The 42,499-nt window shown below is 70.8% G+C and carries 45 protein-coding genes and 2 tRNA genes; 25 read left to right on the top strand and 22 right to left on the bottom strand.

The window, feature by feature from the left end; genetic code table 11:
• The 6 genes from NON00_RS14265 to NON00_RS14240 all read left to right on the top strand — a co-directional run.
• A partial coding sequence (locus NON00_RS14265) for an EF-Tu/IF-2/RF-3 family GTPase (protein ID WP_256022278.1) occupies window positions 1-672 on the top strand: 672 nt, incomplete at its 5' end.
• A 240-nt stretch (window positions 673-912) separates the two neighbouring features.
• Entirely contained in the window at window positions 913-2,016 is a 1,104-nt protein-coding gene (locus tag NON00_RS14260; protein ID WP_256022276.1) for a hypothetical protein, read from the top strand.
• A 138-nt stretch (window positions 2,017-2,154) separates the two neighbouring features.
• A tRNA-Trp gene (locus tag NON00_RS14255) sits at window positions 2,155-2,231 on the top strand.
• A 143-nt stretch (window positions 2,232-2,374) separates the two neighbouring features.
• Window positions 2,375-2,572 carry a preprotein translocase subunit SecE gene (gene secE / locus NON00_RS14250; RefSeq protein ID WP_256022273.1) on the top strand — a complete coding sequence of 66 codons (198 nt, stop codon included), beginning with the start codon at window positions 2,375-2,377 and terminating at the stop codon, window positions 2,570-2,572.
• A gap of 16 nt (window positions 2,573-2,588) precedes the next feature.
• Window positions 2,589-3,125, top strand: a complete 537-nt coding sequence (gene nusG / locus NON00_RS14245) for a transcription termination/antitermination protein NusG (protein WP_256022270.1) — start codon at window positions 2,589-2,591, stop codon at window positions 3,123-3,125.
• A 16-nt stretch (window positions 3,126-3,141) separates the two neighbouring features.
• The gene (locus tag NON00_RS14240; RefSeq protein WP_256022267.1) at window positions 3,142-3,579 is read left to right on the top strand and encodes a DUF2062 domain-containing protein; all 438 of its coding nucleotides are present in this window, start codon (window positions 3,142-3,144) and stop codon (window positions 3,577-3,579) included.
• A 130-nt stretch (window positions 3,580-3,709) separates the two neighbouring features.
• Here the strand turns inward: NON00_RS14240 and NON00_RS14235 are convergent, their stop codons facing one another.
• Genes NON00_RS14235 through NON00_RS14220 form a run of 4 tightly spaced genes read right to left on the bottom strand, consistent with a single transcriptional unit; the run spans window position 3,710 to window position 7,369 of the window.
• Complete coding sequence (locus NON00_RS14235) at window positions 3,710-4,573, bottom strand: HlyD family secretion protein (protein WP_256022264.1); 864 nt, start codon at window positions 4,571-4,573, stop codon at window positions 3,710-3,712.
• On the bottom strand, window positions 4,570-4,779 hold the full coding sequence (locus NON00_RS14230; RefSeq protein WP_256022262.1) for a DUF1656 domain-containing protein: 210 nt from the start codon (window positions 4,777-4,779) through the stop codon (window positions 4,570-4,572). The genes NON00_RS14235 and NON00_RS14230 overlap by 4 nt, the downstream gene beginning before the upstream one ends.
• On the bottom strand, window positions 4,776-6,818 hold the full coding sequence (locus NON00_RS14225) for an FUSC family protein (protein WP_256022259.1): 2,043 nt from the start codon (window positions 6,816-6,818) through the stop codon (window positions 4,776-4,778). Before NON00_RS14225 ends, NON00_RS14230 begins: the two co-directional genes overlap by 4 nt.
• A 2-nt stretch (window positions 6,819-6,820) precedes the next feature.
• Window positions 6,821-7,369: a MarR family winged helix-turn-helix transcriptional regulator gene (locus NON00_RS14220; protein ID WP_256022256.1), complete on the bottom strand. Its 549-nt coding sequence runs from the start codon at window positions 7,367-7,369 to the stop codon at window positions 6,821-6,823.
• Between the two features lie 366 nt (window positions 7,370-7,735).
• Between NON00_RS14220 and rplK the strand changes: the two genes are divergently transcribed.
• From rplK to NON00_RS14175, 9 genes are all read left to right on the top strand, one after another.
• A complete protein-coding gene (gene rplK / locus NON00_RS14215) occupies window positions 7,736-8,170 on the top strand; it encodes a 50S ribosomal protein L11 (protein ID WP_256022254.1) in 435 nt (144 codons plus the stop codon).
• A gap of 3 nt (window positions 8,171-8,173) precedes the next feature.
• Entirely contained in the window at window positions 8,174-8,869 is a 696-nt protein-coding gene (gene rplA, locus NON00_RS14210) for a 50S ribosomal protein L1 (RefSeq protein WP_256022252.1), read from the top strand.
• Between the two features lie 314 nt (window positions 8,870-9,183).
• Window positions 9,184-9,708: a 50S ribosomal protein L10 gene (gene rplJ / locus NON00_RS14205; protein ID WP_256022250.1), complete on the top strand. Its 525-nt coding sequence runs from the start codon at window positions 9,184-9,186 to the stop codon at window positions 9,706-9,708.
• 102 nt (window positions 9,709-9,810) lie between these two features.
• Window positions 9,811-10,188 carry a 50S ribosomal protein L7/L12 gene (gene rplL / locus NON00_RS14200; RefSeq protein WP_256022248.1) on the top strand — a complete coding sequence of 126 codons (378 nt, stop codon included), beginning with the start codon at window positions 9,811-9,813 and terminating at the stop codon, window positions 10,186-10,188.
• A 200-nt stretch (window positions 10,189-10,388) separates the two neighbouring features.
• The gene (gene rpoB, locus NON00_RS14195) at window positions 10,389-14,573 is read left to right on the top strand and encodes a DNA-directed RNA polymerase subunit beta (protein WP_256022245.1); all 4,185 of its coding nucleotides are present in this window, start codon (window positions 10,389-10,391) and stop codon (window positions 14,571-14,573) included.
• Window positions 14,574-14,658: 85 nt separating this feature from the next.
• Window positions 14,659-18,924 (top strand): DNA-directed RNA polymerase subunit beta', encoded by a 4,266-nt coding sequence (rpoC, locus tag NON00_RS14190; RefSeq protein ID WP_256022242.1) that lies wholly within the window; start codon window positions 14,659-14,661, stop codon window positions 18,922-18,924.
• A gap of 193 nt (window positions 18,925-19,117) precedes the next feature.
• Complete coding sequence (locus NON00_RS14185) at window positions 19,118-19,426, top strand: RNA-binding S4 domain-containing protein (RefSeq protein WP_256022239.1); 309 nt, start codon at window positions 19,118-19,120, stop codon at window positions 19,424-19,426.
• Window positions 19,427-19,659: 233 nt separating this feature from the next.
• A complete protein-coding gene (fdxA, locus tag NON00_RS14180; RefSeq protein WP_256022236.1) occupies window positions 19,660-19,992 on the top strand; it encodes a ferredoxin FdxA in 333 nt (110 codons plus the stop codon).
• A 355-nt stretch (window positions 19,993-20,347) separates the two neighbouring features.
• Entirely contained in the window at window positions 20,348-20,926 is a 579-nt protein-coding gene (locus tag NON00_RS14175; RefSeq protein WP_256022232.1) for a CarD family transcriptional regulator, read from the top strand.
• A 188-nt stretch (window positions 20,927-21,114) separates the two neighbouring features.
• Here the strand turns inward: NON00_RS14175 and NON00_RS14170 are convergent, their stop codons facing one another.
• The 3 genes from NON00_RS14170 to NON00_RS14160 form a co-directional block, all read right to left on the bottom strand.
• Entirely contained in the window at window positions 21,115-21,900 is a 786-nt protein-coding gene (locus NON00_RS14170) for a Bax inhibitor-1/YccA family protein (RefSeq protein ID WP_256022229.1), read from the bottom strand.
• A 128-nt stretch (window positions 21,901-22,028) separates the two neighbouring features.
• Window positions 22,029-24,659: an ABC transporter permease gene (locus NON00_RS14165; protein ID WP_256022226.1), complete on the bottom strand. Its 2,631-nt coding sequence runs from the start codon at window positions 24,657-24,659 to the stop codon at window positions 22,029-22,031.
• Entirely contained in the window at window positions 24,656-25,378 is a 723-nt protein-coding gene (locus NON00_RS14160; protein WP_370688720.1) for an ABC transporter ATP-binding protein, read from the bottom strand. Before NON00_RS14160 ends, NON00_RS14165 begins: the two co-directional genes overlap by 4 nt.
• A 61-nt stretch (window positions 25,379-25,439) precedes the next feature.
• Between NON00_RS14160 and NON00_RS14155 the strand changes: the two genes are divergently transcribed.
• From NON00_RS14155 to NON00_RS14135, 5 genes are all read left to right on the top strand, one after another.
• Complete coding sequence (locus NON00_RS14155) at window positions 25,440-26,093, top strand: arylesterase (RefSeq protein ID WP_370688719.1); 654 nt, start codon at window positions 25,440-25,442, stop codon at window positions 26,091-26,093.
• A 6-nt stretch (window positions 26,094-26,099) separates the two neighbouring features.
• The gene (thpR, locus tag NON00_RS14150; protein WP_256022219.1) at window positions 26,100-26,687 is read left to right on the top strand and encodes an RNA 2',3'-cyclic phosphodiesterase; all 588 of its coding nucleotides are present in this window, start codon (window positions 26,100-26,102) and stop codon (window positions 26,685-26,687) included.
• Window positions 26,688-26,802: 115 nt separating this feature from the next.
• Window positions 26,803-27,180, top strand: a complete 378-nt coding sequence (locus NON00_RS14145; RefSeq protein WP_256022216.1) for a hypothetical protein — start codon at window positions 26,803-26,805, stop codon at window positions 27,178-27,180.
• 77 nt (window positions 27,181-27,257) lie between these two features.
• Window positions 27,258-27,746 carry a copper chaperone PCu(A)C gene (locus tag NON00_RS14140; protein WP_256022212.1) on the top strand — a complete coding sequence of 163 codons (489 nt, stop codon included), beginning with the start codon at window positions 27,258-27,260 and terminating at the stop codon, window positions 27,744-27,746.
• A 140-nt stretch (window positions 27,747-27,886) separates the two neighbouring features.
• Window positions 27,887-28,630 (top strand): NAD-dependent deacylase, encoded by a 744-nt coding sequence (locus NON00_RS14135; RefSeq protein WP_256022210.1) that lies wholly within the window; start codon window positions 27,887-27,889, stop codon window positions 28,628-28,630.
• A gap of 94 nt (window positions 28,631-28,724) precedes the next feature.
• Here the strand turns inward: NON00_RS14135 and NON00_RS14130 are convergent, their stop codons facing one another.
• From NON00_RS14130 to NON00_RS14085, 10 genes are all read right to left on the bottom strand, one after another.
• Window positions 28,725-29,117 (bottom strand): metallopeptidase family protein, encoded by a 393-nt coding sequence (locus NON00_RS14130; protein WP_256022207.1) that lies wholly within the window; start codon window positions 29,115-29,117, stop codon window positions 28,725-28,727.
• Between the two features lie 46 nt (window positions 29,118-29,163).
• The gene (gene mscL, locus NON00_RS14125) at window positions 29,164-29,631 is read right to left on the bottom strand and encodes a large conductance mechanosensitive channel protein MscL (RefSeq protein ID WP_256022204.1); all 468 of its coding nucleotides are present in this window, start codon (window positions 29,629-29,631) and stop codon (window positions 29,164-29,166) included.
• Window positions 29,632-29,743: 112 nt separating this feature from the next.
• Window positions 29,744-30,211, bottom strand: coding sequence for a hypothetical protein (locus NON00_RS14120; protein WP_256022201.1), 468 nt, complete (start codon window positions 30,209-30,211; stop codon window positions 29,744-29,746).
• A 149-nt stretch (window positions 30,212-30,360) separates the two neighbouring features.
• Entirely contained in the window at window positions 30,361-30,798 is a 438-nt protein-coding gene (locus NON00_RS14115) for a CBS domain-containing protein (protein ID WP_256022199.1), read from the bottom strand.
• Between the two features lie 134 nt (window positions 30,799-30,932).
• Window positions 30,933-31,595, bottom strand: a complete 663-nt coding sequence (locus NON00_RS14110; protein WP_256022196.1) for a serine protease — start codon at window positions 31,593-31,595, stop codon at window positions 30,933-30,935.
• 350 nt (window positions 31,596-31,945) lie between these two features.
• Window positions 31,946-32,179 (bottom strand): hypothetical protein, encoded by a 234-nt coding sequence (locus NON00_RS14105; protein ID WP_256022194.1) that lies wholly within the window; start codon window positions 32,177-32,179, stop codon window positions 31,946-31,948.
• A complete protein-coding gene (locus NON00_RS14100; RefSeq protein ID WP_256022191.1) occupies window positions 32,172-32,633 on the bottom strand; it encodes a hypothetical protein in 462 nt (153 codons plus the stop codon). The genes NON00_RS14105 and NON00_RS14100 overlap by 8 nt, the downstream gene beginning before the upstream one ends.
• A 7-nt stretch (window positions 32,634-32,640) precedes the next feature.
• On the bottom strand, window positions 32,641-33,528 hold the full coding sequence (locus NON00_RS14095) for a phosphatidylcholine/phosphatidylserine synthase (protein WP_256022188.1): 888 nt from the start codon (window positions 33,526-33,528) through the stop codon (window positions 32,641-32,643).
• Window positions 33,528-34,250 carry a phosphatidylserine decarboxylase gene (locus NON00_RS14090; protein WP_256022186.1) on the bottom strand — a complete coding sequence of 241 codons (723 nt, stop codon included), beginning with the start codon at window positions 34,248-34,250 and terminating at the stop codon, window positions 33,528-33,530. Before NON00_RS14090 ends, NON00_RS14095 begins: the two co-directional genes overlap by 1 nt.
• Before the next feature lie 222 nt (window positions 34,251-34,472).
• The gene (locus NON00_RS14085) at window positions 34,473-35,759 is read right to left on the bottom strand and encodes a LysM peptidoglycan-binding domain-containing protein (protein WP_256022183.1); all 1,287 of its coding nucleotides are present in this window, start codon (window positions 35,757-35,759) and stop codon (window positions 34,473-34,475) included.
• A gap of 138 nt (window positions 35,760-35,897) precedes the next feature.
• Here NON00_RS14085 and NON00_RS14080 point away from each other — a divergent pair, with 138 nt between their 5' ends.
• On the top strand, window positions 35,898-36,575 hold the full coding sequence (locus tag NON00_RS14080) for a cytochrome b/b6 domain-containing protein (protein ID WP_256022180.1): 678 nt from the start codon (window positions 35,898-35,900) through the stop codon (window positions 36,573-36,575).
• Between the two features lie 106 nt (window positions 36,576-36,681).
• Here the strand turns inward: NON00_RS14080 and NON00_RS14075 are convergent, their stop codons facing one another.
• Window positions 36,682-37,131, bottom strand: a complete 450-nt coding sequence (locus tag NON00_RS14075) for a cytochrome c (RefSeq protein WP_256022177.1) — start codon at window positions 37,129-37,131, stop codon at window positions 36,682-36,684.
• A 177-nt stretch (window positions 37,132-37,308) separates the two neighbouring features.
• Between NON00_RS14075 and NON00_RS14070 the strand changes: the two genes are divergently transcribed.
• Window positions 37,309-37,385, top strand: a tRNA-Pro gene (locus tag NON00_RS14070).
• Window positions 37,386-37,566: 181 nt separating this feature from the next.
• Window positions 37,567-38,316, top strand: coding sequence for a TorF family putative porin (locus tag NON00_RS14065; protein WP_256022174.1), 750 nt, complete (start codon window positions 37,567-37,569; stop codon window positions 38,314-38,316).
• 85 nt (window positions 38,317-38,401) lie between these two features.
• Here the strand turns inward: NON00_RS14065 and NON00_RS14060 are convergent, their stop codons facing one another.
• The gene (locus tag NON00_RS14060) at window positions 38,402-38,596 is read right to left on the bottom strand and encodes a DUF2842 domain-containing protein (RefSeq protein WP_256022171.1); all 195 of its coding nucleotides are present in this window, start codon (window positions 38,594-38,596) and stop codon (window positions 38,402-38,404) included.
• Between the two features lie 229 nt (window positions 38,597-38,825).
• Here NON00_RS14060 and NON00_RS14055 point away from each other — a divergent pair, with 229 nt between their 5' ends.
• Complete coding sequence (locus NON00_RS14055; protein WP_256022168.1) at window positions 38,826-39,377, top strand: adenine phosphoribosyltransferase; 552 nt, start codon at window positions 38,826-38,828, stop codon at window positions 39,375-39,377.
• Between the two features lie 63 nt (window positions 39,378-39,440).
• A complete protein-coding gene (locus tag NON00_RS14050) occupies window positions 39,441-40,472 on the top strand; it encodes a hypothetical protein (RefSeq protein ID WP_256022165.1) in 1,032 nt (343 codons plus the stop codon).
• 137 nt (window positions 40,473-40,609) lie between these two features.
• Here NON00_RS14050 and NON00_RS14045 read toward each other — a convergent pair whose 3' ends face one another.
• From NON00_RS14045 to NON00_RS14035, 3 genes are all read right to left on the bottom strand, one after another.
• Window positions 40,610-40,957, bottom strand: a complete 348-nt coding sequence (locus NON00_RS14045; RefSeq protein ID WP_256022162.1) for a flagellar biosynthesis regulator FlaF — start codon at window positions 40,955-40,957, stop codon at window positions 40,610-40,612.
• Entirely contained in the window at window positions 40,954-41,427 is a 474-nt protein-coding gene (locus NON00_RS14040; RefSeq protein WP_256022159.1) for a flagellar biosynthesis repressor FlbT, read from the bottom strand. Before NON00_RS14040 ends, NON00_RS14045 begins: the two co-directional genes overlap by 4 nt.
• 310 nt (window positions 41,428-41,737) lie before the next feature.
• Window positions 41,738-42,499 (bottom strand): class I SAM-dependent methyltransferase (locus NON00_RS14035; RefSeq protein ID WP_256022156.1); only part of this gene is annotated, 762 nt, incomplete at its 5' end.

The raw sequence follows: 42,499 nt of genomic DNA, 5'->3' as shown, positions 1-42,499 counted from the left end.
TCGGCGCTGTGCGCGCTGGAAGACAAGCAGCCGGAGCTGGGCGAGCAGGCGATCCTGCAGCTGATGGCCGAGGTGGATCGCTACATCCCGCAGCCGGAGCGTCCGAAGGATCTGCCGTTCCTGATGCCGATCGAGGACGTGTTCTCGATCTCGGGCCGTGGCACGGTGGTGACCGGCCGCGTCGAGCGTGGCATCGTGAAGGTCGGTGAGGAAGTCGAGATCGTCGGCCTGAAGGCGACGGTGAAGACGACGGTGACCGGCGTCGAGATGTTCCGCAAGCTGCTGGACAGCGGCGAGGCGGGCGACAACATCGGCGCGCTGCTGCGCGGCACGAAGCGCGAGGATGTGGAGCGCGGCCAGGTTCTGGCCAAGCCCGGCTCGATCACGCCGCACACGAAGTTCAAGGCTGAGGCGTATATCCTGACGAAGGAAGAGGGCGGCCGCCACACGCCGTTCTTCACCAACTATCGCCCGCAGTTCTACTTCCGCACGACCGACGTGACGGGCGTGGTGCAACTGCCGGAAGGCGTGGAGATGGTGATGCCGGGCGACAACGTCGCCATGGACGTCGAGCTGATCGCGCCGATCGCCATGGACCAGGGCCTGCGCTTCGCCATCCGCGAGGGTGGCCGCACGGTCGGCGCCGGCGTCGTCGCCCAGATCATCGCCTGATCCAGGCCGCGCGCGGCACTTCCCCCGGGGAGTGCCGCGACGCGGGAAGAAGCCCGCCTCGCCGCCCCATCCGGGGCTGGCGGGCGGGCTTTTTTCATGCCTTCCGCCTCTCCCTCTCCCTCTCCCTCTCCCTCTCCCTCTCCCTCTCCCTCTCCCCTGGGCTGCCGCTCCTTCGGGGCGCCCTTGCATCCCGGCGGCGGCTGCGCCTTCATCCGCCGGCACGGGCGATGAGCAGGAACGATGCCGCTTGAAGACCCCAAGGCGATGGACTTCCCCAGCCTCGCCGCCTTCACCGAGGCCTATTACAGCGGCGCCTTCCGCCGGCTGGTGAAGAAGCTGCTGGTCGATGGCTGGCTCTGCGAGGAGCCGCTGCCCTATCTGCGCTTCCTGCAACTGGTGCTGCGGCCGCGCTGGAGCCTCGCCTGGCGGCCGCACGCGCCGGAATTCGCGGCGATGCGCGATGGCCTGATGCGCGTGCTGGAGCAGGCCCAGGCGCCGCTGCTGCTGCACCCGCCGCAGGAGGAGCCGGGCGGCGGCGAGGACACCATCCACATCAGCTGGCACACGCTGGGCCGCAGGCCGCGCACCTGGCACTACAAGGCGGCCTATCTGCCGCACCGGCTGCATTTCGAGCGGGATGGTTTTTCCGGCTCCTCCGAACTCTGCCGCCTGCCGTTGAAGGACATCACCCGCGTGCCGGCGCCGCTGGCCGGGGCGCACCACGCCGCCCTGCTGCGCGACTACGCGGCGGCCGGCCTCTCCAAGCACGCGCAGAACCCGCAGGCGCCGCCGCCGCGCGCGGAGGATTTCGTCTTCGTGCCGCTGCAACTGCCCAATGACTCGGTCATCGGCTTCAAGCGCTTCGAGGCGGATTACGTCACCGGCATGCGCACCGCCATCGAGGCGCTGGCCGCCGCCGGCCTGCCGGTGGTGGTGAAGCGCCACCCGCATTGCCAGGACCGCGCGGTGGAGCGGCTGCTGGCGGGCTATGCCGGGCACCCGCGAATCGAGGTCAGCGAGGCCTCGGTCCATGTGCTGCTGCCGCGCTGCCGCTGCGTGGTGACGCTGAATTCCGGCGTGGGCTTCGAGGCGCTGGTCTATCTCCGGCCCGTGGTGACGCTGGGCCGCGCCGATTACGGCCGCGCCGGGGTGGAACTGGACGACCCCGCCGGCGCGGCGGAGGCGGTGTGCCAGGCCGTGGCCGGGCAGGATACGCTGCTCGTCCGGCAGATGGTCTTCACCGCCACGGAGCGCTTCCAGATCGACACGCGCTCCGGGCGGGCCTTCCAGCGGCAGGTGCTGCGCGCCCTTTGCCAGCACGCGATGGAGCGGCCGGAGCGCTGAGCGCGCCATCCCGCGCAGTTTCCTGGAAAGCCTGGGGAAAAAGGGCGGGAAAGGCGGGCAAAAGGCCGGGCCGGGCTCTCTGGACATCGCCGGCCAAGTCAACTATAGACGCCTCCTCGCGCAGCGATGGCGCAGCGCAGGGGCGTAGCTCAATTGGCTAGAGCGCCGGTCTCCAAAACCGGAGGTTGGGGGTTCGAGACCCTCCGCCCCTGCCAGCCGCCCAGGGATCTTGCCCTGGCCTTCGCCGTGCGCGGCCGGGTCTTGCGGGGTGGCTCCGGTCCGGATGCCGCCCGCGAAGCGTTTCCCCACGGACCATTCCGGTCAGCCACCAGTCCGGCAACCAGTTAGGGTAGCGATTTTGGCGAAGCTCGATCCCGCGCTGTTCATCCGCGATGTGCGGCAGGAGGTGGCCCGAGTCACCTGGCCGTCGCGCAAGGAAACGCTGATCACCACCGGCCTCGTCCTGGCGCTGTCCGCCGTGGCCGCGGTGTTTTTCCTGCTGTCCGACAAGCTCATCCAGTTCCTGGTGAGCCTGCTCTTTGGCTTCGGTGCCTGAAGGCGGAGCGAGATCCATGGCCGACATGAAGTGGTACGTCGTTCACGTCTATTCGGGCTTCGAGAAGAAGATCGCGCAGCAGCTCAAGGAGCAGGCGGCCCAGAAGGGCCTCGCCGACCAGTTCGGTGACATCCTCGTCCCCTCCGAGGAGGTGACGGAAGTCCGCCGTGGCCAGAAGATCAGCTCCGAGCGCAAGTTCTTCCCCGGCTATGTGCTGGTGAAGATGAAGATGTCGGACGAGGCGTGGCACCTGGTGAAGGACACGCCCAAGGTCACCGGCTTCCTCGGCGCCCGCAACAAGCCCAGCCCGATCTCCGAGGCCGAGGCCCTGCGCATCGTGCAGCAGGTGCAGGAAGGCGTGGACAAGCCCAAGCGCCCCGCCGTCGTCTTCGAGGTGGGCGAGCAGGTGCGCGTGGCCGATGGCCCCTTCACCAGCTTCAACGGCACGATCGAGGAAGTGGACGAGGAGCGCGGCCGCGTGAAGGTCTCCGTCTCCATCTTCGGCCGCGCCACGCCGGTCGAACTGGAATACGCCCAGGTCGAGAAGGTCTGAACCCGGAGCCCGCGCCATGCTGCAAAAGGCGCGGGACCATTGGCGGAGGCTGCTGGCTTCTCCGGGCGGCGCGGGTCATGTGGCCCGCGGCATCGGCGCTGGCGCTGCCGCCGCCATGCTGCCCGCCTTCGGGCTGCATCTGATCTTCGCCGGCGGCTTCGCCCTGCTGCTGCGCGGCAGCCTGCCCGTCGCCGCCGCCAGCTGCGTCGCCCTCGGCAATCCCCTGACCCATGCCGTGCTGCTGCCCGCCGAATTCGCCCTCGGCCGGGTGCTGCTGCCGCCCCGCTTCGAATTCCTGCCCGAGCATGGCCCCGCCTGGCTGCTCGCCGCGCTGCCGGCGGCGGAGGAAACCGTGGCGGGGGGAATCGTGCTGGCGATCCTCGTGGGGGTGGCGGCCTATTGGGCGGCCAGCCGGGCGCTGCGGGGTGGCGCCTCTACCCCGGATCCCCGGTAATGTTCTTTGGGGAGGCTCCGCCTCCCCAAACCCCTCCGCCGGGGTGGCACGGCCACCCCGGACCCCGCGATCTGATGGCGGGGTCCGGGGGGACCCTGTCCCCCCGGCGGGGTGCGGGGCGGAGCCCCGCTTAAGGTGCCACCACGCTCACCGTGGCCGTCAGCCCCGGAATCAGCCGCACCCCCTGCGGCAGCGGGTCCAGCGCCACGCGCACCGGCACGCGCTGCGCCAGCCGCACCCAGGAGAAGGTCGGGTTCACATTGGCGATCAGGCCCGAGGTGCGGTCGCGGTCCTCGATGCCCCCGGCGATGCTCTCCACATGCCCACTCAGCGGCGTGTCCTGCCCCATCACGGTGATCCGCACGCGGTCCCCGGGGTGGATGCGGGCCAGCTTGGTTTCCTCGAAATAGCCCTGGACATGCAGGCTGGCGGCATCGACCAGCGCCATCACCGCGCTGCCGGCCGCGACATAGGCGCCGGGGCGCAGCGTCAGGTTGGTGATGGTGCCTTCCGCCGGGGCGCGGATCTCGGTGCGCTCCAGGTTCAGCCGGGCGACATCGCGCGCTGCCTCCGCCTCGTGCAGGGCGGCCTGGGCCGTGGCGGCATCGGAATGCGCCTGGTCCTGCCGCTGCTGGGAGACGATGCCGGTGTCCAGCCGGTCATAGCGCCGCTCGTCGCGCCGGGCGCGATCCAGCGAGGCGGCGCGGCTTTCCACCACGGCTTCCGCCTGTTGCAGCGCCAGGGTGAAGCGCGTGCGGTCCAGCCGGAAGAGCGGCTGGCCGGCTTGCACCCGGGTGTTGTCCTTCACCAGCACCTCGGCGACGAAGCCTGAGACATCCGGCGCGACGCCGATGATATCGGCGCGGACACGGCCATCCCGCGTCCACGGCGCCTCCATGTAGTAGCGCCAGAGCTGCCAGCCCGTGAGCGCCGCGGCGGCGACCAGCAGCAGCGTGACCAGGATGCGGGTGAGGGTGGCGAAGAGGGGCTTCATCGGGGCAGGCTTTCACCAAGGGCGGCGACCCCGCCCAGGACCAGGAGGAACAGCGCGAAGTCGAAAAGCGGTGCGTGCCAGACCAGGCGGTAGGCGCCGGCGGCCTGGAGCAGCCGGCGCAGCAGCGCCACCACCGGCAGGGCCAGCACCGCCCAGACCAGCAGCGCCGGCAGGTAGATGCCGTAGAGGTCGATCTCGGCGATCATGCGGGCAGGCTTTCGGCGGGCGTGGGGGAAGGGGGCGGGAAGGGCGAGGGCGCCTCGGGCAGCAGCGCCAGCCGCAACCCGCTGAGCGACAGGGCGGCGAGGCGCGCGGCGCGCTCCGGCAGGGCGAGGCAGGCGGCCAGGGCGGCATCCAGCCGCGCGCGCAGCGCCTCGGGCGGGATCTGCCCGCGCGCCTCGGCGGCGACGGCGCGCAGCGCGGCCTCCAGCGTGGCGCGCGTGGCCTCGGGCAGGGCGGGCATCTCCCGCCGCAGCCGCAGCACGTTCAGCGCCGCGCGCAGGTCGGCGAGTTCGGACACCGGCACGGTGCGCGCATCCACCGCCTGCAACCGCGCCGCCAGGGCCTCGAAGCGGTCGAGCATGACATTGAGCAGGCGGCGCAGCTCGGCCGGGGCCTGGCCCTCGGCGAGGCGGGCGAGGTCCAGCCGGTCCGCCCGCGCCAGCCGCGCCACGCGCCAGCCGACGCCGAAGGCGCGCAGCAGCCGCGCCGTCAGCAGCGCCAGCAGCAGCCCGCCAATGGTGGCGAAGCCGCCATCGGCATAGCCGGCGAAATCGGCGCTGTAGGTCTCCTGCAGGTTGATCACGGCGGGGATGGTGACGGTGCAGGCCAGGGCCGGGGCCATCACCGCCGGCTGCGGGATGAGGGCGGCGGTGGGCAGGTAGAAGGCGGCGAGCACCAGCAGCAGCGGCAGGAAGCCATCGATCCGCGGCAGGATGGCGAACTGGTAGAGCCCGGCGACCAGCACGGCGATGATGGCGCCCTGGATGAACTTGCGCAGGGCCGGGGCGGGGTCGTCCAGCTGGGCGAAGATGCAGAGGGCGACGCCGCCCATCATCGCCAGGCTGGCGCCGTGCGACCAGCCGGTGCCGATCCAGAAGGCGCCACCGATCAGGATGGCCAGCGCCGCGCTGCCGCCGGAGAGGGCGACCAGCAGCGGGTCCACATGGCCGGGCGGGCGGTCATCGAGATCCGGGGCGGGGGTGCCGGCCTCGCCGGCCTGGAGGCGGGCGGTCAGCACCACGCTTTCGCGCCAGTGGTCGAGGAGTTCGCGCAGGCGCTCCACCAGCCCCTCCCGCAGCAGGGCGGCCCAAGGGTCCGGTACCTGGGGGGCGGTGCGGGCGGCCTCCTCCAGCCGGGCTTCCAGGCGGCGGGCGCCCATCAGCCGGGCGGCGTCGGGCGGGTTGCCGGCGCTCTCGGCCAGCCAGGCGGCGAGGTCGGCCAGCAGCGGCGCCAGGGCGGCGGCGGCGGCGGGGTCGCGCGTGGCGAGGGCGCGGCGGCGCTCGCCGATGGCGGTGAGCAGGGTGGGCAGGGCGCGGGCATGCTCGTGCAGCCGCCCGGCCCAGAGCAGGGCGGCGCCGCGGCCGCGCGCCTCGTAGCGCGCCTGCTGGAACAGGGTGGCGAGGGTGGCGCCATCGCGCGCCACGCGGCGGCGCTCGGCGGCGAAGCGGGCCGGGTCATGCGCGCCGCCCAGGCTGTCCGCGCCGAAGCGGGCGAGGTCGGCCAGCCAGACGCGGCTGGCGGCCAGCAGGCGCGGCGCGCCATGCTGCGGGAAGAGCACGGTGTGCATCAGCCAGGCGCAGAGGATGCCCAGCCCGATCTCGATCATGCGCGAGATGGCGGTATCGAACACCGTCCCCGGCTGATCGACGATGGGGAAGCAGATCAGCGCCGCCGTGTAGCCGGAGAGCATGAAGCCATAGGCGCGCGGCGTCGGGTCGTAGAGCGAGGCGGCGAGGCAGAGCCCGACCCAGAGGGCGATGGCCAGCACGAAGAGCGGCGGGGCCGAGCCCAGCGCCGGCAGGGCGAGGATGGAGAAGATGCCGCCGCAGAGGGTGCCGACGAGGCGCCACACCGCCCTGGCCCGCACCGCCCCGGCGGTGGGCTGGGCGACGATGTAGACGGTGGCCATGGCCCAGTAGGGCCGCGAGAGGTCGAGCGAGAAGGCCACCCAGAGGGCGAGCGCGGCGGCGGCGAAGCTGCGGGCGGAGAAGAGCCAGTCCGCCAGGGAGGGCCAGCGCGGCATGGTCAGGCGCGCTCCGGCGCGGGGCTGCGGGGGTGGGCGGCCGGCGTGCGCTCCTGCGGCCGGGCGAGTCGCGCGCTGATGCCGAGGAGGACGCGCAGCGCGGCGTGGACATCCTCCGGCGCGGCCGTGGCCAGCAATTCGGCGCGGAGCTGGTCGAGCAGCGCGGTGGCCTCGGCGGCGACCAGGGCGCCGCGTGGCGTCAGGTGCAGGTGGCGGGCGCGGCGGTCGGCCGGGTCGGGCCGGCGCTCGACGAGGCCGGCGGCGCCGAGCTGGTCCAGCAGGGGCACCAGGGAGGGCTGCTCGATGCTGAGGGCGGCGGCCAGGGTGGCCTGCCGGCAGCCTTCCCCGGCATGGCCTTGCAGCAGGAGCAGGGCGGTGGCCGTGGCGTGGCTGAGGCCGAGCGGCGCCAGCCGCAGATCCGCCTCCCGCCGCCAGGCGCGGGTGACGCTGATGAACAGCCCGCCGAAGCGGCGGAATGTTTCTGCCAGATCCGGGGTGGGCGGTTCCGGTGGCGGCGAATCCGGCGGAAGGGGAGGAGGTGCGGCGGGCATGGGGAAATAGATAGCCCCCTAATTATTAGCCTCCAGTGAAAACTCCTGCCACCCTGCCATGGCCTTGGCGCATGGGCGTCGGGTGCGCCCCTGACGGAAAAGGTTTTTTGGTTCTTTTTTGCAAAAAAGAACGCCTCTTCTGCCTGGCCTCCACCCGGTTTCCGCGCGGTGGGCAGCCATGCGCGTGCCGGGGATGAAGATCGTCTGGACTCTCGCGCGGCGGCCCTGTATAGGCGCGCCTCCGCCGCCATCCCGCCTGCCGCGCGCTGTTGCGTGCCCGGAAGGGTGCGGCGTTTTCGTCAGGGACGCGGGAGGCCCGGCCAGGGCCGACAGCACCGCGCGCCTCTGAGAGCAGAGGAAGTCATTATGGCTAAGAAGATCGTCGGCTACATCAAGCTGCAGATCCCGGCCGCCAAGGCGAACCCGTCGCCGCCGGTCGGCCCCGCGCTGGGTCAGCGCGGCCTGAACATCATGCAGTTCGTGAAGGAATTCAACGCGGCGACGCAGCAGATGGAGCCCGGCACCCCGACGCCGGTCGTCATCACCGCGTATTCGGACCGCACCTTCTCCTTCATCACGAAGACGCCCCCGAACACCTACTTCCTGCTGAAGGCGGCGAAGCTGGAGAAGGGCAGCCAGACCCCGGGCAAGGGCGGCGTGATCGGCCGTCTGACCAAGTCTCAGCTCCGCGAGATCGCGAAGGTGAAGATGAAGGACATGAACTGCACGGACATCGAGGCCGCGGTTCGCATGCTCGCTGGTTCCGCCCGCTCGATGGGCATGTCCGTGGTGGAGGGCTGATCCATGGCCAAGCAGGGCAAGCGCCTGAAGGCGATCTACGCCAGCGTCGACCGTGACAAGCTCTACCCGCTGGTGGACGCCATCGGCACGGTGAAGTCCAACGCCAAGGCGAAGTTCGACGAGACCGTCGAGATCTCGATGAACCTCGGCATCGACCCGCGCCATGCCGACCAGATGGTGCGCGGCCTCGTCGGCCTGCCGCACGGCACCGGCAAGACCGTGCGCGTGGGCGTCTTCGCCCGCGGCCCGAAGGCGGAGGAGGCCAAGGCCGCCGGCGCCGACGTGGTGGGCGCGGATGACCTCGCCGCCCTGGTGCAGGAAGGCAAGATCGAGTTCGACCGCTGCATCGCGACGCCGGACATGATGGGCTTGGTCGGCCGCCTGGGTAAGATCCTCGGCCCGCGTGGCCTGATGCCGAACCCCAAGCTCGGCACCGTGACCATGGACGTCAAGGGCGCCATCGCCGCCGCCAAGGCCGGCCAGGTGGAGTTCCGCGCCGAGAAGGCCGGCATCGTGCATGCCGGCATCGGCAAGGCCTCCTTCAGCGCCGAGCAGCTGATCGAGAATGCGCGCGCCTTCATCGAGGCGATCCAGCGCGCCAAGCCGACCGGCGCCAAGGGCACCTATGTGAAGAAGGTCGCCGTGTCCTCCTCCATGGGCCCCGGGCTCAAGGTGGACGTGGCCACCCTCTCGGCCTGAGCCGGGGGTGATGAGATACGCGCCGCCCTCGCAGGAGGGCAGGCGCGGGCAAGGGGAAGGGGTTCGCTCCTTCTCCTGACACCTGTCAGAGAACGCATGTGGCCCGATCAGGGGCCTTAAGGGGGCGCTGCCCCGCAGGCGTGAGATGGGGATGCCGAGAGATGCAGGCCGTTTCCGCCGCGCGCGGGACGGCGTGATGCTTGGTCTTCCGCAGACTCAGACAGGCGAACCGGGGTGCGTCCATCCGGGCGTGCCCCCGTGTGAACCGGCCGGGGCCCTTCCAAAAGGCACCGGTCACCGTGTGGAGACGGGAGTTGGATCGTACGGAGAAGCGTGCGTTCGTGGCCTCCCTCGCGACGGTGTTCGCCGAGACGAACTTCGTGCTCGTCGCCCAGAACAAGGGCATGACGGTCGCGGATGTTTCGAATCTGCGTCGCCAGATGCGGGCGGCGGGCGCGACGTATAAGGTCGCGAAGAACCGGCTGGCCACCCTCGCCCTCGACGGCACCCGCTTCCAGGGCATCTCGCCGCTGCTGAAGGGCCCGACCGCGCTTGCGTGGTCGGCCGACCCTGTGGCCGTGGCGAAGACCGCCGTGGAGTTCGCCAAGGGTAACGACAAGTTCGTGATCCTGGGCGGGGCGCTCGGCACCCAGGTCCTCAACGCCGATGGCGTGAAGGCCCTGGCTGCGCTGCCCTCGCTCGAAACCCTGCGCGCGCAGCTGGTGGGTCTTATCCAGACCCCCGCGACGCGTATCGCCGGCGTGCTTCAGGCGCCCGGTGGTCAGGTGGCTCGGGTGCTGGCGGCTTACGCCAAGAAGGACGAGGCGGAAGCGGCCTGAGGGCCGTTGCCACCGATCGCGGAAGACCCCCGGTGGGCCAGCCTATGCCAACCGGGGATTGCATTCATCACGCCAAGCGATTACATCGAAGGATAGAAAACCATGGCCGATCTCGCGAAGCTGGTTGACGAGCTGTCCAGCCTGACCGTTCTGGAGGCTGCCGAGCTCTCGAAGCTGCTGGAAGAGAAGTGGGGCGTCTCCGCCGCCGCTCCGGTGGCTGTTGCCGCCGCCCCGGCTGCTGCCGCTGCCGCTCCGGCTGCTGAGGAGCAGACCGAGTTCACCGTCATTCTGGCGAACGGCGGCGACAAGAAGATCAACGTGATCAAGGAAATCCGCACCATCACCGGCCTGGGCCTGAAGGAGGCCAAGGATCTGGTCGAGGGCGCGCCGAAGACCGTGAAGGAAGGCGTCTCCAAGGACGAGGCCGCGAAGATCAAGAAGGTCCTCGAGGAGAACGGCGCCAAGGTCGAGATCAAGTGAGGCCCTCCGGTGGCGTGGCGCTCCCCGGAGCGCCGGCCGCCGGGTGTGGCTGAGCGTGATACGACGCACAGCGAAACGGGCGGGGACCCCCTCGGGTCCCTGCCCGCGACTGCGTTGCGGGCGGCTTGGTCGCCGCGCGTGATGATCGGGTACCCGCCGGCCGGGGCGGTTGGGCCGGAGCGAAGGGAAGCAGGACGGGCATGAACGCGATCACGAAGTCGTTCACCGGGCGGAAGCGCATCCGGAAGTCTTTCGGGCGGCTGCCCGAGGTGGCGCCGATGCCGAACCTCATCGATGTGCAGCGCGCCTCCTATGAGGCCTTCCTGCAGATGGGGGTCGATCCGGATGCCCGTACGAATACCGGGCTTCAGGAAGTGTTCAAGTCGGTCTTCCCGATCGACGATTTCGCGGGCCGGGGCCGCCTGGAGTTCGTCCAGTACGAGCTCGAAGAGCCCAAGTATGACGTGGAAGAGTGCATCCAGCGCGGGCTGACCTTCGCCGCGCCGCTGAAGGTGCGCCTGCGCCTGATCGTCTGGGACGTGGATGAGGACACCGGGTCCCGCTCTGTCCGCGACATCAAGGAGCAGGATGTCTACATGGGCGACATGCCGCTCATGACGGACAACGGCACCTTCATCATCAACGGCACCGAGCGCGTCATCGTCTCGCAGATGCACCGCTCGCCGGGCGTGTTCTTCGACCACGACAAGGGCAAGACGCACTCCTCGGGCAAGTATCTCTTCGCCGCGCGCGTCATCCCCTATCGCGGCTCCTGGCTGGACTTCGAGTTCGACGCCAAGGACATCTGCTACGTCCGTGTTGACCGGAAGCGCAAGCTGCCCGCCACGACGCTGCTCTATGCCCTGGAGTCGGCCCATACCGAGAAGCTGCGCGCCGAGCGCGGCGATGCGGCGCTGGAGCCGGGCGAGGTCCGCGGCATGGATGCCGAGGAAATCCTCAACACCTTCTATGGCCAGGTGGTGTTCAGCCGCGGCCAGAAGGGGTGGAGCCGGCCCTTCGAGCCCGAGGCCTTCCGCGGCATCAAGCTGCTGGAGAACCTCGTGGACGCCGCGACGGGCGAGGTGGTGGCCGAGAAGGACACCAAGATGACCCCGCGCGCCGCCCGCAAGATCGCCGAGGGCGGCACGAAGGAAGTGCTGGTCGGCCGCGCCGATCTGCTCGGCCGCTACGTGGCCGAGGATCTGGTGGACCACAACACCGGCGAGATCTGGGCCGAGGCCGGCGATGAGCTGACCGAGGCGAAGCTCTCCGCCATCGAGCAGGCCGGCATCGACGCCCTGCCGACGCTGGCGATCGACCAGACGGTGGGCCCGTGGCTGCGCAACACCCTGGCGGTGGACAAGAACAGCGCCCGGGACGAGGCGCTGATGGACATCTACCGGGTGATGCGCCCGGGCGAGCCGCCGACCCCCGAGACCGCCGAGGCGCTGTTCAAGGGCCTGTTCTTCGACGCCGAGCGCTACGACCTCTCCACGGTCGGCCGCGTCAAGATGAACATGCGCCTGGGCTTCAGCCTGGAGGATGTGCCGGACCACATCCGCGTGCTGCGCAAGCAGGACATCATCGCGACGGTCCGCACCCTGCTGGAGCTGAAGGACGGCAAGGGCCAGATCGACGACATCGACAATCTCGGCAACCGCCGGGTGCGCTCGGTCGGCGAACTGATGGAGAACCAGTACCGCGTCGGCCTGCTGCGCATGGAGCGCGCGATCAAGGAGCGCATGGGGTCGGTCGATATCGACACCGTCATGCCGCATGACCTGATCAACGCGAAGCCGGCCGCCGCCGCGGTGCGCGAGTTCTTCGGCTCCTCGCAGCTGTCGCAGTTCATGGACCAGACCAACCCGCTGTCGGAAGTGACGCATAAGCGCCGCCTCTCGGCGCTTGGCCCGGGCGGTCTGACCCGCGAGCGCGCCGGCTTCGAGGTGCGCGACGTGCACCCGACGCATTACGGCCGCATCTGCCCGATCGAGACGCCGGAAGGCCCGAATATCGGCCTGATCAACAGCCTCGCCACCTTCGCCAAGGTGAACAAGTACGGCTTCATCGAGACGCCGTACCGCCTCGTGAAGGACGGCAAGATCACCGGCGCGCCGCGCTACCTCTCCGCCATGGAGGAGGAGAAGCTCGTCGTCGCCCAGGCGGATGCCGAGGTCGACAACGAGACGGGCGAGTTCAAGTCCGACCTCGTCTCCGTGCGCCAGGGCGGTGACTTCCGCCTGGTGAAGCCGGAGGAGGTGACGGCGATCGACGTCTCGCCGAAGCAGCTGGTTTCCGTCGCCGCGGCGCTCATCCCGTTCCTGGAGAACGACGACGCCAACCGCGCGCTGATGGGCTCCAACATGATGCGTCAGGCGGTGCCGCTGGTCCGCTCCGACGCGCCGCTGGTGGGCACGGGCATGGAGGCCGCGGTGGCCCGCGACTCCGGCGCGACCATCGTGGCGCGGCGCGGCGGCGTGGTGGACAGCATCGACGGCGCCCGCATCGTGGTGCGCGCGACGAGCGAGGAGGATGGCACGACGCGCGGCGTCGACATCTACCGCCTGCGCAAGTTCCAGCGCTCCAACCAGAGCACCTGCATCAACCAGCGTCCGCTGGTGAAGGTGGGTGACCAGGTGGCGGCGGGCGACATCATCGCCGACGGCCCCTCCACCGAGCTGGGCGAGCTGGCGCTGGGCCGCAACGTGCTCGTCGCCTTCATGCCGTGGAATGGCTACAACTTCGAGGACTCCATCCTCATCAGCGAGCGCATCGCCAAGGATGACGTCTTCACCTCGATCCATATCGAGGAATTCGAGGTGATGGCCCGCGACACCAAGCTGGGCCAGGAAGAGATCACCCGCGACATCCCGAATGTGGGTGAAGAAGCCCTGCGGAATCTCGACGAGGCCGGCATTGTCTATGTCGGCGCCGAGGTGAACCCGGGCGATATCCTTGTGGGGAAGGTCACCCCCAAGGGCGAAAGCCCGATGACGCCGGAAGAAAAACTGCTGCGCGCCATCTTCGGCGAGAAGGCCTCCGATGTGCGCGACACCTCGCTCCGCCTGCCCCCGGGCACGACGGGCACGGTGGTGGATGTGCGCGTGTTTAACCGCCGCGGCGTCGACAAGGACGAGCGCGCCATGGCGATCGACCGCGCCGAGATCGAGCGCCTCGCCAAGGACCGTGACGACGAGAAGGCCATCCAGGAGCGCAGCTTCCATTCGCGCCTGCGCGAGAAGCTGCTGAACCAGAAGGCCTCGGGCGGCTTCAAGGGCGTCAAGGCGGGCACCCAGATCACCGATGAGGTGCTGGACCAGTTCGCCAAGGCCACCTGGCGCCAGATCGGCGTGCAGGACGACGCCGTGATGGTCGAGATCGAGGCGCTGAAGCGCGAATTCGACGCCGCCGTCGAGAAGCTGCAGAAGCGCTTCGAGTCCAAGGTCGAGAAGCTGCAGCGCGGCGACGAGCTGCCGCCCGGCGTGATGAAGATGGTCAAGGTCTTCATCGCGGTGAAGCGCAAGCTGCAGCCGGGCGACAAGATGGCCGGCCGCCACGGCAACAAGGGTGTCGTCTCCCGCGTCGTGCCCGTCGAGGACATGCCCTTCCTGGAGGATGGCACCTCGGTCGACCTCGTGCTGAACCCGCTGGGCGTGCCCTCGCGCATGAACGTGGGTCAGATCCTGGAGACGCATCTGGGCTGGGCCTGCGCCAATATCGGCAAGTCCATCGGCGAGCTGGTCGAGGATTACCGCCGGGCCGGCGCGGCGCGCGAGGCGCTGCTGGAGAAGCTCCGCGATGTCTATGGCGATGAGATCTATGGCCGCGACATCGAGGACATGTCCGAGGACCAGCTGATCGAGCTGGGCGAGAATCTGCGCAAGGGCGTGCCCATCGCGACGCCGGTCTTCGACGGTGCCCGCATGTCGGACATCGAGCGGATGCTGGACAAGGCGGGGCTCGACACCTCCGGCCAGAGCCGCCTGATCGATGGCCGCACCGGCGAGTATTTCGAGCGCAAGGTGACCGTCGGCTACATCTACATGCTGAAGCTGCACCACCTGGTCGACGACAAGATCCACGCGCGCTCGATCGGGCCTTACTCGCTCGTCACCCAGCAGCCGCTGGGCGGCAAGGCGCAGTTCGGTGGCCAGCGCTTCGGTGAGATGGAGGTCTGGGCCCTGGAAGCCTATGGCGCCGCCTACACCCTGCAGGAAATGCTGACGGTGAAGTCGGACGACGTGTCCGGCCGCACCAAGGTGTACGAGGCCATCGTGCGCGACCAGGACAGCTTCGAGGCCGGCATCCCCGAGTCCTTCAACGTGCTCGTGAAGGAACTGAAGTCGCTGGGCCTGAATGTGGACCTGGAGAACCGCGCGGCGTGACCGTCTCGCCTCGCCCGAACCATTTTTTGCTCAGCCGCGCCGGGGTTGCCCCGGCGCGGCGGCCTCACCTTGAGAGGACGGCCGCATGAACGAGCTGATGAAGATCCTGGGCCAGACCGGCCAGGCGATGACGTTCGATCAGATCAAGATCACCATCGCCAGCCCGGAGCAGATCCGCTCCTGGTCCTATGGTGAGATCAAGAAGCCCGAGACGATCAACTACCGCACCTTCAAGCCGGAGCGGGACGGGCTTTTCTGCGCGCGCATCTTCGGTCCGATCAAGGACTATGAGTGCCTGTGCGGCAAGTACAAGCGGATGAAGTTCCGCGGCATCATCTGCGAGAAGTGCGGCGTCGAGGTGACGCTGGCCAAGGTGCGCCGTGAGCGCATGGGCCATATCGAGCTCGCCTCGCCGGTGGCGCATATCTGGTTCATGAAGAGCCTGCCTTCGCGCGTTGGCCTGATGGTCGACATGTCGCTGAAGGAACTGGAGAAGATTCTCTACTTCGAATCCTACGTCGTGCTGGAGCCGGGTCTGACCGACCTGAAGCTGCACCAGCTGCTGACGGAGGAGCAGTACGTCTCCAAGCAGGACGAGTTCGGCGAGGACGCCTTCTCCGTCGGCATCGGGGCCGAGGCGGTGAAGCAGATGCTCGCCGCCATCGAGCTGGAGAAGGAGAGCGAGCGGCTGCGCGCCGACCTCAAGGACACCACCTCCGAGGCCAAGCGCAAGAAGCTCGTCAAGCGCCTGAAGATGATCGAGTCCTTCCGGGAGGGCGGCGCCCGTCCGGAGTGGATGATCCTCGACGTCGTGCCGGTCATCCCGCCCGAGCTGCGCCCGCTGGTGCCGCTGGATGGCGGACGCTTCGCGACCTCCGACCTGAACGACCTCTACCGCCGCGTCATCAACCGCAACAACCGCCTGAAGCGGCTGATCGAGCTGCGCGCGCCGGACATCATTGTGCGCAACGAGAAGCGCATGCTGCAGGAGTCGGTGGACGCGCTGTTCGACAATGGCCGGCGCGGCCGGGCGATCACGGGGGCCAATAAGCGCCCGCTGAAGTCGCTCTCCGACATGCTGAAGGGCAAGCAGGGCCGCTTCCGCCAGAACCTGCTCGGCAAGCGCGTCGACTATTCGGGCCGTTCGGTGATCGTCGTCGGTCCCGAGATGAAGCTGCACCAGTGCGGCCTGCCGAAGAAGATGGCGCTGGAGCTGTTCAAGCCCTTCATCTACTCGAAGCTTGAGAAGTATGGCCACGCCACCACCATCAAGGCCGCCAAGCGGATGGTGGAAAAGGAGCGTCCCGAGGTTTGGGACATTCTGGAAGAAGTCATCCGCGAGCACCCGGTGATGCTGAACCGGGCGCCGACGCTGCACCGCCTCGGCATCCAGGCCTTCGAGCCGGTGCTGGTCGAGGGCAAGGCGATCCAGCTGCACCCGCTGGTCTGCACCGCCTTCAACGCCGACTTCGACGGCGACCAGATGGCCGTGCACGTCCCGCTGAGCCTTGAGGCCCAGCTGGAAGCGCGCGTGCTGATGATGTCCACCAACAACATCCTCAGCCCCGCCAACGGCAAGCCGATCATCGTGCCGAGCCAGGACATCGTCCTCGGCCTCTACTACCTCTCGCTGGAGACGCCGGAATTCCGCGCCGCCGCGAAGGAGCTGGAAGAAAACCGGGCGCTGATCCGCGCCGCCGAGCAGAAGGGCGGCAAGGATCTGAGCCCGGCGGAGATCGCCGCGCTCAACCACCGCCCGCATGTCTTCGGCGATCTGGGCGAGGTGGAGCAGGCGCTCGCCTCGGGCGCCATCACGCTGCACACGGCGGTGATGGCCCGCGTGCCCGGCCCGACGGTGCAGAACCCGAAGCGGACGGAGACGGTGCTCACCACCGCCGGCCGCATGATGATGGGCGCCCTGCTGCCGCGCGACCCGCGCACGCCCTATGCCCTGGTGAACCGCCAGCTCACCAAGAAGTCCATCTCGGACGTCATGGACGCGGTGTACCGCCATTGCGGCCAGAAGGAGTCGGTGATCTTCGCCGACCGCCTGATGGCGCTGGGCTTCCGTCAGGCGGCCAAGGCCGGCATCTCCTTCGGCAAGGATGACATGGTCATCCCCGATGAGAAGGAAGGCCTGATCGCGCGCACCAAGGCCGAGGTGAAGGAGTTCGAGCAGCAGTATCTCGACGGCCTCATCACCGCGGGCGAGCGCTACAACAAGGTCGTCGACGCCTGGTCGCGCTGCACCGACGAGGTTGCGGGCGCGATGATGAAGGAGATCTCCAAGCAGGAGGTGGGCAAGCCCATCAACAGCGTCTGGATGATGTCCCATTCCGGCGCCCGTGGCTCGCCGGCGCAGATGCGCCAGCTCGCCGGCATGCGCGGCCTGATGGCCAAGCCCTCGGGCGAGATCATCGAGCAGCCGATCATCGCCAACTTCAAGGAAGGCCTGTCCGTCCTGGAGTACTTCAACTCGACCCACGGCGCCCGCAAGGGCCTCGCGGACACCGCGCTGAAGACGGCGAACTCCGGTTACCTGACCCGCCGCCTGGTGGACGTGGCGCAGGACTGCATCATCGTCGAGGTCGATTGCGGCACCGAGCGCGGCATCACCGTGCGCGCCGTGATGGATGGCGGTGAGGTCGTCTCCTCGCTCTCCGAGCGGATCCTGGGCCGCACCGTGCAGCGCGACATCTTTGACCCGACCACGGGCGAGCTGCTCTATGCGCGCAACACGCTGATCCAGGAGCCCGAGGCGGAGCGCATCGAGAAGGCCGGCGTCGAGGAAGTCTATATCCGCTCCGTGCTGACCTGCGACGCGCGCTCGGGCGTCTGCGGCCACTGCTATGGCCGCGATCTGGCGCGCGGCACGCCGGTCAATATCGGTGAGGCCGTGGGCGTCATCGCCGCCCAGTCGATCGGCGAGCCGGGCACGCAGCTGACGATGCGCACCTTCCACATCGGCGGCGCGGCGACGCGTGGCGCCGAGCAGTCGGCGGTCGAGGCGACCGGCGACGGCACGGTGGTGGTGCTCAACCGCAACGTCGTGGCGAACAGCCAGGGTGCTGCGATCGTCATGGCGCGCAACTGCGAGATCGTGCTGAACGACGGCAATGGCCGCGAGCGCGCCCGCTACCGCGTGCCCTACGGCGCCAAGCTGCTGGTGCAGGAGGACGGCCTGGCCGTCACCCGCGGCCAGAAGCTGGCGGAGTGGGACCCCTTCACCCTGCCGATCATCACCGAGAAGAGCGGTACCGTCGAATATGCCGACCTGATCGAGGGCGTGACCCTGGTCGAGCGGCAGGACGAGGTGACGGGCCTCTCCTCCAAGGTGGTGGTGGACTACAAGCAGGCCGCCAAGGGCGCCGATCTGCGCCCGCGCATCATCCTGAAGGATGAGCGCGGCAATATCGTGCGCCTCGCGAACGGTGCTGAGGCCCGCTACTTCCTCTCCCCCGACTCGATCCTGTCGGTGGACAATGGCGCCACGGTCCAGGCCGGTGACGTCGTGGCCCGCCTGCCGCGCGAATCCTCGAAGACCCGTGACATCACCGGCGGTCTGCCGCGCGTCGCGGAGCTGTTCGAGGCCCGCCGGCCGAAGGACCACGCGATCATCTCCGAGATCGACGGCCGCGTGGAGTTCGGCAAGGACTACAAGGCCAAGCGCCGCATCCTGGTGGTGCCGGAGCAGGTGGGCGACGAGCCGCCGGTGCCGCGCGAATACCTGGTGCCGAAGGGCAAGCACGTCTCGGTGCAGGAAGGCGACTATGTGAAGGCCGGCGACCCGCTCGTCGACGGCCCGCGCGTGCCGCACGACATTCTGCGGGTCCTCGGCGTCGAGGCGCTGGCGAACTACCTGGTGAATGAGATCCAGGACGTCTATCGACTGCAGGGCGTGAAGATCAACGATAAGCATATCGAAGTGATCGTTCGCCAGATGCTGCAGAAGGTGGAAATCCTCGATCCGGGCGACACCACCTTCCTGGTGGGCGAGACGGTCGAGCGCATCGAGTTCGAGATGGAGAACGAGAAGCTGCTCGCCCGCAAGGAGCGCCCGGCGCGCGCCGAGCCGGTGCTGCAGGGCATCACCAAGGCCTCGCTGCAGACCACCAGCTTCATCAGCGCCGCCTCCTTCCAGGAGACGACGCGGGTGCTGACCGAGGCGGCGGTGGCCGGCAAGGTCGACTTCCTGGCGGGTCTGAAGGAGAACGTGATCGTCGGGCGGCTGATCCCGGCGGGCACGGGCTCGGTGATGAACCGCCTGCGCGCGCTGGCGGCCCAGCGCGACGGCCAGCGGCTGACCGGCCAGGGCGCGCTGCCCAAGCCGGGGGCCCAGGCGGCCGAGTGATCCGCGGCGGGGGGGGGGGGGGGGGGGGCGGGGCCCCCCCCCCCCCCCCCGCCGCCCCTCGCGCGACGACCGGCAGGAGCCGCGCTCCTTCTCCTTCGACGGCGGCAACGGCAAGTCGAAGGGCCCGGACCCGGACAGCCCCTTCGCCGTGCTGGCGCGGCTGAAGCTCGGCAAGGACTAAGGCCCGCCCGCCGTGCCGGAGACCGAGGACCGGGACTGGCAGCGACTCGACAAATGGCTGTGGTGCGCGCGCGTCGCCAAGACCCGCGCGGACTGCGCCCGGATGATCGAGCGCGGCCAGTTCCGCCTCAACCGCCAGCCGGTGGAAAAACCCCACGCCAAACTCCGCCCGGGCGACGTCCTCACCCTCGCCCTGGGCAGCCGGGAGGACGGCCAGATCCGCATCTGGCGCGTCCTCGCCCTGGCCGAACGCCGCGGCCCCGCCCCCGAAGCCCGCACCCTCTACGAAGATCTTTCTTCCGGGCTGCCGCTCCAGCGCTGAGAGGCGGGACACGGCACTCCACCGGAGCAGCCCCGGCGCAGGAGCGCTGCCCGCGCTTCCCTCTCTGGCGGCACTCCGGCCCAGTGCCGCGTCCCACCGCCCCACGCTGGAGCGGCAGCCTGAAAAAAACGCTGGAGCGGCAGCCCGAAAGAAGGGTTGCCTGGGGGAGCGGGAGGGGCCATTTCTCGCGCGCGCGAGATACCCCCACACGGCGCACAGAGGGACACCGGACCGTGGCTTACGTCGTCACCGAGAACTGCATCCGCTGCAAGTACATGGACTGCGTCGAGGTCTGTCCGGTGGATTGCTTCTATGTCGGCGAGAACATGCTGGTCATCCACCCGGATGAATGCATCGACTGCGGCGTGTGCGAGCCGGAATGCCCGGCCGAGGCCATTTTCCCCGACAGCGACGACAAGTCGACCGACTGGGCCGAGCTGAACCGCACCTATTCCCAGCAATGGCCGAACATCACCCGCAAGGGCGAAGCCCCGGCCGATGCCGAGGAATGGAACAGGAAGCCGGGCAAGAAGGCGCTCTTCGACCCCAACCCCGGCACGCCCTGAGGCGCGCCAGCGCCCGCCGGCTTCGGCCCGCCCCCCCTCCGCCTGCCCTGCCCCCGGCCGCCCCCGGGGCAGCGCAGCGATTCGGCCCAGGGTGACGAAGGGCGTTTTTTGTGCTATGCAAGCCGCTCGGTGAAAGAGCGGCCGGTTTTCTGCTGCCTTTCGCTTCCCGGGTGCGTGATGCGTCAGACCGGCCCGGTCCCGGCCGGAATGGTCGCTCTCCCCCGCACCCTCGGTTCGCAGGAGTTCAGAGCGGATGAAGCCACCCGCCGGCGCGAAATCCCCCATCAAGCAACCCGAGCCGGCCGCGGCCGAATCCCGAACCTCCCCCCGCAGCTTTCCCGGACGGCGTCCTGGCATGGCAGAAACCCAGTCTCCCTCCCCCACCGAAGGCGTCGCCGCCGGCCCGGCCCGGCCCGCGCCGCCGCCCAAGCCCCTCGGCAACCCCGGCACCGATTTCAAGGCGGGCGACCATGTGGTCTACCCGACCCACGGCGTCGGCCAGGTCCAGGGCATCGAGGCCATGTCGGTGGCCGGCACGGAACTGAAGGTGATCATCGTCACCTTCGAGGAAAACCGCATGACCCTGCGGGTGCCGCTGAACAAGGCGGCCTCCTCCGGCCTGCGCAAGCTGGCCAATACCAGCATGATGGGCGAGGCACTGGAAACCCTGAAGGGCCGCGCGCGCATCAAGCGCACCATGTGGTCCCGCCGCGCCCAGGAATACGAGCAGAAGATCAACAGCGGCGACCCCGTGCAGATCGCCGAGGTGGTGCGCGACCTGCACCGCAACGCCGGTCAGCCGGACCAGTCCTTCTCCGAGCGCCAGATCTATGAACTGGCCATGGACCGCCTCGCCGCCGAAGTCGCGGCGATCGACGGCACGGACAAGAACGCGGCCATGAACAAGCTGCTGGAACATCTGAAGCAGGGGTGAAGGGCGGGAGGGCTCCTGCCCTCCCAGACCCAAACTGAAAGAAAGCTGGGAGGGCTCCGCCCTCCCAGACCCTCCGGCCGGGGGGACAGGGTCCCCCCGGACCCCGCCTTCAGAAAAAAGCCCCCCATAGAAAAAGCCCCCGGGGATCGCTCCCCGGGGGCCTTTTTGCGGGCGCTGGAGCCGCCGGCTCAGTCCTGCTGGCGGACGCCAACGAACTGCAGCAGCAGCTGGAACAGGTTGATGAAGTTCAGGTAGAGCGACAGCGCATCGAAGACGCCGCGCTTCGCCGCCTCATCCGTGCCCTCGGCATAGGCGTATTCCAGGTAGTCCGCCTTGATGCGCTGGGTGTCATAGGCCGTCAGGCCCACGAAGATCACCACGCCCAGCACGCTGATGGCGAAGGCCAGCGCCGAGGAACCGATGAAGATGTTGACCAGGCCGGCAATCATGATGCCGATCAGGCCCATCATCAGGAAAGAGCCCATCTTCGTCAGGTCAGACTTCGTGGTGTAGCCATAGAGGCTGACCGCCGCGAACATGCCCGCCGTGATGAAGAAGGTGCTGGCGATCGACGCGCCGACATAGACGCGGAAGATGTTCGCCATGCTTGCGCCCATCGCGGCACAGAACACCCAGAACAGCGCCTGCACCGAGGTCTTGCTCATCCGGTTGATGCCGAAGGAGAGGACCAGGACGAAAGCCAGCGGCGCGAACATGGCCGCATAGCCCAGGATGGTCGGCTGCGTCGCGATGCCGCGCGGGGTGCGCACCACCGTGTAGAACAGGTCCGCCGCCGCGGTGTTGGCGATCAGGAACGCCACGATCGCCGTCAGCAGCAGCCCCGACGCCATCCAGTTATAGACGCGGAGCATGTAGGTCCGCAGCCCGGCATCGATGGCGGCCGCGTCGGCGGTTGCCACGCGGCCCCAACCGGGCGCGCCCGTCGTGAAACGATAGTCGGGACCAGAGGCCATAGGGTTCAAGACTCCATCGCTGCGCGGGAGATCCGCGACTTGGGTATGATATATGGACTATCTGTAATCTGGTTCAACGAGAAAGAGCGACACCGGTCGCGCCTCAGAGCGGTTTTCATCCGGCGGCCTCACTCGTTGCGCAGCATCGGGGCGGGCCGGGCACGCAGCGCGAGGGCCGTGCCGGCATAGCCCAGAAACAGGGTCAAGGCCACGCAGCCCAGGATGGTGCCCGCCAGCGTCCCCGGCAGGAAGACCCATTCCGTCCGCATGACAAAGCGCGCCACGGCCCAGGAGGCGGCGCTGCCCGCCGCCGCCGCCAGCAGCCCGGCGGTCAGCCCGACCAGCCCGAACTCCACCATCCAGGCGGCGCGGATCTGCGCCCGCGTGGCCCCCACCACCTTCAGCACCACGGCATCGCGCAGGCGGCGGTGCTGGGTGGCGGCCATGGCCCCGGCCAGCACCAGGGCGCCGGCCAGCAGCGTCAGCCCCGCCACGGCGGAAAGCGCGACGCCCAGCCGCTCCAGCAGCCCCGCCACCGCCTCCAGCGCATCCCGCACGCGGATGCCGGAGACATTGGGGAAGGCATCGGTCAGCGCCCGCAGCACGGCGGCGTCCTGCGCCGGATCGTTGCGCAGGGTCGCGATATGGGTATGCGGCGCCGCCTCCAGCAGGCCGGGGGAGGCCACCAGCACGAAGTTCAGCCCCAGCCCCTGCCACTCGATCCGCCGCAGGCTGCTGATGCGGAAGCGCAGGTCGCGGCCCAGCACGTTCAGCGTCACCTCATCGCCCAGCGTCACGCCCCAGCCCTCGGCGATGCGGGCATCGAGGGAGAGCAGCGGCGGGCCGCGGTAATCCTCCGGCCACCACTGCCCGGCCACCAGCCGCGTGCCCTCGGGCGGGCGCGCGGCATAGGTCAGGCCCCGGTCGCCGCGCAGCGCCCAGGCGCTGTCCTCGGCCACCCTCATCTGCTCCACCGGCACGCCCTTCACGGCGACGACGCGGGCGCGCAGCGAGGGGACGCGGGTGACATCGGCCACCCCCGGCAGGGCACGCGCGGCGGCATCGAAGCGCGCCGCCTGGTCGGACTGGATGTCGATGAAATAGAAATTGGGCGCCGCCACCGGCAGCTGGTCGGAGAGCTGGCGGCGCAGATTGCCCTCGATCATGGCGACGGCGGAGAGCGTCGTCAGCCCGATGCCCAGCGCCACCAGCAGCAGCGGCGTGGGCGCGCCGGGCCGGTGCAGATTGGCGAGGCCAAGCCGCAGCGCCGGCCGCAGCGCCCTCCCCCCGGCACCGCCACGCAGGCGGCGCGCGGCCGCCATCAGCCCCCAGGCGCCCAGGCGGAACAGCCCGAGCGTGGCCCCGGCGGCGACGCAGAAGCCGAGCGCGAAGACCGGCTGCGCCGCCGTGCCCACCACCAGCGCCACCAGCACCGCCACCGCCGCCGCATTCGCCGCCCAAACCCGCCAGGAGGGGCGCGCGCGCGCCGCCTGCACCGTGTCGCGGAACAGCGCGGCGCCCGGGATCTCCCGCGCCCGCGCCAGCGGCCAGAGGGCGAAGGCCAGCGCCGTCAGCGCGCCATAGGCGGCGGCCAGGGCCAGCGGCAGCGGGTAGAGGCCGAGCCGCGGCGGCACCGGCAGCGCGCCGGAGAGCGCCTGCGCCGCCAGCAGCGTCAGCCCCTGCCCGGCGATGAGGCCGAGGACGATGCCCGCCGCCGCCAGCGCCGCCACCTGGATGAGGTAGGTGACGAAGATCACCCGCGCCGGCGCGCCCAGGCAGCGCAGCGTGGCGATGGTGCGGGCGCGCTGGTCCAGCCAGGCGCGCACCCCGGTGGCGACGCCGATGCCCCCCACCAGCAGCGCCGTCAGCCCCGCCAGGGTGAGGAAGGAGGCCGCGCGGTCCAGGAAGCGGTTGACCCCCGGCGCGGCGTCGGTGGTGGTGCGGATGCGCCAGCTGCCATCATCCGGCCCCGCCTTCAGGGCGCGCAGGAAGGCCGGGACATCCGCCCCCGGCGGCAGCGCCACGCGGTATTCGTAATAGATCAGGCTGCCGGGCTGGATCAGCGCGGTGCGCGGCAGGTCGGCCAGCGGGATCATGGCGCGCGGGCCGAGGATGGCGGGGCTGGCCACCTTGTCCGGCTCCACCCGCACGAGGCCGGCGAGGCGGAAACTGGCCTCGCCGAGGCGCAGCCGGTCCCCCGGCTTCAGGCCCAGGCGCTCCGCCACCAGCGGGTCCAGCGCCACCTCGCCGGGGGCGAGGCCGGACGCCGAAGCACCGGAGGGCGCGGGCGGGTCGAGTTCCAGCGCGCCCCGCAGCGGGTAGGCGCCATCCACCGCCTTCAGCTCCACCAGCAGGCGGTCGCCGCCGGGGGCGATGGCCATGGCACGCATCTCGACGATCTCGGAGAGGCGGGCGCCGCGCGCCGCGATCCAGTCCCGCGCCGCCTGCGGCATGGGCAGGGAGGCGATACGGATGGACACATCGCCGCCCAGGATGCGGGCGCCATCGGCGGCCAGCCCCGCCTCGGTGGCGGCGCGCAGCGTGCCGACGGCGGTGATGGCCGCCACCCCGAGGGCGAGGCAGGCCAGCACGATGCGCAGGCCGCGCAGCCCGCCGCGCAATTCGCGCCGGGCGAAGCGCAGGCCGAGCCCCAGCGTGGCCCAGGCGCCCAAAGAGGCCGGGCCCGCCCCGGCGGAGATCCCCGCCGGCGGCGCGCCGGGGGTGGGGGTGAGGCCCGCCGGGCTCCCCTCAGGGCTCATGGTGCCGCCACCTCGGCCAGCAGGCCATCGGCCATGCGCAGCCGCCGGCCACAGCGCGCCGCCAGCACCGGGTCATGGGTGATCAGCAGCAGGGTGGTGCCGAGTTCATCGCGCAGGCCGAAGAGCAGGTCCATCACGGCCTGGCCGGTGGCCTGGTCCAGATTGCCGGTGGGCTCATCGGCCAGCAGCAGGCTGGGCTCGCCCACCACGGCGCGGGCCAGGGCCACGCGCTGCTGCTCGCCGCCCGAGAGCTGGCCCGGATAATGCTCCAGCCGGTGGCCGAGGCCGACGCGGCCCAGCGCGGCGCGCGCGCGGGCGAAGGCATCCCGCCGCCCGGCGAATTCCAGCGGCACCGCGACATTCTCCAGCGCCGTCATGGTCGGCACGAGGTGGAAGGCCTGGAACACGATGCCGAGATGGTCGCGCCGGAAGCGCGCCAGCCCATCCTCGTCCAGCGCCGTCAGATCCTGGCCGGCGACGCTGAGCTGGCCCGATGTGGCGCGCTCCAGCCCCGCCAGCAGCATCAGCAGCGAGGTCTTGCCGGAGCCGGAGGGGCCGACCAGCCCCACCGCCTCCCCCCGCCCCAGGGTGAGATCGACACCGCGGAGGATGTTGACCTGCCCCCCCGCGGCCGCCACCTTGAGGGTCAGACCACGGGCCTCGATCAGGTTCGTGCCGCGTCCTGCCCCTCCGGGGGCGCTCGCAGCGGGAGAAGGCATGGCGTTGATGTCATCCGGCATGATCCGCAGATATGGCCGCCATGCCGCAGTGCGAAGGGCCTTGCTCCGTTTCACAGTGTTTCTTCCGCTCGGGCTGGCGCTCCCGGCGGCGGCGCACGCCCAGGGACAGCCAGCGGGGGGACAGCCCGCGCCCGTCAGCGTGCTGATGCTGGGGGACTCGATCACCGCCGGCTATGGCCTCGCCCAGGGGGAGGCGCTGCCGGCGCGGCTGGAGGCGCGGGCGCGCGCGGCGGGCCGGCCGGTGCGGATCATCGCCGCCGGCGTCTCGGGCGACACCACGGCGGGCGGCCGCGCCCGGCTGGACTGGGCGCTGGCCGACCGGCCGCAGGCGGTGATCGTGGCGCTCGGCGGCAATGACGGGCTGCGCGGCATCCCACCGGCCGAGACCTATGCCAACCTCGCCGACATCCTGGCGCGGCTGAAGGCGGCCGGGCTGCCGGTGCTGCTGGCCGGGATGCTGGCGCCGCCCAATCTGGGCGCCGAGTATGGGCGGGACTTCGCCGCCACCTTCCACCGCCTGGCCGGAGCGCATCCGGAGGCCGTCTTCTACCCCTTCCTGCTGGAGGGGGTGGCGGGCGACCCGGCGCTGAACCAGGCGGACCGCATCCACCCCAATCCCCAGGGCGCCGAGGAAGTGGCACGCCGCATGCTTCCGGCCCTGCAGGAGCTTCTGTCCAAGGTGCAGGGAGGTTGAGCCACCATGCCACGCCTGTTCGTTGCCCTGCCCCTGCCCGAGCGCTTGCGCGACCAGTTCGCCGAGCTGGCGGGCGGCATTCCCGGCGCCCGCTGGGTGCCGCCGGAGAATTACCACCTGACGCTGCGCTTCATCGGTGAGATCGATGGCTGGCAGGCGGATGAGGTGGATGAGGCGCTGGCCGGCATCCGCGCCCGCCCCTTTCCGCTCACCTTCTCGGGCCTCGACATTTTCGAGAAGGCGGGGCGCATCCACTCCCTGCATGTGAAGGCGGAGCGCGGGGAGCGGCTGCTGCACCTGCAATCCAAGGTGGAAACGGCACTCCAGCGGGCCGGGCTGCCGCCGGAGCGGCGGCGCTTCGCCCCGCATGTGACGCTGGCGCGCACCGAGCGGGCGGCGCCGGACAAGCTGATCAGCTTCGTCCAGGCGCACAACCTGTTCCGCCCCGAGCCGGTGACGGTGGAGCATTTCTGCCTGTTTTCCTCCCGCCTGGGCAAGGAACAGGCGCATTACGAGGCTGAGGTGGACTACCCCCTCTCCTCCCCCGCCCCGGCCGGGGCGCCCCTGCCCCCGCGTGAGGCCGCCCCCCCCTGAAGGCGGGGTCCGGGGGAACCCTGTTCCCCCGGCGGGAGGGTCCGGGAGGGCGGCGCCCTCCCGGAATTTTCCCCCATTGCCGAGTGGCGGAGGCGGCTTTAGGCAGGGTGGCGGAATGACCCGCCCGCTGCGCGCCCTGCTGCTCGGCCTGTTCACGCTGCTGCTCCTGGGGCAGGGCGTGGCGGCGCCCGCGCATTGCCTGCGCATGCTGCGCCCGGCCGGCGATTCTTTTTCCGTCCTGCTCTGCACGCCCGAGGGCCTGCAATGGCATGCCCCGGAGGATGGCACCGCCCCGGCGCCCCATGCCGAGGCAGGCTTTTGCCCCGCCTGCCCCTCGCCGCCGCAGGCCGCGCTGCCCCCGGTGCCGGCGCTGTCCGCCCCGCGCTGGCAGTTTTGGCCGGCGCCGCCCCTGCCCCGCCTTGCCGGGGCGCCCGCCACCGCGCCGCGCGGCCCGCCGCAGGGTCCGCGCGGACCACCGCTCCCCCTGGCCTGATCCTTTTTTCACGTTGTTTTCATTCCCGTTTGCACCGGCCCGGCCCCACGCCGCGCGCCTGTAAGGATCGCCAGACCATGCGCACCCTCCTGACCCGCCGCCTGCTGCTCGCCGCCCTGCCGGGCGCGGCCCTGCTACCCCTTGCCCGCCCCGCCGCCGCGCACAGCTACAAGGCGGGGGATGTGGAAATCGGCCATCCCTGGAGCCGCGCCGCCATCGCCCGTGGCACCGGCGCCGGCTTCATGGCGCTGCGCAACACCGGCAGCCAGCCGGACCGCCTCGTCAGCGCCCGCGCCGCCATCGCCCGCACCGTCGAGATCCACACCCATATCCGCGAGGGCGAGGTGATGCGCATGCGCCCCGTCGAGGGCGGCATTCCCCTGCCCCCCGGCGTCGAGGTGAAGCTGGCGCCGGGCGGCTACCACCTGATGCTGATCGGGCTGAAGGAAGCCATGGCCCAGGGGCAGCGCGTGCCCGTCACCCTCGTCTTCGAGCGGGGCGGCGAGATCACCGTGGAACTGGCAGTGGAAGCCGCCGGGGCGCAGGGCGGGGGGCACCAGCACTAAGCGCCTCTCCAAGCCGCGCTTCTGTTCTCTGGGGAGGCTCCGCCTCCCCAGACCCCTCGGCCGGGGGGACAGGGTCCCCCCGGACCCCGCCATCAGGGGCCGTGCTTTTCTTTGGCGGCAGGGAACGCCATGCTGGGCCCATGCCCGCACCCGCCCTGATCGTGCTGACCGGCGCCGGAATCTCCGCCGAATCCGGCCTCGCCACCTTCCGCGACCCGAACGGCCTCTGGGCCCGCCACCGCATCGAGGATGTGGCAACGCCCGAAGCCTTCGCGCGCGATCCGGCCCGCGTCCATGCCTTCTACAATATGCGCCGCGCCCAGCTGCACGAACCCGCCGTGCAGCCCAACGCGGCGCATCACGCCCTGGCGCGCCTCGTCACCGCCTGGCCCGCCCCCGCCCTGCTGGTGACGCAGAATGTGGACGACCTGCACGCCCGCACCCTGCCCGGCGCCGCCGCCCGCCACCTGCTGCCCATGCATGGCGAACTGCGCAAAGCCCGCTGCCTGCATTGTGGGCAGGTGACGGCCTGGGATCAGGATCTCTCCACCCAAACCCCATGCCCCGCCTGCGGCAAACCCGGCGGGATGCGGCCGCATATCGTCTGGTTCGGGGAGACACCCCTCGGCCTGGAGCGCATCGAGGATGCGATGGCGGCATGCGGGATGTTTCTCTCGGTGGGGACGTCGGGGCAGGTCTACCCGGCGGCGGGCTTCGTCGCCGCCCTGCGCGGCCGCGCCCGCACGCTGGAGCTGAACCTGGAACCCAGCCTAGGCTCCCACCTCTTCGACGCGGCGGAACACGGGCCGGCCACCACCATCGTCCCCGCCGCGGTCGAGCGACTGCTGGCGGAGGCCGAAAGAGAGAAAAAAGAAGAGGGGTAAGAAAAGGGTTCTTTTTTGAAAAAAAGAACCAAAAAACTTTTTCAGGGGGCGTCGTGCCCATGTCCCTCGGGCACGGTGCCCAACAGGGAAAGAGTCAGCCCTCGCCTTCCAGGCGGGCGATATCCTCGTCCGAGAAGCCGAAATGATGCGCGATCTCGTGGATCAGCACATTGCGCACCAGCCGGAAGAGGTCCTCGCCCGTCTCGATCCACTCGACCAGGATCGGCTCGCGATAGAGCAGGATCATGTCCGGCTCGGTGGGCACGCCGATGACGCTCTTCTCCGTCAGCGGCGTGCCGCGATAGAGGCCCGTCAGCTCCCAGGGGTGCTGAAGGTCGAGCGCCTCCAGCGTCTCCTCGTCCGGGACTTCCTCCACCAGGATGGCGGCGCCGCGCACGGCCTGGCGCAGCTCGGCCGGGATCGCCGCGAAGGCGGTCTCGGCCATGTCCTGGATGTCCTCGAGCGAAGGGGGGTGGTTGAAGCGCATGGCGCCTCCATAGCACCTCGCCCCTCCGGCCGCGACGGGGAGGACGCTATTCCGCGGCGCCGCGCGGCGGGCCGCCCTGGCGCAGCAGGTCGCGGATTTCCATCAGCAGCTTTTCCTGGGTGGTCGGCGCGGGCGGGGCGGCCTTCTCCTGGCTGTGGCGCAGGCGCAGCCTCGTCAGCATCCGCAACAGCCAGAAGATCGCCAGCGCGACGATCAGGAAACGGAGGATGGCGTTCAGGAACTGCCCCACCGCCAGCACCGCCGCGCCCGAATGCCGCGTGGCCTCCAGCGAGGGGCCGCGCTCCCCGCTCAGCACCACGAAGAGGTTGGAGAAATCCACACCGCCGATCAGCAGCCCGATGACGGGGTTGATGAGGTCCTGCACCAGCGAGTTGACGATGCCGGTGAAGGCCGCCCCCACCACGATGCCCACGGCCAGATCCACCACGCTGCCGCGCATGATGAAGGCCCGGAACTCCTTCACCCAGCCAGGGCGCGGCAGGGAGAGAGGCATGGGGCGCTTCACCGCGCCCCCTCCCCACTCCTCCTGGCCCGCCGCGCGATCGCCGCCCCGGTCCTGGCGCGCCAGGGCGCGGCCAGGGCCGGGGATGCCACGGGGCGCGGCGTCACGGGGTGGTGCGCGGCGCCGGGTCGGTCGGCGTCGCGGGGGCGGGCGTGCCGCTGTTGGTGGCGGAGGGCACGGGGTTGGCCGGGGTGCCGCCGGGCTCCACCACCATGCCGCCACCCATATAGGCGCCATCATTGTTGCTGCGGCTGGTGCTGCTGGCCGGGGCAGCGCGGCGGGTGCCGCTGCGGCGGTGGTTCTCGTCCAGCGGGGTGCGCACCTCCGGGTCCCGCCACAGCGGGCGGCCCAGATTGACATCGCGCGGAGAGGTGGTGGCGCCCGTCACGGCACCCGCGCCACCGCCGATGACGGCGCCGACCGCCGCGCCCACCGGGCCGCCCAGGGCCCCCACGCCGGCCCCCGTGGCGGCGCCGGCGGCCGCGCCGCCCTGCACCCGCTCGCGCTCATTGGTTCCGCATGCCGCCAGGGCCAGGGCCAGGGTGGCGGCGCCGATGACGTGTAATTTCATGCTGGTCGCTCCTTGTCACGGGGCAGGTTATCCCTGGGCAAGGAACGTGGCGCCGGGGCAAAGGTTGTGCTGGCGCTCCGGGAAAGGACGGCAAAAGGGCCACCTCACGAAAAGGTGGCCCCTTCCGCCGCGGCGGATTGCTGGCGGTGTTACCCGGCGGTGGTGACGAAGTGGCGCAGGTCGCTGGCCTCCTGCTCCGCCTCGGCGATGCGGGCCTTCACCAGGTCGCCGATCGAGACCATGCCGGCCAGGCTGCCATCCGCCTCCAGCACCGGCAGATGGCGGACGCGGCGGTCGGTCATCAGCGCCAGCGCCTCGGCCACGCTGGTGGTGGGGGTGATGGTGTACAGCACCCGCGTCATCAGATGCTCGGCCAGCAGGCGGGCGGTGGCTTCCTCATGCGCGGCCAGGGCGCGGGCGATGTCGCGTTCCGAGACGATGCCGAGCACCGCGCCGGAGGTGTTGCGCACCAGCACCGCGCCGATGCGGTGCTGCGCCAGGGTGCGCGCGACCGCCGCCGCGTCATCCCCGGGGCCGACGGAGACAACCTGCGTGCCCTTGCCACGCAGAATCCCGGCAATGCTCATGACAGATCCTCCTCCTGAAGGGACGGGTGCCACCGCGCGGCGCGCAGCCTCATCTCCCGCCTCGGTTGAATTACCGGGACGATGCGTGACAGCCCTGTAATCTGTCCAGGAGAATCAGGAAGGGGCGCGGGACCTCACGCGGCTGTGCGCCCGAGCAGGCGGCTGGCCTCCGCCCCGGCGCGGTGAATGGAGAGAACGAAGACCTGCCGCTGCCGGCGCACCAGCCCGTCCAGATCCGCGCCGGTGAGCAGGGCCAGCGCCCCGGCGGCGCCCTGGTCCGGCAGGGCGGCGGTCAGGCCGAGCAGCTGCCCCGCGCGGTCCACCACCGGCCCGCCGGAATAGCCCATCAGCGCCGGCATGCGCGCGGTGAAGCCGCGGCCGAAGCCTGGCATCTCGGCATCCGGTGCCTCCACATGCCCCTGCGCGATGCCGGCGCCGAGGCCCGGGGCACCGGCGGCCCACACCGCCTCCCCCGTCGCCGGCAGCCGGGCGCCGGAGAGTGGCGGCGCGGCCAGGAAGCCCTCCGGCACGCGCAGCACGGCGAGGTCCATGCGCGGGCTGCGCGCCACCAGCCGGGCGCGCACCTCCACGCCATCGGCGCGGCGCAGCGTCGCCTCGCCCTGCCCGCCGGCGAGGACATGCGCGCAGGTCAGCACGTGATGCGGGTCGAAGCCCACCACGGCGCCGCGCGGCGCGCCCATCTCCTGCACGGCGGCGAAGCCGGTGGCGGCGACCTGCTCGGCCGGGGTGCCGAGGGCCTGGCGCGCCGTCTCGGGCGCGGTGGCGCAGGCGCTCAACAGGGACCCCATCCCCACCAGAAAGCCCCGCCGGCCCATCGCGCTGCGCTGCATATCCAATCCGTTCCGTTACCCGCGTTCAGATCAACCTTTTGGTTATGATCATTACGGAAAGAGGCGATTCCTCCCGAGTCACGTCTCGGTGAGGTGCATTCTTCTCAGGCTAGGATTGGAGGGTGAATGAAAGATGAAGGATGCGCCGGGGAATTTCAGGAAAGGATTCTTCTTTTTCTAAAGAAAAAGAAGCAAAAAGACTTTTCCCGTTTGGCGTCCCACTTGAGGCCCAAGGCGGCACGCCAACTGAAAAAAGTTTTTTGGTTCTTTTTTTCAAAAAAGAACGCTTCTTTTCCCTAAAACCTAAATCCCGCCAGCATCAGCAACAGCAGGAAAATCCCCATGGCCAGCAGCACCTCCCAGCCCGGGCGCGGCGCCGGGGCGGGGTGGAGCACGGTGGCGGCGACCCAGCGCGGCAGGGGGTGGCGGTCATTGGCCGGGGCGGGCGGCGGCGCGTAGCGGGGGCGGATGCGCCCCAGCGCTGGCAGGCTGTCCCGCCGCCAGACGACGCGCAGCCGCGGTTCAGCCATGGGCGGCCTCCCCGCCGACCGGCGCGTGGCGGGCGAAGTTTTCCTGCGCCGGGGTCTCGATGGCGCCGGGGTGGTAATGGCGGCGCACCCAGGCCACCGGGTCCTCCGCCACGCCGCAGCGGCGGGCAAGGCAGGCGAGCACCATGCCGGTGCGCCCCAGCCCGGCGCGGCAGCCGATATGCACCGCCTGCCCCGCCGCCAGCGCCGCCAGCAGGCGGCCCAGCACGGGCGGCAGGGCGGCCGGCTCGGGCGGCAGGCCAAAATCCGGGATGGGCAGGAGCAGGGCGGCCTGCCCCGCATTGGCCGCGCGCGGCTCCAGGCAGAGGCCGAAGGCGCCGGGGGGGCAGGCTTCGAAAGGCCCGCCCGAGACATGGCCCACCCCGCCGCCCGGCAGCGGCAGCGGCACCACCCCGAGGGGGGCGGGCCGGCTGTCGTCGCGGGCGGCGGCGGGCATCACGGCCTCAGCCCGCGGCTGTATCGGCGGCCGGGCCGGGTGCCGGCTCGGCCTCGGGCAGTTCCTCCGCCTCGCGCTTCAGGCGGAGATAGGAGCGCAGCGAGAAGGGCAGCATGCCGATATAGATCAGCCCCGCCGCCGCCAGCGCCGCCCAGGGCTCGCTCACCAGCAGCGCCGCATAGGCGCCGACGCCGAGCAGCAGCGGCAGGATGACCTGCCGCGGCACCTTGAAGTTCTTGAACGACCAGGTGGGCAGGGTGGAGACGAGCATCAGCGCCGTGCCCGTCAGCAGCAGGCCGACGAAGAGCGGGTGGCGCACCGCCGCCGCCATGCCCGTCCAGCCCCAGCCGGCGAAGGCCAGCGAGGCGAAGACGGGAAACATGCCGAGCAGCGCCCCGGCCGGGGCCGGCACGCCGGTGAAGAAGCTCTGCGCATAGGCGGGCTTGGGCGGCGGGCCGGGCAGCGGCATCGGCCCCGCCTCCAGCGCCGCGTTGAAGCGGGCGAGGCGCAGCGACATGCAGACGGCGAACATCACGCAGGGCAGGAAGCCCAGGCCGCGATAGTCGTGCATCGTCCACAGATAGAGGATCATCGCCGGGGCGACGCCGAAGGAGAGGAAATCCGCCAGGCTGTCGAACTCGGCGCCGAAGCGGCTGGTGGCCTTCAGCATGCGGGCGATGCGGCCATCCAGCCCGTCGATCGCCCCGGCCAGGATGATGAGCCCCGCCGCCGGCTCCCACCGTTCCTCCAGCGCGAAGCGCATCGCCAGCAGGCCGGCGCAGAGGCCGAGCATCGTCAGGATGTTCGGGATCAGCCGGTTGAAGGACTGGCCCTGGAAGCGCGGGCGCTGGCGGCGGGAGAAGCGGAAGCGCGAGCGGCGCGGCGGGCGGTCCATCAGGCGGGGCTTCCCGCCGGGATGGGTTCGGCCGTGCTGGCGGAGGAGGCGGGCGGCGCCAGGTCGGCGATGACCGTCTCGCCCCCGATCATGACCTGCCCTTCCTGCACGAGCGGCAGCACGCCCTCGGGCAGATAGAGATCGGTGCGGCTGCCGAAGCGGATGATGCCGAAGCGCTCGCCCGGGCGCAGCACATCGCCCTCGCGCACATCGCAGAGGATGCGGCGGGCGACGAGGCCGGCGATCTGCACCACCGCGATCTCCCGCCCGTCCGGCAGGCGCAGGGCGAGGGCGTTGCGCTCATTGTCCTCGCTGGCCTTGTCCAGGTTGGCGCTGAGGAACTTGCCGTGGCGGTAGGCGATGCGGGTGACGGTGCCGGCGGCCGGGCTGCGGTTCACATGCACGTCGAGGACGGAGAGGAAGATGGCCACGCGCCAGCGCGGCGCCGGGCCGAGGCCGAGCTCGGCCGGCGGCACGGCCTGGGCGACGCTGACCACCCTTCCATCCGCGGGGGCGACGAAGACGGCCCTGTCGGGCGTCACGCGCTCCGGGTCGCGGAAGAAGTAGAGGCAGAAGAGGGTGAAGGCGGCACCGAGCCAGAACAGCCAGGGGCCCGCGACGAGGCCCCCGACCACGGCCACGGCGGCACCACCAAGGATGAAGGGCCGGCCTGCCGGATGCGGCGGGGCCAGGACCATGCGAAGGCTTTGCATGAGCGCCATGATGCATCCTTATGGTCTGGCGCGCGGTCGCAAACAACCCTTGCCGGCAAAGGAAAGCCGCGCCCCGCCCGCCCCTGGCGCCAAACGGAGGGCGGGGTCCGGGGTAGCCCTGCTACCCCGGCGGAGGGGCCTGGGGAGGCGGAGCCTCCCCAGAGAATTTTCTTTTCGTTTGGGGAGGCGGAGCCTCCCCAGAGCGGCACGCCCCCTGGAAGAACCTTTCCCTCACCCCGGCGGCAGGGTGAAGATCTGCCCTGGATAGATCCGCGCCGGGTCGCGGATCTGGTCGCGGTTGGCGCGGTAGATGATGGTGTAGCGCACCCCCCGCCCATAGGTCCGCCGGGCGATGCGCCACAGGCTGTTGCCCGGCTGCACGGTCAGCCGCCCGGGGCCGGGCGGCAGGGGCAGTTCCTCGCGCTGGAAGGGCAGTTCCAGACGCGCCGCCACCTGCCCGCGCGGGGTGATCTGCTCGACGCGCAGCGTGTGCAGGCCGGGCTCGGGCGTGGCCTCCGGGGTCACGCTCCAGCGGCCCTGGCTGTCGGCGCGGGTGTCGCCGGCATGGTTCTGGTCGATATAGACGCGCACCGCCGCCCCGCCCGGCGCGCGGCCGGCGAAGCGCATGGCGCCGTCATCCTCGTATTCGACGATATCGAGGCCGAGGCCGCCGCCCGGCGTGGCCACGCCGCCACCGGCGGCGGCCGGCGGGTCGCCCTGGAGCAGACGCGGCGCGGCCTGGCTCTCCGGCGCCGGGATCAGGATGGCCACGGGGCCAGGCGCGGCGGGGGCCGGGCCGGGCCGGGCCTCGGTGGCCGGGGGCTGGTTCTGGCCTGGGTTCTGGCCCTGATTTTGGGCGGGGGCGGCGTGGCTTTCCACCGGGCGGGGCTGCGGCGCCTCCGGCTCGGGGATCAGCACCACCACCGTATCAGCGCCGCGCCGCGCCGTGCCGCCCTGCTGGGCCTCCAGCGAAAGCTCATGCGCGCCAGGGCCCAGCGGCTCGGAGGGCAGGATGACCCATTCCCCCCGCGCATCGGCGCGGGCGCGGCCGAGTTCCCGGCCGCCATCCTGCAGCGAAACCTCCGCCCCCGGCGCGGCGCGGCCAGCCACCACCGCCTGCCCGCGCGAACCGATGCGGGCGATATCGAAGCTCGGCGCCGTCTCCGCCGGGGCGGGCTGCGCGGCGGGGGCCTCCGCCTGGGCCGGGGCGGGCTGGGCTGGCGCGGCAGGAGCCTGGGCGGCTGGCGCGGCAGGCTCAGGCTGAGTGGCGGCAGGTTGGGTGGAGGCAGGTTGGGCGGCGGCCACCGGGGCCGGCTCCGGCGCGCGCGGGGCCTCCGCCACCGGCTGCGGCACGGCGGCCGGGCGCTGCGGCGCCTCCGGCATGCGAAGGGCGGCGGCGGGCAGCGTCTCCGCCACCGGGCGCAGGCGCTGGCCCAGCCACCAGGCCACGCTGCCCAGGGTGACGAATCCCGCCACGCCCAGCAGCGCCAGAAGGCTGGCGCGTTTACGGTCCATCATGGATTCGTAACTAGGCGCAGCGCGCGGCGCAGGACAAGGGCGCTTTCACCCCGATGCGAAACCCGCTTGCCGGGTGTGTCCTGGCGGCCTCTCATCACCGCCGGAACGGTGGCCTTCAGCGAATCAGGAGCGTGCGGCATGGCGGAAACACCCCCCGGCGAGGCGAAAATCCGCGTGAAGGTCTGGGATGGCTGGGTCCGGGCCGGGCATTGGTGCATGGCCGGGCTGGTCGGCCTGTCCTGGTGGTCCGCCGAGACAGGGCGCATGGACCTGCATGTCACCAGCGGCCTCACCCTGCTGGCCCTGGTGAGCTTCCGCATCGCCTGGGGCTTCGCCGGCTCCGAGACCGCCCGATTCGGCCATTTCCTGCGCTCGCCCCTCGCAGCACTCGGCCATCTGCGCCACCTCTTTCGCCGCGAGCCGGACCGCGAGATCGGCCACAACGCCGCCGGCGGCTGGATGGTGCTCGCCCTGCTGCTCACCCTGCTCACCCAGGCCATCAGCGGCCTCTTCGCCGACGACCAGATCTTCACCCAGGGGCCGCTCGCCCGCCACGTCCCCGGCGCGGTCAGCGACCTGATGACCAGCATCCATATCCGCGTCTTCAACATCATCCTGGCGCTGGTCGCGGTGCATGTGGCGGTGGTGCTGCTCTATGCCTTCGCCAAGGGGCAGGACCTGGTGCGGCCCATGGTGCTGGGCTGGAAGAAACTCCCCGCCGGGACAGCCGCACCGCGCTTCGCCCCGCTCTGGCGCGGCGCCCTGCTGCTCGCCCTCGCGGCGCTGGCGGCCTGGGGGGTGGGGAAGGTCGGGTAGGGAAGATTTAAAATCAGAAGGGTTCTTTTTTGAAAAAAAGAACCAAAAAACTTTTTTCAGTCAGCGTTCCGCCTCAGGCCGGAGGCGGAACGCCAAACTGAAAAAATCAGCGCGCGCGGTAAGCGCGGTGGCAGGCGCCGCAGGCACCGCCCGCCTCGCGGAAGGCCGCCGCCGTGGCCGAGGCATCGCCCGCATCCGCCGCGGAGCGCAGCTTGCCCAGCGCCGTCACCATCGTGGCCATGGCCTTGTCGAAACCATCGCGGTCGGACCACACGGCCGGCAAAGCGCGCGTCTCGCCCTTGTCACTGCCGGGCGGAAACAGGGTGGGCAGGCCGACGAAGAACATCCCCATCTCCTGCGCGCGGGCCGCCACCGGGGCCACCGGCTCGCCCTTGTCCAGAATCGCCTTGATGGCCTCCATCTGGCCACCCATGCGCTTCAACCCCTCCTTGCGCTGGGCGATCGGATCGCCCTGCGCCTGCGCCGCCTCGAACACCGCCACGCCCGGCAGCACCACAGCCGCCGCCAGAACGCCGGCCAGCAGGATCGACCTCATCCGCATTCTCCATCCGAGTGAACAGGGGGAACGCATCAGACCATGCCCGCCCGGAGAGGGGCAGACGCTTTTCTTCGACAGAATTTGCAAAGGCACCCTTGCCGACCTCCGCCGCCGGGGCTATACGCCCCCCCCACAGCCGGACGGGATGACCGAACGGCTCGCTGGCCGGGACGACGGAGCGTAGCTCAGCCTGGTAGAGCACTGTGTTCGGGACGCAGGGGCCGGAGGTTCGAATCCTCTCGCTCCGACCAAACTGAACCGGCCAGCACGAAAGCCCCGCCTGCCCCGCGCAGGCGGGGCTTTTGCGTTCAGGGGGATTTTGACAGTTCCGCGATTTTTTTTCGCGAGCCTTCCGGAATCTTGCACAGATTTTGCTTTGGCACCGGTTACCACCGCGGGGCACGAGGCCCCCGGCTGGAGGGAAACCTGCCGATGAAGTCACCTCTGGCGCTTGCCGCAGCCTTGTCCTTGAGCATTCTGCCTCTGGCCACGCCAGCCTCTGCGCAGACCACCATCGACAGCGCGGGCCTGACCATCACCGCCACCCCGGCGCTGTCCAGCGACTACCTGTTCCGCGGCATCTCGCAGACGCGCAACCGCCCGGCCGTCCAGCTCACCCTCGATGTGCAGCATGAGAGCGGGTTCTATGTCGGCGCCTTCGCCAGCAATGTCACCTTCCCCGGCAGCAATGCCCGGCAGGAGCTCGACGTCCTGGCCGGCTACCGCTTCGAGGTCGCCGGCGTCAGCCTCGACCTGGGCGGCGTCTATTATGCCTATCCGGGCTACGACAAGCCGGAAGGCAGCTATGATTACAACTACTTCGAGGCCATCCTGAAGGCCAGCTACACGGTCGACCCGGTGAAGCTGGTGGGCACCGTCGCCTGGTCGCCGGATTTCTACTTCCAGTCCGGCTCGGCCACCTATGTCGAGGGCGGCGCCGATGTCTCCCTGCCCTATGAGTTCACCCTGGCCGGCCGCTACGGCTACCAGTGGATCGACAAGAACAGCCGCTACGGCGCGCCGGACTACGCCAACTGGTCGGTGGCCGTCTCGCGCGAGATCGTCGGCGGCTTCACCCTGACGGTGGGCTATTACGACACCAACCTGTCCAAGACCGAGTGCTTCGCCGGCACGAAGTTCTGTGACTCCCGCGCCATGGTGTCGCTCAGCCGCATCTTCTGAGCGCGGGCGGAGACGCTCCTGGGAGGGGCTCCGCCCCTCCCGCCCTCTCCCCAGCCGGAGGCCTCCGGGCCGCGGGCGCCCTGCCTCAGCCGCGCCGGCGCGCCGCCCAGTACATCAGCGCGCGGATGGGGAAGGCCCAGGCAATGCCGGCCACCACGAAATAGGCCACCTGCAGGGCCCAGTGCTGGGTCAGCACCCAGTCCCCCAGCCGCAGCACCAGCACCAGGTAGGCGAGCAGCCCGGCGATGCCGGCCACCCAGGCGATCAGGACGCGTGACATGCCCTGCTCCTGGCATGCCCCGCCGGCTTCGCCAAGCCCCAACCGGCGGCCGGCCGCACGCGGCGCGCCAACCCGCCCAAACGCCCCCGCCCAAACGTCACGCGCTGCGAGCCATGCGCAGGCGCGCGTTGCAGGCCGCGCCCCGGGCGCCTAGTGTCCGGCCCGATCCAGGGGCGCGGGCGTGCCCCGCCTCCCCCTCCGCTTGACGACCTGACTGTGAAAGACCGCGATGACCGGCCTCTCTCCTGCCCCTGCCGCCGCCGAGTTCGACCTGAAGGCGCATATCCGCGGCGTGCCCGATTTCCCGAAGCCGGGCATCCTGTTCTATGACATCTCCACCCTGCTGCGGCACGGCCCGGCCTGGAAGGCGGCGATGCACCGCCTGGCCGATGTGGTGAAGCCCCACCGCCCCACCCTGCTGGCCGGCATCGAGAGCCGCGGCTTCCTGATGGCGGCGCCGCTGGCGCTGGAGCTGGGCCTCGGCTTCATCATGCTGCGCAAGCCGCGCAAGCTGCCGGGCGAGACGATCGGCTATGACTATGCCCTCGAATACGGCACCGACCGCATCGAGATGCAGGCCGATGCCGTGCGCCCCGGCGACCGCGTGGTGCTGCTGGACGACCTGCTGGCCACCGGCGGCACCATGGCCGCCGGCATCCACCTGCTGCGCAAGGCTGGGGCCGAGGTGCCGCTGGCGGCCGCGCTGATCGAGCTGACCTTCCTGAATGGCCGCGCGCGCCTGGACGTGCCGGTCGAAACCCTCGTCGCCTACGACGACTGAGGGCGCATGGCGCGGCGCGCGGCCTGCCATTTTCCCGCCGTTTCCGCCTGCGAGAGAGGCGGGATGAGGCTGCTCGACCGCCGCGCCTGGCTGCGCCTGTCCGCCCTCTCCGCCCTGGCCGGGGCGGGGATGCGGGCGGCGCCAGCCCATGCCCAACCGCTCTCCGCCCCCCCTCTCTCCGCCTCAACCCCGCTGCCGGACAGCGCCACCCTGCTCCTGCCGGGGCCTGAGGGCGGGTCCGCCGCGCTCTGGGCGCGGGATCTGGCGGCGGGGCTGGTGCGTGGCCTGCCGCAGGCCGTGGCGCTGCGCCCCACCGTGCTGGGCGGGCCGGATGGCATCACCGCCGCCAACCGCTTCGCCACGCTGGAAGGCGGCGATGGCCGCACCCTGCTGGTGATGCCCGGCCCCGCCGCCCATGCCCGGCTGGTGGGCGAAAGCCGCGCGCAGTTCGAGCCGGAAGGCTGGCTGCCGCTCTGCGTCTCCTGGCAGGGCGCGGTGCTGGCCGGGCGCGGCCTGCCGCCGGGGCCGCGCACCGGGCAGCCGCTGCGCCTCGCCCTGCCAGGGCCGGAGGCACCGGAAGCCGCCGCGCTGCTGGCGCTCGATCTGCTGGGCTACCCGGCCCTGCCGGTTTTCGGCCTGTCCGGGCAGGCCGCCGCCACCGCCATCGCCCAGGGCGAGGCCGATGCCATGCCGGTGGCCGACCCCCTGCCGCAATCGCGCGCCCGGCAGATGGGGCTGGTGCCCTGGATGGAGCTGGACACGCCGGGGCGGCGCGACCACCCGGAACTGCCCGCCGCCGGGGCCACGCCGGGCCGGCCGGCGCAGATCGCCGCCATGCAGGCCGGATTCGCCGCGCTGCGGCTGCGCGCCGCGCTGATGCTGCCGGGGCTGACGCCGGCCGATATCGTCGCCCTCTGGCGCCGCGCCGCGCTGCGCTGGCAGGAGGAAGAGGCACGCCAGCCGGTGGAGACAACACCGCCCGCCCTGGTCGGTGCCGAGGCCCGCGCGGCCATGGGCGCGCTCTATCCGGCCGCCGATGCGGTGCTGGCCTATCGGGAATGGCTGCTGCGGCGGCTGGCCTGGCAGCCGGGGTAAGAAAGGATTGTTCTTTTTCTAAAGAAAAAGAAGCAACAAGATTTTTTCAGTTTGGCGTCCCGCCTCAGGCCTGATGCGGGACGCCAACTAAAAAAAGTTTTTTGGTTCTTTTTTTTCAAAAAAGAACGCCCTGCCGCTCAATGATAGGGCGCCAGCCCCGCCAGGATCTGCTCATTGACGGCGAGCAGAAAGGCGAGGTCGGGTTCATGCCGGTCCAGCTCCGCGAGCACCGAGGTGCCGAGGGTGGCCAGCCCCTGGCGCAGCGGCATGGGCAGCGGGCTCTCCGGATGCGCCACGGCGATGAGCACCGCATGCCAGAGCCGCTTTGTCTTGCGCACCGCGGCGGCCCGGCTCGCGCGGTTGCGCTGGGCCGTGGCGTCGCGCAGCGAGCCGCAGACATGGCGGAAGGCCGCCGCTTCGGCGGCGCGGCTTTCGTTCAGGCCGGAGGCTTCGGCGGTGACCCAGCTGGCGATGCCTCCGCTCATGCCATCGCCCCCGTGCCCGGCGCCGGGCCGGAGGGGCGTGGCGCCGGCGCGGGGTTGGCGCTGTCCAGGGTCGGCGGGCTGCCCTGAAGCACGGCATCCTCATGCTGCATGATGCGGCGGATCAGCTTCAGCGCCTGATAGCATTCATCCTGCTCGGCCAGGGCCAGGGCGCTGTCCAGCATGTCGCGCACCATGGTGGAGGTGGTGGCCTGCTGGAACTCCGCCACGAGGTCGCGCGCCAGCTCCAGGCCACGCTCGCGCTCCTCCTCATTGCCGATATAGGCGGTCTGGATGGCGAAATAGATGCGCCGCGCCGGGGTGCTGGCGGCCTCCGGCGTCATGATCTGCTTGCCGAAGAGGAAGCGGGCGCGGCTGGTCAGCTCGATGCGGGCGCGGTTGCGGAAGCGGAGCGGCGCGCCATTGACGACCAGGAGGTCGCCCTGGCGCAGTTCGAGCACGAGCGTGGACATGGGCGAGCGATCCTTCGGCGCGGACTTTTTTTTCGGGGAGAGGCAGGCGTCGGGGGGCGGGTCGGCCGGGTATGGGTCAGCCGGGGGCGGGATGGCCGGTGGAGGGATGACCGGTCGGCATCGGGGTCCTGCGCGTCATGGCATGGCTGATCCGCTCCAAGGCGCCCGCCCGCAACGAACGGGGCGCGATCCTACGCGCCGCCCGCCCTGGTGAAGGGGCCCGGAAGGGGTTTCGGGCCATGTCACCACGGGCGGCGACAGAGCCTCACTCTGTGGGGAAGAAGATGAAGCGAAGGTAAAAGTGGGCGCCTCAGCCCGCGCGCAGCACCAGCAAAAGCCCCGGCACCGGCACGCCGCGTTCCTGCCGCAGCACCGCCTCCGCCTCCGCCTGCACCACCAGCCCCGCCGCGGCGCAGAGCCCGCGCAGATGCGCCGGGTGGTGGCGGTAGCGCATCCCCTCCCCCAGCGCGTAGGGGGCCTGATCGCCCGTCTCGATGCTGAAGGCGGCAAGGCCACCCGGGCGCAGCGCGGCGGCGGTGGCGGCCAGGGCGGGGGCGAGATTTCCCAGGTAATTCAACACATCCGCCGCCGCCACGAGGTCCCAGGCGGCGGGGTGGCGGGGCAGGAAATCCAGCAGATCCGCCTCATGCAGGGCGGCGTAGCAGCCCAGCCGCGCCGCCTCGGCCAGCATGCGCGGCGAGAGGTCCAGCCCCTCCAGCCGCCGCGCGAAAGGCGCCAGGGCGAGGCCGGACAGGCCGGTGCCACAGCCCAGATCCAGCACATCACGGCTGGCATCGGCGGCGAGGCCCTGCGCCACCAGCAGCGCCGCCAGCGCCTGCGGCGTGCGGTAGCCCAGGCGCTGCGTCAGATCCTCGGTGAAGCGGGGGGCATACTGGTCGAAAAGATCGCGCACATAGGCGGCGGGGGCACGCTCCGGCACAGCCCCCTGCCCCAGCGCGGCCAGCAGGAAGCGCGCCTGCCCGGCCAGCACGGCATCGCCGCCCCCGCCCTGCACACTGCCCTGCTCCGGCGCGGCGGCCAGCCGCGCGGCCTCCCGCGCGGCGCGCAGCGC

The organism is Roseomonas sp. GC11, from assembly GCF_024437745.1.
Lineage (GTDB): Bacteria > Pseudomonadota > Alphaproteobacteria > Acetobacterales > Acetobacteraceae > Pseudoroseomonas.
Note: the sequence above shows the minus strand (reverse complement) of the source record. Positions and strands in the feature narration are given on the sequence as shown.

Coding starts and splice junctions, on each gene's coding strand:
- NON00_RS14165 (WP_256022226.1), bottom strand. CDS start 24,659: ATGAGCCCTGAGGGGAGCCCGGCGGGCCTCACCCCCACCCCCGGCGCG.
- NON00_RS14145 (WP_256022216.1), top strand. CDS start 26,803: ATGACCCGCCCGCTGCGCGCCCTGCTGCTCGGCCTGTTCACGCTGCTG.
- NON00_RS14240 (WP_256022267.1), top strand. CDS start 3,142: ATGCTGCAAAAGGCGCGGGACCATTGGCGGAGGCTGCTGGCTTCTCCG.
- NON00_RS14090 (WP_256022186.1), bottom strand. CDS start 34,250: ATGGCGCTCATGCAAAGCCTTCGCATGGTCCTGGCCCCGCCGCATCCG.
- mscL (WP_256022204.1), bottom strand. CDS start 29,631: ATGCCTCTCTCCCTGCCGCGCCCTGGCTGGGTGAAGGAGTTCCGGGCC.
- NON00_RS14080 (WP_256022180.1), top strand. CDS start 35,898: ATGGCGGAAACACCCCCCGGCGAGGCGAAAATCCGCGTGAAGGTCTGG.
- rpoC (WP_256022242.1), top strand. CDS start 14,659: ATGAACGAGCTGATGAAGATCCTGGGCCAGACCGGCCAGGCGATGACG.
- NON00_RS14075 (WP_256022177.1), bottom strand. CDS start 37,131: ATGAGGTCGATCCTGCTGGCCGGCGTTCTGGCGGCGGCTGTGGTGCTG.
- NON00_RS14055 (WP_256022168.1), top strand. CDS start 38,826: ATGACCGGCCTCTCTCCTGCCCCTGCCGCCGCCGAGTTCGACCTGAAG.
- NON00_RS14160 (WP_370688720.1), bottom strand. CDS start 25,378: ATGCCTTCTCCCGCTGCGAGCGCCCCCGGAGGGGCAGGACGCGGCACG.
- NON00_RS14260 (WP_256022276.1), top strand. CDS start 913: ATGCCGCTTGAAGACCCCAAGGCGATGGACTTCCCCAGCCTCGCCGCC.
- NON00_RS14175 (WP_256022232.1), top strand. CDS start 20,348: ATGGCAGAAACCCAGTCTCCCTCCCCCACCGAAGGCGTCGCCGCCGGC.
- NON00_RS14220 (WP_256022256.1), bottom strand. CDS start 7,369: ATGCCCGCCGCACCTCCTCCCCTTCCGCCGGATTCGCCGCCACCGGAA.
- NON00_RS14135 (WP_256022210.1), top strand. CDS start 27,887: ATGCCCGCACCCGCCCTGATCGTGCTGACCGGCGCCGGAATCTCCGCC.
- NON00_RS14115 (WP_256022199.1), bottom strand. CDS start 30,798: ATGAGCATTGCCGGGATTCTGCGTGGCAAGGGCACGCAGGTTGTCTCC.
- NON00_RS14235 (WP_256022264.1), bottom strand. CDS start 4,573: ATGAAGCCCCTCTTCGCCACCCTCACCCGCATCCTGGTCACGCTGCTG.
- NON00_RS14170 (WP_256022229.1), bottom strand. CDS start 21,900: ATGGCCTCTGGTCCCGACTATCGTTTCACGACGGGCGCGCCCGGTTGG.
- NON00_RS14095 (WP_256022188.1), bottom strand. CDS start 33,528: ATGGACCGCCCGCCGCGCCGCTCGCGCTTCCGCTTCTCCCGCCGCCAG.
- rplK (WP_256022254.1), top strand. CDS start 7,736: ATGGCTAAGAAGATCGTCGGCTACATCAAGCTGCAGATCCCGGCCGCC.
- NON00_RS14230 (WP_256022262.1), bottom strand. CDS start 4,779: ATGATCGCCGAGATCGACCTCTACGGCATCTACCTGCCGGCGCTGCTG.
- rplL (WP_256022248.1), top strand. CDS start 9,811: ATGGCCGATCTCGCGAAGCTGGTTGACGAGCTGTCCAGCCTGACCGTT.
- NON00_RS14065 (WP_256022174.1), top strand. CDS start 37,567: ATGAAGTCACCTCTGGCGCTTGCCGCAGCCTTGTCCTTGAGCATTCTG.
- rpoB (WP_256022245.1), top strand. CDS start 10,389: ATGAACGCGATCACGAAGTCGTTCACCGGGCGGAAGCGCATCCGGAAG.
- NON00_RS14105 (WP_256022194.1), bottom strand. CDS start 32,179: ATGGCTGAACCGCGGCTGCGCGTCGTCTGGCGGCGGGACAGCCTGCCA.
- NON00_RS14140 (WP_256022212.1), top strand. CDS start 27,258: ATGCGCACCCTCCTGACCCGCCGCCTGCTGCTCGCCGCCCTGCCGGGC.
- NON00_RS14040 (WP_256022159.1), bottom strand. CDS start 41,427: ATGTCCACGCTCGTGCTCGAACTGCGCCAGGGCGACCTCCTGGTCGTC.
- thpR (WP_256022219.1), top strand. CDS start 26,100: ATGCCACGCCTGTTCGTTGCCCTGCCCCTGCCCGAGCGCTTGCGCGAC.
- NON00_RS14120 (WP_256022201.1), bottom strand. CDS start 30,211: ATGAAATTACACGTCATCGGCGCCGCCACCCTGGCCCTGGCCCTGGCG.
- NON00_RS14045 (WP_256022162.1), bottom strand. CDS start 40,957: ATGAGCGGAGGCATCGCCAGCTGGGTCACCGCCGAAGCCTCCGGCCTG.
- nusG (WP_256022270.1), top strand. CDS start 2,589: ATGGCCGACATGAAGTGGTACGTCGTTCACGTCTATTCGGGCTTCGAG.
- NON00_RS14050 (WP_256022165.1), top strand. CDS start 39,441: ATGAGGCTGCTCGACCGCCGCGCCTGGCTGCGCCTGTCCGCCCTCTCC.
- NON00_RS14225 (WP_256022259.1), bottom strand. CDS start 6,818: ATGCCGCGCTGGCCCTCCCTGGCGGACTGGCTCTTCTCCGCCCGCAGC.
- NON00_RS14130 (WP_256022207.1), bottom strand. CDS start 29,117: ATGCGCTTCAACCACCCCCCTTCGCTCGAGGACATCCAGGACATGGCC.
- rplA (WP_256022252.1), top strand. CDS start 8,174: ATGGCCAAGCAGGGCAAGCGCCTGAAGGCGATCTACGCCAGCGTCGAC.
- NON00_RS14085 (WP_256022183.1), bottom strand. CDS start 35,759: ATGATGGACCGTAAACGCGCCAGCCTTCTGGCGCTGCTGGGCGTGGCG.
- NON00_RS14100 (WP_256022191.1), bottom strand. CDS start 32,633: ATGCCCGCCGCCGCCCGCGACGACAGCCGGCCCGCCCCCCTCGGGGTG.
- NON00_RS14060 (WP_256022171.1), bottom strand. CDS start 38,596: ATGTCACGCGTCCTGATCGCCTGGGTGGCCGGCATCGCCGGGCTGCTC.